At 70.2% G+C, this 57,346-nt stretch carries 52 protein-coding genes and 1 riboswitch (1 of these 53 only partly in view); of the genes, 29 read left to right on the top strand and 23 right to left on the bottom strand.

What is annotated here, in order from left to right:
• The 5 genes from DI005_RS36615 to DI005_RS36595 form a co-directional block, all read right to left on the bottom strand.
• Positions 1-383, bottom strand: partial view of an SMP-30/gluconolactonase/LRE family protein gene (locus DI005_RS36615; RefSeq protein ID WP_113645060.1) — the 5' end (the start) only. The gene continues 514 nt to the left of window position 1, outside the view; 383 of the gene's 897 nt are visible here — the first part of the coding sequence; its start codon is at positions 381-383; the stop codon falls past the left edge of the window.
• A gap of 380 nt (positions 384-763) precedes the next feature.
• Positions 764-1,552, bottom strand: a complete 789-nt coding sequence (locus tag DI005_RS36610) for an enoyl-CoA hydratase/isomerase family protein (protein WP_112276324.1) — start codon at positions 1,550-1,552, stop codon at positions 764-766.
• 77 nt (positions 1,553-1,629) lie between these two features.
• Complete coding sequence (locus DI005_RS36605; protein ID WP_112276322.1) at positions 1,630-2,520, bottom strand: enoyl-CoA hydratase; 891 nt, start codon at positions 2,518-2,520, stop codon at positions 1,630-1,632.
• On the bottom strand, positions 2,517-3,653 hold the full coding sequence (locus DI005_RS36600; protein ID WP_113645059.1) for an acyl-CoA dehydrogenase family protein: 1,137 nt from the start codon (positions 3,651-3,653) through the stop codon (positions 2,517-2,519). The genes DI005_RS36605 and DI005_RS36600 overlap by 4 nt, the downstream gene beginning before the upstream one ends.
• Positions 3,654-3,684: 31 nt before the next feature.
• Complete coding sequence (locus tag DI005_RS36595) at positions 3,685-4,413, bottom strand: SDR family NAD(P)-dependent oxidoreductase (protein ID WP_158303239.1); 729 nt, start codon at positions 4,411-4,413, stop codon at positions 3,685-3,687.
• 280 nt (positions 4,414-4,693) lie between these two features.
• Here DI005_RS36595 and DI005_RS38420 point away from each other — a divergent pair, with 280 nt between their 5' ends.
• From DI005_RS38420 to DI005_RS36560, 10 genes are all read left to right on the top strand, one after another.
• The gene (locus tag DI005_RS38420) at positions 4,694-4,912 is read left to right on the top strand and encodes a hypothetical protein (protein ID WP_158559951.1); all 219 of its coding nucleotides are present in this window, start codon (positions 4,694-4,696) and stop codon (positions 4,910-4,912) included.
• Entirely contained in the window at positions 4,879-5,499 is a 621-nt protein-coding gene (locus DI005_RS39360; RefSeq protein WP_233520442.1) for a thiolase family protein, read from the top strand. Before DI005_RS38420 ends, DI005_RS39360 begins: the two co-directional genes overlap by 34 nt.
• A gap of 10 nt (positions 5,500-5,509) precedes the next feature.
• Positions 5,510-5,911: an SDR family NAD(P)-dependent oxidoreductase gene (locus DI005_RS39355; protein ID WP_233520441.1), complete on the top strand. Its 402-nt coding sequence runs from the start codon at positions 5,510-5,512 to the stop codon at positions 5,909-5,911.
• Positions 5,912-5,971: 60 nt separating this feature from the next.
• Positions 5,972-6,565 carry a TetR/AcrR family transcriptional regulator gene (locus DI005_RS36580; RefSeq protein ID WP_112276314.1) on the top strand — a complete coding sequence of 198 codons (594 nt, stop codon included), beginning with the start codon at positions 5,972-5,974 and terminating at the stop codon, positions 6,563-6,565.
• A gap of 160 nt (positions 6,566-6,725) precedes the next feature.
• Positions 6,726-7,844 carry a CaiB/BaiF CoA-transferase family protein gene (locus tag DI005_RS36575; protein ID WP_113645075.1) on the top strand — a complete coding sequence of 373 codons (1,119 nt, stop codon included), beginning with the start codon at positions 6,726-6,728 and terminating at the stop codon, positions 7,842-7,844.
• Positions 7,845-8,049: 205 nt separating this feature from the next.
• A complete protein-coding gene (locus tag DI005_RS36570; protein ID WP_147263935.1) occupies positions 8,050-8,268 on the top strand; it encodes a hypothetical protein in 219 nt (72 codons plus the stop codon).
• Between the two features lie 99 nt (positions 8,269-8,367).
• The gene (locus tag DI005_RS39350; RefSeq protein ID WP_233520440.1) at positions 8,368-8,751 is read left to right on the top strand and encodes a hypothetical protein; all 384 of its coding nucleotides are present in this window, start codon (positions 8,368-8,370) and stop codon (positions 8,749-8,751) included.
• Positions 8,657-9,091 carry an SMP-30/gluconolactonase/LRE family protein gene (locus DI005_RS36565; protein ID WP_233520439.1) on the top strand — a complete coding sequence of 145 codons (435 nt, stop codon included), beginning with the start codon at positions 8,657-8,659 and terminating at the stop codon, positions 9,089-9,091. Before DI005_RS39350 ends, DI005_RS36565 begins: the two co-directional genes overlap by 95 nt.
• 517 nt (positions 9,092-9,608) lie before the next feature.
• Complete coding sequence (locus tag DI005_RS38415) at positions 9,609-9,776, top strand: hypothetical protein (RefSeq protein WP_158559949.1); 168 nt, start codon at positions 9,609-9,611, stop codon at positions 9,774-9,776.
• Between the two features lie 69 nt (positions 9,777-9,845).
• Positions 9,846-11,756: an NAD(P)/FAD-dependent oxidoreductase gene (locus DI005_RS36560; RefSeq protein ID WP_113645054.1), complete on the top strand. Its 1,911-nt coding sequence runs from the start codon at positions 9,846-9,848 to the stop codon at positions 11,754-11,756.
• Positions 11,757-11,848: 92 nt separating this feature from the next.
• Here the strand turns inward: DI005_RS36560 and DI005_RS36555 are convergent, their stop codons facing one another.
• The gene (locus DI005_RS36555; protein WP_112276308.1) at positions 11,849-12,475 is read right to left on the bottom strand and encodes a TetR/AcrR family transcriptional regulator; all 627 of its coding nucleotides are present in this window, start codon (positions 12,473-12,475) and stop codon (positions 11,849-11,851) included.
• Positions 12,476-12,525: 50 nt separating this feature from the next.
• Positions 12,526-12,891, bottom strand: a complete 366-nt coding sequence (locus DI005_RS36550; protein WP_113645053.1) for a hypothetical protein — start codon at positions 12,889-12,891, stop codon at positions 12,526-12,528.
• 380 nt (positions 12,892-13,271) lie between these two features.
• Here DI005_RS36550 and DI005_RS36545 point away from each other — a divergent pair, with 380 nt between their 5' ends.
• The 7 genes from DI005_RS36545 (at position 13,272) to DI005_RS36520 (ending at position 19,840) form a co-directional block, all read left to right on the top strand.
• Positions 13,272-14,960 (top strand): class I adenylate-forming enzyme family protein, encoded by a 1,689-nt coding sequence (locus DI005_RS36545; RefSeq protein WP_113645052.1) that lies wholly within the window; start codon positions 13,272-13,274, stop codon positions 14,958-14,960.
• Positions 14,957-15,829 carry an SDR family NAD(P)-dependent oxidoreductase gene (locus tag DI005_RS36540; protein WP_112276496.1) on the top strand — a complete coding sequence of 291 codons (873 nt, stop codon included), beginning with the start codon at positions 14,957-14,959 and terminating at the stop codon, positions 15,827-15,829. Before DI005_RS36545 ends, DI005_RS36540 begins: the two co-directional genes overlap by 4 nt.
• Complete coding sequence (locus tag DI005_RS36535) at positions 15,829-16,287, top strand: MaoC family dehydratase (protein WP_112276498.1); 459 nt, start codon at positions 15,829-15,831, stop codon at positions 16,285-16,287. Before DI005_RS36540 ends, DI005_RS36535 begins: the two co-directional genes overlap by 1 nt.
• A gap of 202 nt (positions 16,288-16,489) precedes the next feature.
• Complete coding sequence (locus tag DI005_RS38410) at positions 16,490-16,924, top strand: hypothetical protein (protein ID WP_158303212.1); 435 nt, start codon at positions 16,490-16,492, stop codon at positions 16,922-16,924.
• Positions 16,921-17,736: an alpha/beta fold hydrolase gene (locus tag DI005_RS36530; RefSeq protein ID WP_158303211.1), complete on the top strand. Its 816-nt coding sequence runs from the start codon at positions 16,921-16,923 to the stop codon at positions 17,734-17,736. The genes DI005_RS38410 and DI005_RS36530 overlap by 4 nt, the downstream gene beginning before the upstream one ends.
• A gap of 235 nt (positions 17,737-17,971) precedes the next feature.
• Complete coding sequence (locus DI005_RS36525) at positions 17,972-18,808, top strand: (2Fe-2S)-binding protein (protein WP_112276502.1); 837 nt, start codon at positions 17,972-17,974, stop codon at positions 18,806-18,808.
• A 33-nt stretch (positions 18,809-18,841) separates the two neighbouring features.
• Positions 18,842-19,840, top strand: a complete 999-nt coding sequence (locus DI005_RS36520; protein ID WP_113645051.1) for an ABC transporter substrate-binding protein — start codon at positions 18,842-18,844, stop codon at positions 19,838-19,840.
• Positions 19,841-19,883: 43 nt separating this feature from the next.
• On the opposite strand, the gene DI005_RS36515 is transcribed toward DI005_RS36520, so the two are convergent.
• From DI005_RS36515 to DI005_RS36505, 3 genes are all read right to left on the bottom strand, one after another.
• On the bottom strand, positions 19,884-20,927 hold the full coding sequence (locus tag DI005_RS36515) for an iron chelate uptake ABC transporter family permease subunit (protein ID WP_113645050.1): 1,044 nt from the start codon (positions 20,925-20,927) through the stop codon (positions 19,884-19,886).
• Positions 20,924-21,976: an iron ABC transporter permease gene (locus DI005_RS36510; protein WP_112276507.1), complete on the bottom strand. Its 1,053-nt coding sequence runs from the start codon at positions 21,974-21,976 to the stop codon at positions 20,924-20,926. Before DI005_RS36510 ends, DI005_RS36515 begins: the two co-directional genes overlap by 4 nt.
• A 214-nt stretch (positions 21,977-22,190) precedes the next feature.
• Positions 22,191-25,304 carry a BTAD domain-containing putative transcriptional regulator gene (locus DI005_RS36505; protein ID WP_113645049.1) on the bottom strand — a complete coding sequence of 1,038 codons (3,114 nt, stop codon included), beginning with the start codon at positions 25,302-25,304 and terminating at the stop codon, positions 22,191-22,193.
• 109 nt (positions 25,305-25,413) lie between these two features.
• Between DI005_RS36505 and DI005_RS36500 the strand changes: the two genes are divergently transcribed.
• The gene (locus tag DI005_RS36500; RefSeq protein WP_113645048.1) at positions 25,414-26,640 is read left to right on the top strand and encodes a cytochrome P450; all 1,227 of its coding nucleotides are present in this window, start codon (positions 25,414-25,416) and stop codon (positions 26,638-26,640) included.
• 13 nt (positions 26,641-26,653) lie between these two features.
• On the opposite strand, the gene DI005_RS36495 is transcribed toward DI005_RS36500, so the two are convergent.
• From DI005_RS36495 to DI005_RS36485, 3 genes are read right to left on the bottom strand one after another with little or no spacing between them, the layout of a single operon-like run.
• Entirely contained in the window at positions 26,654-28,855 is a 2,202-nt protein-coding gene (locus DI005_RS36495) for a xanthine dehydrogenase family protein molybdopterin-binding subunit (RefSeq protein WP_113645047.1), read from the bottom strand.
• Complete coding sequence (locus tag DI005_RS36490; RefSeq protein ID WP_113645046.1) at positions 28,852-29,844, bottom strand: xanthine dehydrogenase family protein subunit M; 993 nt, start codon at positions 29,842-29,844, stop codon at positions 28,852-28,854. Before DI005_RS36490 ends, DI005_RS36495 begins: the two co-directional genes overlap by 4 nt.
• Positions 29,841-30,323 carry a 2Fe-2S iron-sulfur cluster-binding protein gene (locus tag DI005_RS36485; RefSeq protein WP_113645045.1) on the bottom strand — a complete coding sequence of 161 codons (483 nt, stop codon included), beginning with the start codon at positions 30,321-30,323 and terminating at the stop codon, positions 29,841-29,843. The genes DI005_RS36490 and DI005_RS36485 overlap by 4 nt, the downstream gene beginning before the upstream one ends.
• A gap of 103 nt (positions 30,324-30,426) precedes the next feature.
• Between DI005_RS36485 and DI005_RS36480 the strand changes: the two genes are divergently transcribed.
• Entirely contained in the window at positions 30,427-31,068 is a 642-nt protein-coding gene (locus DI005_RS36480; RefSeq protein ID WP_112276513.1) for a TetR family transcriptional regulator, read from the top strand.
• A gap of 4 nt (positions 31,069-31,072) precedes the next feature.
• Here DI005_RS36480 and DI005_RS36475 read toward each other — a convergent pair whose 3' ends face one another.
• From DI005_RS36475 to DI005_RS36465, 3 genes are read right to left on the bottom strand one after another with little or no spacing between them, the layout of a single operon-like run.
• Positions 31,073-32,914: a serine/threonine-protein kinase gene (locus tag DI005_RS36475; RefSeq protein ID WP_113645044.1), complete on the bottom strand. Its 1,842-nt coding sequence runs from the start codon at positions 32,912-32,914 to the stop codon at positions 31,073-31,075.
• Positions 32,911-34,761 carry a serine/threonine-protein kinase gene (locus tag DI005_RS36470; RefSeq protein WP_113645043.1) on the bottom strand — a complete coding sequence of 617 codons (1,851 nt, stop codon included), beginning with the start codon at positions 34,759-34,761 and terminating at the stop codon, positions 32,911-32,913. The genes DI005_RS36475 and DI005_RS36470 overlap by 4 nt, the downstream gene beginning before the upstream one ends.
• 12 nt (positions 34,762-34,773) lie before the next feature.
• The gene (locus DI005_RS36465; RefSeq protein WP_113645042.1) at positions 34,774-35,802 is read right to left on the bottom strand and encodes a tryptophan--tRNA ligase; all 1,029 of its coding nucleotides are present in this window, start codon (positions 35,800-35,802) and stop codon (positions 34,774-34,776) included.
• Between the two features lie 191 nt (positions 35,803-35,993).
• On the opposite strand from DI005_RS36465, the gene DI005_RS36460 reads away from it, so the two are divergent.
• Both DI005_RS36460 and DI005_RS36455 read left to right on the top strand, forming a co-directional pair.
• The gene (locus DI005_RS36460) at positions 35,994-37,403 is read left to right on the top strand and encodes a pyridoxal-dependent decarboxylase (RefSeq protein ID WP_112276553.1); all 1,410 of its coding nucleotides are present in this window, start codon (positions 35,994-35,996) and stop codon (positions 37,401-37,403) included.
• 54 nt (positions 37,404-37,457) lie between these two features.
• Entirely contained in the window at positions 37,458-37,877 is a 420-nt protein-coding gene (locus tag DI005_RS36455; protein WP_112276517.1) for an SRPBCC domain-containing protein, read from the top strand.
• Here DI005_RS36455 and DI005_RS36450 read toward each other — a convergent pair.
• The 4 genes from DI005_RS36450 to DI005_RS36435 form a co-directional block, all read right to left on the bottom strand.
• Positions 37,852-38,421, bottom strand: a complete 570-nt coding sequence (locus tag DI005_RS36450; RefSeq protein ID WP_112276518.1) for a TetR/AcrR family transcriptional regulator — start codon at positions 38,419-38,421, stop codon at positions 37,852-37,854. The genes DI005_RS36455 and DI005_RS36450 overlap by 26 nt on opposite strands.
• On the bottom strand, positions 38,388-39,203 hold the full coding sequence (locus DI005_RS36445) for an SGNH/GDSL hydrolase family protein (RefSeq protein ID WP_112276519.1): 816 nt from the start codon (positions 39,201-39,203) through the stop codon (positions 38,388-38,390). Before DI005_RS36445 ends, DI005_RS36450 begins: the two co-directional genes overlap by 34 nt.
• Positions 39,204-39,330: 127 nt before the next feature.
• Positions 39,331-40,926: a beta-N-acetylhexosaminidase gene (locus DI005_RS36440; RefSeq protein ID WP_199543518.1), complete on the bottom strand. Its 1,596-nt coding sequence runs from the start codon at positions 40,924-40,926 to the stop codon at positions 39,331-39,333.
• A 216-nt stretch (positions 40,927-41,142) separates the two neighbouring features.
• A complete protein-coding gene (locus DI005_RS36435; RefSeq protein WP_304481744.1) occupies positions 41,143-43,086 on the bottom strand; it encodes a propionyl-CoA synthetase in 1,944 nt (647 codons plus the stop codon).
• Between the two features lie 91 nt (positions 43,087-43,177).
• Here DI005_RS36435 and DI005_RS36430 point away from each other — a divergent pair, with 91 nt between their 5' ends.
• Positions 43,178-44,890 carry a serine/threonine-protein kinase gene (locus tag DI005_RS36430; protein ID WP_113645040.1) on the top strand — a complete coding sequence of 571 codons (1,713 nt, stop codon included), beginning with the start codon at positions 43,178-43,180 and terminating at the stop codon, positions 44,888-44,890.
• Positions 44,891-45,063: 173 nt separating this feature from the next.
• On the opposite strand, the gene DI005_RS36425 is transcribed toward DI005_RS36430, so the two are convergent.
• Positions 45,064-46,638: a dolichyl-phosphate-mannose--protein mannosyltransferase gene (locus tag DI005_RS36425; RefSeq protein WP_113645039.1), complete on the bottom strand. Its 1,575-nt coding sequence runs from the start codon at positions 46,636-46,638 to the stop codon at positions 45,064-45,066.
• A gap of 51 nt (positions 46,639-46,689) precedes the next feature.
• Here DI005_RS36425 and rsmI point away from each other — a divergent pair, with 51 nt between their 5' ends.
• Complete coding sequence (gene rsmI, locus DI005_RS36420) at positions 46,690-47,520, top strand: 16S rRNA (cytidine(1402)-2'-O)-methyltransferase (protein WP_113645038.1); 831 nt, start codon at positions 46,690-46,692, stop codon at positions 47,518-47,520.
• On the opposite strand, the gene DI005_RS36415 is transcribed toward rsmI, so the two are convergent.
• The gene (locus DI005_RS36415; RefSeq protein WP_113645073.1) at positions 47,484-48,806 is read right to left on the bottom strand and encodes an aminodeoxychorismate synthase component I; all 1,323 of its coding nucleotides are present in this window, start codon (positions 48,804-48,806) and stop codon (positions 47,484-47,486) included. The two genes, rsmI and DI005_RS36415, sit on opposite strands and share 37 nt — an antisense overlap.
• Before the next feature lie 35 nt (positions 48,807-48,841).
• Here DI005_RS36415 and DI005_RS36410 point away from each other — a divergent pair, with 35 nt between their 5' ends.
• Entirely contained in the window at positions 48,842-49,849 is a 1,008-nt protein-coding gene (locus tag DI005_RS36410) for a DUF4185 domain-containing protein (protein ID WP_113645037.1), read from the top strand.
• On the opposite strand, the gene DI005_RS36405 is transcribed toward DI005_RS36410, so the two are convergent.
• On the bottom strand, positions 49,824-50,417 hold the full coding sequence (locus DI005_RS36405; protein ID WP_112276529.1) for a GH25 family lysozyme: 594 nt from the start codon (positions 50,415-50,417) through the stop codon (positions 49,824-49,826). The two genes, DI005_RS36410 and DI005_RS36405, sit on opposite strands and share 26 nt — an antisense overlap.
• Before the next feature lie 247 nt (positions 50,418-50,664).
• Here DI005_RS36405 and metG point away from each other — a divergent pair, with 247 nt between their 5' ends.
• From metG to DI005_RS36380, 5 genes are all read left to right on the top strand, one after another.
• Complete coding sequence (gene metG, locus DI005_RS36400) at positions 50,665-52,458, top strand: methionine--tRNA ligase (RefSeq protein WP_113645036.1); 1,794 nt, start codon at positions 50,665-50,667, stop codon at positions 52,456-52,458.
• A 127-nt stretch (positions 52,459-52,585) separates the two neighbouring features.
• Positions 52,586-53,413 carry a TatD family hydrolase gene (locus DI005_RS36395; protein ID WP_228714247.1) on the top strand — a complete coding sequence of 276 codons (828 nt, stop codon included), beginning with the start codon at positions 52,586-52,588 and terminating at the stop codon, positions 53,411-53,413.
• Positions 53,414-53,733: 320 nt separating this feature from the next.
• Positions 53,734-55,110, top strand: a complete 1,377-nt coding sequence (locus DI005_RS36390; protein WP_113645072.1) for a resuscitation-promoting factor — start codon at positions 53,734-53,736, stop codon at positions 55,108-55,110.
• Positions 55,111-55,128: 18 nt separating this feature from the next.
• Positions 55,129-55,977 (top strand): 16S rRNA (adenine(1518)-N(6)/adenine(1519)-N(6))-dimethyltransferase RsmA, encoded by an 849-nt coding sequence (gene rsmA, locus DI005_RS36385; protein ID WP_113645035.1) that lies wholly within the window; start codon positions 55,129-55,131, stop codon positions 55,975-55,977.
• Between the two features lie 52 nt (positions 55,978-56,029).
• Positions 56,030-56,119: riboswitch (SAM riboswitch) on the top strand.
• A gap of 183 nt (positions 56,120-56,302) precedes the next feature.
• Positions 56,303-57,313 (top strand): methionine ABC transporter ATP-binding protein, encoded by a 1,011-nt coding sequence (locus DI005_RS36380; RefSeq protein ID WP_112276533.1) that lies wholly within the window; start codon positions 56,303-56,305, stop codon positions 57,311-57,313.
• Positions 57,314-57,346: the final 33 nt, after the last annotated feature.

Genomic DNA, 57,346 nt, shown 5'->3' with positions numbered 1-57,346 from the left:
TCGCCGGGCCGGGGGTCCTGCCCCTGGTCGATCGCGAAGCCGATGGTCCCGACCCAGGCACGGCCCTCGGTGTCGACCCACATGTCGTTGATCCAGTAGGGCGCGACGTCGGACAGGTCCGCATGGGTGCTCACCGCGCCGTCGGGCGACCTGCGCAGCAGGCAACGGTCCTTCATCGACACGACGAGCAGCGATCCGTCCGGCAGCCAGCCGAGGCCGGAGCACAGCGCCTCCACGCGCATCAGGTCTTCGCGTTCCCCGGATGGTTCGAAGGCACAGACGATGCCGGCCAGGGCGTCGGATGCGTACCAGCGGCCCTCGTGCCAGCGGGTGCCCTCGAAATAGCGCCCGCCGTCGACGACGGTGTCGAATGACCTGCTCATGATCTGTCTCCTCTTCGAGAATCCTCGATGTTGCCTTGCCGATGAGGTTCGCCGGACTAGAACTGAACCAACCAGTAAGTATTCAATAGCAGCCGTCCTCGATTTGCGGCAAGTCCGTGCCGGGGGCAATGGTTCGAGCCCTGAGCCGGACGCCGGGCGCGCCGAAAGGGCAGCCTTCGAGTCACGGGGCGGGCTTGTCGAATTGACACGGGTTCGCCCGGGGTTGCCAGTGGGACTCGTGGGCTACTCGACGCGTGCCGGCCCCGTAATAGTCGTAGTGCGAACGGCTGTACTTGACCATAAAGTACATATTTTCGGCTTCCCGCACGCCTCCGCGTCCGGGAAGCCGGCGGCGCTTTCCGGTTTGCTCGGGAGCGGCCCTACTCGCCGAGGAACGTGGGTTCACGTCGTTCGGTGAAGGCGCGCAGGCCTTCCTTGAAATCCGCGCTCGCGGAATACTCCTCGCAGGCCGCGAGCTCCGCGGCGAGCGCGTCGCCCAGTGGCTTGTCGATGCTCTCGTCCACCACCCGTTTGATGCCGGCCAAGCCCAGCGGGCTGCGCCGGCCGATGGTGTCCGCCAGTTCGCGGGTATGGTCGGCGAGCGCGTCGTCCGCGACGACCTCGTTGACCAATCCGGCTTCGCGCATGCGTTCCGAGCTCCACGATTCCGCGGTGAACAGGAGCTGTTTGGCTCGGTTGGCGCCGATGCGCCGGGGCAGCCGTGTCGCCCCGCCCGCCGCGGGGAACAGTCCATACCGGGTGTGCCCGTCGCTGAACGTCGCCGACTCGGCGGCCACCACCAGGTCACAGGCGAGGACGAGCTCCAGGCCGCCCGCGACGACATGCCCTTGCACGGCGGCGATGACCGGATGCGGATGGCGGGCGACCTCCTCGAACACCTCGGCTGCTCGGCGCAGGAACCTGCCCGGTCCTTCGTCGTGCAGTGAACCCAGCACCATCTTCAGATCCGCACCGGCACAGAAGACGCTGCCGCTGGCCGCCATTACGACCGCCCGTACCGAGGAGTCCTCCGCGGCTCGGGCGAGCGATGCCGAGATCCCGTCGAGCACCTCGAAGGACAACGCGTTGCGCGCTTCCGGGCGGTTGAGCGTCAGCCAGGCCGTACTGCCCTCGGTCCGGTAACCGACGACGGACGAGCTACTGGTCATGATGAGAAACCTCCATTGTCGTGCTGCGCGGGCCGGCCGGAGACGACACCGGGGCCCGGATTCCGCGGGCGAAGCTGCTACGTCGCCGATCCGTCGGCAGGTTCGCCGGGAGACGTCCGCAGTTCCCGCGCCTCGGCCCGGATGATCTCGGGTCCCGCCGGATCGATGAGCGTTCCGTGACGCTCTCTGTTGTGCGAGTGCGCGAGGTGATGGGTATCGAAGGTCGATTCCACGGCCGCGCGCATGCCCTGGAGATCGAGGGCCCGGTTGACGGCACGCTTCGCCAGTCTGATGCCGAACGTCGGACGTGCCGCGATACGTTGAGCGAGCTCCAGTGTGGTCGCCGCCAGCTCGTCCCTCGGTACGACGCGGTTGACCATGCCGAGTGCCCGCGCCTCCTGCGCGTTGATCGGCTCGCCGGTGAACAGCATCTCCTTCGCGCGACGATGGCCCAGTTCCCAGGGATGGACGAAGTACTCGGCCGCGGCCGCGCCGAAGGCGCTCGTCGGGTCCAGGAAGACCGTGTCGTCGGCGGCGACGATGAGATCACAGGGCCAGATCAACTCGAGTCCGCCACCGATGACGCGCCCGTGCACCTGAGCGATCACCGGACGCGGTATGTCCCGCCAGCGGAGGCATAGCCCGAGGAACATCTCCTCCTCCACCGCGTACCAGCCTTCGGCGCCGGCGGCGTCGAAGCCACCGGTGAGCGTGCGTGGCTGGACGCCGTCCATGGCGAAGGCGCGCTCGACGTTCAAGTCGTGACCGGACGAGAAGTCCTCGCCGTCGGCTGCCAGGATGATCACTCTGGCTTCCCGCACCGCGCGCTGGTAGGCGTCGTCCAGTTCGTGGAGCATCCGCCGGTCCTGGGCGTTCAGCTTGTCCGGCCGGGCCAGGACCACACGAGCGACACCGTCGGCGGGACGCTCGTACCGGACGCGGGGGGAATCGTCGTCGGCGCCGCTCATAGTCCGTACGACCTTCCGATGATGTCCCGCTGGATCTCGCTCGTCCCGGCGTACACGGTCGAGACGATCGACTCGCGCAGATGGCGTTCCATGTCGTGTTCGAGCGTGTAGCCGGCGCCGCCGAAGAGCTGCATTCCCTCGACGGCCATTCGCTTGGCCGTTTCGGTGACCTTCAACTTGACCATCGAGGCTTCCCGGGGAACGCACCGGCCGGGATCGGCGTCGAGCTTGGCCGCCGAGGAGTAGACCAGGAGACGGCAGCATTCGAGTTCGGTGGCGAGGTCGGCGATACGGTGGCGAATGGCCTGGAAGCTGCCGATCGGGCGGCCGAACTGCTCGCGGGTGCTCACGTATTCCAGCGCGTCGTCGAAGGTCCGGCGAGCCCGTCCGAGGAACACCGCACCGCACATCAACCGGTCGGTGTTGAGCGTGCGCATGATCTGGTGCCATGCCCTGCCTGGCTCACCGATAACCCGGTCGGCTCCCACCGTGACATCGGTGAAGAAGACGTCGTTCACCTCGTCACCGCCCATCGTGCGGATGGGTCGCACCTCGAGTCCTTCCGCATCGGCGGGGACGTCGATCATGGTGATCCCGTCGTGCTTCGCGCCGCTGGAGTCGGTCCGGCACAGCACCTGGATCCGTGAGGCGATGTGCGCGCACGAGATCCAGGTCTTCTGCCCGTTGATGACGTAGGTGTCGCCGCGGCGTTCCGCACGGCAGATCATCGAGCCGGGATCGGAACCCGCGCCCGGCTCACTGATCGCCGTCGCGAGCACCTCCCCGCGGCACACCCCGCCCAGGATGTCGCGCTTCTGCTCCTCGGTGCCGAAGCGTTCCACCACCGTGGAACTGACCAGGGAGACTGCGAGGCCGAACAGCGGAGCCAAGCTGTAGGCCGCCTCCTCCACGACGTGACAGGCATCCGTGGCACTGCCGCCCCCGCCGCCGTACTCCGTGGGAATCGCGCAGCCGAGCCAGCCCAGGTCGGCAAGCTTGGCGTACAGCTCCTGGTTGTGCGTGACCGATCCGTCCGAACTCAGCGCCCGCCGCTGCTCCCTGGTCCCGCATTCGCGCTTGAAGAAATCGCGCAGGGAATGCACGAGATCCTGCCTGTCGACAACTTCGGTCATCACCGCCACCTTCGTCAGCTTTCCGCCACCCTCACAGCTGGGTGGTCGCACCGTTGTCCAGTACGTACATATGTCCGGTCGTGAATGCGGCCTCGGCCGAGGCCAGGTGCACCGCCACGGCGGCGACCTCCGCGGGTTCTCCCCAGCGGCCCTGGTGTTTGGCCACGTACTCGGCCAGCTCCATCCCGACGGCCTGGCCGAGGAACTCAGAGTTGCCCTGGGCGGCACCGGTCCGGATCATGCCCGGAACGATGGCGTTGACCCGGATTCCGTCCTCTCGCAGCTCCAGGGCGGCGCAGCGAGTCAGCGCCTCGACACTCGCTTTCGCCGCCGAGTACGCGGCCATTCCACGCGCCGCGCGCCGACCCGCCGCCGACGAGATGTTGACGAATGCTCCGCCACCGCGTTCGCGCATGACCGGAGTCGCGTGGCGAATGGTGTGGAACACGCCGCCGACGCCGATCGCGAAGGCTCGCTCCCATTCCTTCTGGCGCATGTCGACGAGCATCGACGATGATCCGGTGGCCGCGTTGTTCACGACGACATCCAGCCCGCCGAAGGTCTCGACGGTGAACTTCACCGTGGCCAGCACGTCGTCGCCGGACGAGACATCACAGTGGACCGGAGCGGCCTGAGGGCCCAGTTCGCCGGCGAGCGTGCCGAGCGCGGCATCCGCGATGTCCGCGAGGGCCACGTGTGCACCTTCGGCGACGAAGCTTCGCGCGATGGCGGCGCCGATGCCGTGAGCCGCTCCGGTCACGATCGCGACCTTGCCGGACAGCCGTGATGATGCCAAACCGTCCTCCAATACATACTTACCAGTTAAGTTAACTGCCTAGCAGTGTTCGCGAATGGCTGTCAAGCATTGGGTTGCCGCAGTCGGTCGGCATGCGCCTGATGTTGGATCAGCGTGCCGCGTCATTCGGTGAGTCGTCGGCTCGGTTGACGGGAAGCCGGTCGCCCGGATCCGCGACGCCGGTTGACTGTTGAGCGGTATGAAACAATACTGTCCGGTAAAGTTAGCATACGGTGAGGTGGACATGCGCGAGGTTGTGGTTGCCGGAGTCGGCATGACGCCGTTCGGGAAATGGCGGGAGCGCTCCACGGGCTCGCTCGTTGCCGAGGCGGTGGCCGAGGCGCTCGAGGACGCGCGCATCGAGAAGCCGGCCGAGTGGCGCGTCGTGTACTACAGCAGGGCCAGGAATCCTCGCGCGGGCAGCACGCCGTGCGGGACGCCGGTCTGTCCGGGATCCCGTTGATCAATGTGGAGAACGCCTGCGCGTCGGGTTCGACCGCACTCGATCAGGCGTGGCTTTCCGTCGCGTCGGGTCAGGTGGAGATCGCGATCGCGGTCGGCGCCGAGAAGTTGACGACCGCAGACAAGGCCAAGTCGCTGGGCGCGCTGGGTACAGCCATCGACCAGGAGCGGCTCGAGGAAATTGCCACGGAACTCGGCAGTGCGGGAACCGGCTCGGTCTTCATGGACAGCTACGCCAGGTTCGCCCGGTGGTACATGGACCGTACTGATGCGACGCCGGAGGATTTCGCCCGCGTGACCGTCAAGAACGCCGAGCATGGCGCCGCCAACCCGAAAGCACAGTACGGCCGCATGACGACGGTGGCCGAGGTGCTGGCCGCGCGGCCCGTTGGCGGTCCCCTGACAGTGCCGATGTGTGCGCCGATGAGCGACGGCGCGGCAGCCACGGTGGTGACCACACTTGAGACGGCGCGGCGGCTCGGCGCGCGACCGGTGCGACTCCTGGGCAAGCTCGTCTCTCGCGGCGAATCCGCCGACCTCGAGGCGTTCCAGCACGTGGTGAACGTCAACCTGTGCGGCACGTTTTAACGTCATGCGGGTGGCGGTGGCCGCGATGCTGCGCAACGGTCCGGAAGGCGGCGAGCGGGGCGTCGTGGTGAACACCGCGTCGGGTGCGGTGTTCGACGGGCAGACCGGGCAGGCGGCCTACAGTGCCAGCAAGGCGGGGGTCGTCGGCATGACGCTGCCGGTCGCGCGCGATCTGGCCGGCAAGGGAGTGCGGGTGAACACCATCGCGCCCGGGTTGTTCGACACGTCGATGGCCGCGGGGTTGCCTGAGCCCGTTCGAGAGGGCCTGGTGGCCACCGTGGAGGAACCCTCGCAGGCTCGGCAGGCCCGAGGAATTCGCCCACCTCGTGCGCGGCATCGTGCAGAATTCCTACCTCAGCGCCGCATGCATCAGGCTGACGCGGCGACCCGGCCGCCCGCCCGGGTCAGTTAACCTTAACCGGTTAGACTTGGCCCGGGGAGCCGTCGAGCCGGTACGGGGTGAGGGGAAAGCATGGCACGCCAGCGTGCGACCAGCGTGCAGCAGCTTGTTGATGCGGCCGCACGGGTTTTCGAGCGCAAGGGCTTCGTCGAGGCGACGATCAGCGATATCGCCGCCGAGGCCGGGGTGAGCAAGCCGACCGTGTACCAGTACGTGAACTCCAAGCGCTGGCTGCTCGAAACGATCGTGGAACAGCTCATCTATCCCTTGCGGGACGGTATAGACCGGATCGTGTCCAGTGATCTCTCGGCGCGGGAGAAGCTGGAAGCCTACCTGCGCATGCACATCGAGAACGCGATCAAGTACCAGACTTACTATCTGGTACTGACCGCCGACCAGCATCAGCTGTCCACACAGGCCTTGCGCAACTTCCGGTCGTGGGCTCGCGACGTGAACCACGCGGCGGAGGGTCTGCTCAGCGACTGCGCGAAGGCTGGTGTCGTGCGGTCCGATTTGGACGTCGGCACCGTGGTGAACCTGGTCAACGGGATGCTGCTGTCGGTCACACGGTGGTACCGGCCCTCCGGGCGGATGGGTGCCGAGCAGCTTTACCAGCAGGTTTACGGCCTGCTGTCCGGCTATATCCGCCCCGACGACGAGAGCTGATTCCGCTCGCCGTCGGCGCCGGGGGGGCTGCCGGGCTGTTCCGGCGGCGCGGGTCCTCGTTGACCGGCGGCAGCGGGCATGCCACGAAAAGAACCTTCCTGGCCAGTCTTGATTTCGCCTCGGGTCCGGTCGAGGGCCGACCGATTTGGGGGTGCTGAACATGCCGGGACCGCTGACCGGAGTCCGGGTCGTCGAACTGGCTGCCATGGGGCCGGCTCCGTTTGCCGGCATGTTGCTGGCGGACCTGGGTGCGCAGGTTGTCCGGCTGGAACGGCGCGACGGTGACAGCCTGGGCGCGGGGTCGTGGAACCACTTGCATCGCGGGCGCCCTTCCGTCGAGTGCGACCTCGGCACCGAGCGCGGCCGTGCGCTCGTGTGCCGACTGGTCGAATCGGCCGACGCCCTGATCGAGGGCTTCCGGCCGGGCGTGCTGGAACGGCACGGGCTCGGACCGGACACCTTGCTGCAACGGAATCCGCGGCTCGTCTACGGCAGAGCGACCGGGTACGGCCAGACGGGCCCGCTTGCCGACCGGCCCGGGCACGACATCAACTACATATCCGTGGCGGGAGCCTTGGGCTCGATCGCGCGCAAGGGTGAGAAGCCGCTGTTCCCGCTGAGTCTGCTCGGTGACTTCGGTGGTGGCGGTATGTTGCTCGCCTTCGGTGTGGTGTGCGCTGTCCTGGAGGCGCGCCATTCGGGCCGCGGTCAGGTCGTGGACGCTGCGATGGTGGACGGAACGGCCTTGCTCACCACGGTGTTCCACGCCCTGCGGAACGCCGGAATGGCTGGCGACGAGCCTGGTACCAACTTCTTCGACAGCGGTGCGCACTTCTACAACGTCTACACCACATCGGACGGTGGTCATGTGGCTGTGGGTGCTGCGGAGCCACGCTTCTACGCGGAGTTGCTGCGGTTGCTCGGTCTCGACCCCGTCGACTTCCCCCAATGGGACCGAGCGCGCTGGCCCGAACTCACCCAACGTTTCGCCGGCGTCTTCCGGCGTCGAAGCCGGGACGAGTGGGCGGCGATCCTCGAGCCGGCGGACGCCTGCGCGACGGCGGTCTACCGGCTCGGCGAGGCGCCGGAACATCCGCACAACATCGCGCGTGGCACCTTTCTCCGTGTCGCGGGTGACGTGCAGCCCGCTCCCGCACCCCGATTCAGCCGGACGGTGCCCGACGCGCCAGGCCCCGCGCCCGAACCGGGATCCGGCACCCGGGCCGCCCTCCTCGCCTGGGGCCTGAGCGGCTCGGAGCTGGCCGAGCTCGTCGACTGACCGGCCGCGGTCTCCGATCACTGCCGCGCCGATGTCTGTGCCGTGTGGACACCGTGGCCGGCGACCCGGCAGCACCTGACCGCACGGCCGGCAATCACTTGACCAGTGGGGCGGGAAGGCTCACGGCACAATGAAGTGGCATGCGCATCGCAAGGGTGGGAGGGTCCGGCGGCTGGTGACGGTCGCGGCGGCCATGGCTCTCGCCATGACAGGGGCGTCCGCGGCGGCACACGCGGAGGCCGAGCGGGAATGGCTGGACATCGACGTCTTCGCCGAAGTACCGCAGCCAGGGCACCCCGAAGGCATCACGGTCGCCGACGACGGGACCGTCTACGTCGGAACCCAGCAGTGGGTTCTGGAGCCGCGGAAGGGGCCATCCAAGATCTTCGCCTACAGCAGTGAGGGCGAGCTGCTGAGGGAATAGCCCATCGAGGGGCAGGACCCCACCCGTGGAGCCGGCATCGTCGGGCTCACCCAGGACGGCGACGGCATCATCTACGCCCTGGACCGGTATCCGCGGCGAGTGATCGCCCTGGACCCGAAGACGGGCGAACAGCGGACCTACGCGACCTTCCACCAGGTCAAGAGCCTCTGTGTGGATGCTCCCGCCCTGGTGCTCGTCACGCAGTGCGCCATCGGCGACGGCGTGACGTTCGGCAAGGACGGCAGCATGTACATCACCGATGTGGCGCAGGCGCTGATCTGGCGAGTGCCACCGGGCGGTGGTGAGGCCGAGGTGTGGTTCAGCGATCCGCGGATCGAAAAGCGTCTTCGGGCCCAACGGCATCGAGTTCCTCGACGAGGACACGATCATGTTCGCGCAGTCGCTGACCGGGCCGCTGCACGGCTTCCCGCCGCGCCCGGACACCAGCCGCCTCCTCACGCTGGAGATCGAGCCGGACGGTAGTGCAGGCGAGCTGAACACCTTCTGGGAAAGCAAGCCCGGAGACGGCATCGACGGCTTCGCGATCGCGGAGTCGGGCAACATCTACGCCGCGCTCGCACTGTCCAGGGCGGTCGTCGTCGTGTCGCCGGAAGGCAAGGAGCTCAAGCGGAACCCGCCGAACCTCCTGGCGAACTTCCTGCTCGACGTGCCCATGGACGACCCGGCGAGTGTCGCGTTCCTCGACGACCGGGTGCTGGTCACCAACCACACCCTCTTCCTCGGCAATCCGAAGTCGTACGTCGTCTACGACGTCTACGCCGGGGAGCGCGGGAAGAAGCCCTATCGGCCGCACGTCAGGTGACCGCGTCGCGTCTTCCCCGGCGGGCCCGAATGGGACGGTCACCGAGTCGGCGTGAGTCGGTGACCGTCCCATTCGACTCCGGAGGAAAGCCCGGCCGGAAGGAGAGGCGGAATGGCACGGCAACGCGCCACCAGCGTGCAGGAACTCGTCGATGCAGCGGCACGGGTCTTCGAACGCAAGGGGTTCGTCGACGCCCGGGCCTGGTTGCCGGTGAGTTGGCGTGCCCGCTTCGATGGTTGCCGTCGGGCGGGTTCTGGGGCGGGTGTATCGAGCTGGGGGAGTTTCTTCCGAAAGGTTTCGAGGGCTGTGACCTTGTCTTTCGGGTTGTAATCAGCTCCCCCCAGCTCCACCAAATGGAACGTGCTGCGGCTGGAGGCGGCGCGGGAGTCGCGTTGTGAGTGGTGTGGCGACCACCATCAGCGCTGCGGTCGGGACCACCAGCAGCGCGGGGTGCAGCCCAACCCGTAGCCAGCCTGGGGCGGCTTGCGCGGACTGCGGGACCAAGGTGACGGCGGCGATGCCGATGCTGATGACAACGGTCGCGATGTTCGTTCCGGCCGATGCGGGCCCGACCAGCAACCCCGGATTGATGATCGGAACGGCTGCCCGGGACTCGACCAAGGCGAACGCCACACCGAGCACACGCCGCGACGACGCCGGTCTGCAGCCAGACGAGCTTGTGTAAGTCCGTGTGCGTGCACTCACATTGCGCAGCGCATAATCTAATATAGATTAAGCGCGAGAGGAGGGTGTCATGGACCGTGAACGCCTTGCAGATGCCCTGGTTGTGGCCAATCTGCCGACGGTGCTGATGGTGCTGCACCACTTGACCGGGGACGAGAAGTGGCTCCGCGAGCCCTACCGTCCACGGCGCAGTCCGGGCATGGACGACCTCGACTCGGGCGGCTTCTCCGAGCAGGTCCAGCGGGAAATCCGCTCGGCTGCCGTCGACGTTATCGGCGCCTGGGCTGACGGAGCGGCGGTGGCCATAGCCCGCCCTGACCTCGAGCGGCTGCACGCGATGACCGAGGCATGCATGGGTGAACCGGTGCCCGTGGAGTTCGCCGAGATGATCGGCGAGCAGGCCGGACTCGGTGGCGCAGGCCAGGTTCACACGCGGATCGACGCGCAGGGGCCTTCGCGTGAGGTTCGCGTCGGCATCGTCGGCGCCGGCGTCTCCGGGATGCTCATGGCGCGCCAGCTCCGCGACCGCGGGATCGAGTGCGTCGTCTTCGAGCGCAATCCCGAGGTCGGGGGCAGCTGGTTCGACAATCGCTATCCCGGCTGCGGCGTCGACACCCCGAGCTACCTCTACTCCTTCTCCTTCTTTCAGCGCGAGTGGTCGACCTACTTCGGTAAGCGCGACGAGGTGCTGACGTACATGAAGGACTTCGCGACGGCCTTCGACCTGCGACACCTCATCCGGTTCGGGCATGAGGTCCAACGATTGAAGTGGTCACAGGAGCGCGGTACGTGGACGGTGGGGTTCCGGACCGGCGGGGTCGAAGGTGAGGAAGAGTTCGATCTCGTCGTCTCGGCGGTCGGTCAGCTCAACGTGCCGTCGGTGCCGGACTTCCCAGGTGTCGAGGAGTTCTGCGGCGAGGTGTTCCACTCGGCCCGCTGGCCCGATTCAGTCGACCTCGCCGGCAAGCGTGTCGCCGTCGTCGGCAGCGGGGCCAGCGCCATGCAGATCGTGCCGGCCATCGTGGAGGACGTCCACTCGTTGACGATCTTCCAGCGCTCGAAGCAGTGGGTGGCACCGAACGCCGACTACTTCCGGGCCATGGATCATCGCATCCACTGGCTGATGCGCGAGGTGCCCTTCTATCAGCCCTGGTTCCGAGCACGGCTCGCGTGGATCCACAACGACCGGGTGCACGAGTCGTTGCAGGTCGACCCCGAATGGGACGGGCAGGGGCGTTCCATCAACGCGATCAACGACGGCCATCGCCGGTACTTCACCGACTACCTGCAACGTGAGCTCGAGGGGCGGCCCGACCTGATCGAGAAGGCCCTGCCCGACTACCCGCCGTTCGGCAAGCGGATGCTGCTCGACAACGGCTGGTTCCGGACCCTGCGTCGCGCTGACGTGGAGCTCGTGACCTCTGGCGTCGAACGATTCACCCGGTGCGGAGTGGTGGACCAGAACGGTGACGAGCACACCGTCGACGTCGTGATCCTCGCGACGGGCTTCAAGGCGCGGGACTTTCTCGTCGAGATCGACGTCGAGGGACCCGTGGGCTCACTCCGCGATGCCTGGGCTCACGAGGATGCGAGGGCCTACCTCGGTATGACGGTGCCGAACTTTCCGAACCTGCTGGTCATGTACGGCCCGAACGCCAACCTGGGGCACGGGGGCAGCTACATCACGATCGCGGAGTGCCAGGCGCACTACCTCGGACAGCTGATCGGACACGTGGCACAGCTCGGGCTCGAGCGGATCGAGGTGAAGCAGGAGGTGTGCGACGCCTACAACGCCCAGGTCGACGCCGCCCACGCGAAGATGATCTGGAATGTCGACGGGCTGAACACGTGGTACCGCAACTCCCGTGGGCGCGTCGTCACGAACTCCCCGTGGCGGGTCATGGACTACTGGAAGATGACGCGCTCGGTCAACCTGGACTACTACCGCCTCACTCAGACCGCCTCTGTCGGAACCGCCTGAGTCACCGCGATTCCCGCCTGCGGGTGAAGGACGCCTGCGGCTACCTTCATCCGCGGGCGCATCAGGAACCGACCCGGCTGCCGATGCGGGAGCTAGGGTCGAGCGATCAGTCCGTCGGTCAGGGCGATCGCCGCAGCCACCACATCGTCGATATCGGCAACGCGCGTGCTCCACCACTCCGGAGACCAGTTGAGTGCCCCGATGATCAGCAGACGGGCGGCGGTGACGTCGACATCGCCCCGGATCTCGCCGTTGGACTGCGCTTCCTCGAAGAGTCTCTGCCAGAGCTCGCCGTAGCTCTTGTGATCGGAACGGATCTGCTTGCGCATGGCCTCGGGTAGCTGACCCATGTTGCGGATCGCCGCAGTCGTGAAGTCAGACAGGTTCAGCACCACGCGAAGGTGCTCCTCAACGGCGCACCGGATGCGCTCGAGGAACGGCGTGCCGTCCGGCAGTTGGGCCAGTGCGTTCTCCACGTGCGCCTGCGCGGACTGCTGTCCGCGCCGCACGACGTCCTCGATGAGAGCCTCGCGCGAATCGTAGTAGTAGTAGATCGCCGGGGCCTGGAGCTCGGCGCGCTTGGCGATATCCCCCAGCCGGGTGCCGGAGTAGCCCTTCTCCGTGAGGATTGCTGCGGCTGCCTCCAGCAGCCGCTCGCGTGTCTGCTGGCCCTTGGACCCGTCGGTGGTGTCGGTGCGTTTGCGTGGGGAGTCTGCCACGCTCCGAGGATAGGACGTGGTCCGCCGGTCGGGTCGCACCCGCGGTGGGGTCACAGGGCGTACCCGCCGTCGACATTGATCAGCTGGCCGCTGATCCAATCCGCTCGCGGGGAGGGGGAGAACCGTGTGGCGTGGGTGATGTCCTCGGCGGTCCCCAAGCGCTGGTGCCACAGTCCACTGTCGATCATCCCCACGCCGAACCGGCACTCCTCTGAGGCGATGCCGCGCGTGATGGCCTCGACGGCTGCCTTGGGCGCGACCGACAGCATGTCCTTCTTCGCGTACCGGTCCGTGGACGCGGACGCGCCCGCGGGCTCGGCAAGCACGTTGCCAACCCCATGGTCGCGCAGGCCGGTGATGACGGTTCGCACGCTCCGCGAGTTGTTCGCCAGCTGGCCGATGACCGCTGCATTCATGGCTCACAGAGTAGTCTAATTTAATCTAGTTTTGGGCTCGGGGCTCGATGGTCCATCTTCGCAACGGCGCCCGTGAGGCGAGGAACTCGGATGGCTCGGGTTCGGCAAGATTCGAAGGGAACCCCGGTCACGCGCACGGCGGCTTCCCGGCACTCGTGCTGGATCAGCGGATGACCCGCGCCAACCGGCTTGCGGGCGCAGCTGGTGTCGCTTTGACCATGGAGGTCGCCGGACACGAGGGGGCTCGCGAAAATCGCCGATCGCGAGGTGCCACTGGCGAGTGCCCGGCCTTGTTTCTGCAGCTGCCGGCGGGGAGGCTCCGGGAACTCTTCGATGGACGAGCGTCTTGATACCGGCTTATTTTATGATAGATTAAAAAGATGACGCAGGCACTGCCCGGCTCCCACCCCGGGCTCACGGCCCGCCGGGCGGCAATCGAGTCGCGGTACCCGCACTGGCAGCCTCGAGCACTGCACGAGCACCTCGACGCACTGCTGCCCGACTACGGCGAGCGCCCGTACATCGTCACCGACGAGCTCGAGCTCACCTATGCGGACGTCGCGGAACTCTCGCGCCGTTACGCGGAGGGGTTGCGGCGTCTGGGGGTCCGGCCTGGTGACCGTGTCGGCATCCTCCTCGCGAACTACCCGGAACTTCCGGCGCTCAAGTACGCGCTCTCGCGGCTGGGCGCCGTGGCGGTTGGATTCAACTTCCAGCTCCGCTCTGACGAGCTCGCCTACGTACTCGGACACTCTGGCTGCTCTGTGCTGATCACCATGTCCAGCCATGACGGCATCGACTACCTCCAGACGCTCGAGGCCATCGAACCCGGCTGGCGAACGGGAGCGCGGAACAAGCTCACGTCGTTGCGAGAGGTGGTCGTGCTGCCGTGCGGAGACGACCACGTGGAGGGGTCGCGGCTGTTCGACGAGGTCGCCGCGAGCGACCCGATGGACGAGTCGGTCGCCGTCGACCCCTTTGGGCCCTCGGACATCCTCTACACCTCGGGCACCACTGGAGTCCCGAAGGCGGTTGTCCTCAGCCATGACAGCCTCCTCCGGAACTCCTTCGCATCGGCACTCTCGCGCGGGTTCGACGATGGGTGGCGCGTCCTGTTCTCGCTTCCGCTCTACCACGTGTTCGGCTACGCCGAAGGTCTGCTCGCCACGACATGGGTCGGCGGGGCCGTCATGCCGCGCCTCCGCTTCTCGGCGACCGACTACCTGCGGGGCGTGGAGCGTCACCGCGCGAACGACATCCTCTGCGTGCCGACGATGACGATCGCGATCCTTGAAGAACCCGACATCGCGACCTACGACCTCGACTCGCTGCGAGCGATGTTCTCCGCCGCGGCGCCATCCCCGGAATGGGTCTGGACGGCTGCGGCGGAGCGGCTCGGGCTGAGCGAGATGGTCACCGGGTATGGCATGACCGAGCTGTGCGGAGCCATCGTCGTGACGCTGCCCGAGGACCCCATTGGGCAGCTGACCGAGGTGGTCGGCCGGATGAAGTTCGGGGGCCCCGCGGGGCTCGACAGCGCGTCAGGGGGCGTGTGCGAGTTCCGGGTGGTCGACCAGGAATCCGGCGAAGAGCTGGGACCCGGCCAGTCGGGCGAGCTCACCTGGCGTGGTCCGGTGGTGACCATGGGGTTCTGGGACGGCACAGCCGTGATACCGGTCTCCGAGGACGGCTGGCTCCGATCCGGAGACCTGGGCTACGTCGACGAGCGGGGCTACTTCCGGCTCACCGGCCGCAGCAAGGACGTCTACAAGAGCGGCGGTGAGCTCGTGCTGCCGGTCGAGGTAGAGACGTTCATCGGACGGATCGAAGGCGTCGCGCAGTGCTACGTCGTGGGGGTGCCCGACGAGCGGTGGGGCGAGGTGGGTTGGGCCTACGTCGTTCCCTCACCAGGGCACACGCTGAACGCCGAGGACATCATCGCGGCCTGCAAAGCGTCACTCGCACGATTCAAGGTGCCCAAGGAGGTCGTGATCATCGACGCCGAGGCGCTCCCGAAGACGGCGACCGGGAAGGTCCAGAAGTTCAGGCTGACCGAGGTGATCTCATGACCAACCACGAGGTCGCCGTCGTCACGGGCGCCGGAAGCGGGATCGGTCTGGCCACGGCTCAGCGATTTCTCGCGTGCGGATGGTCCGTGGTGGCAGCGGACCTGAACGCACAGGCGCTCCGTGCCCTGGAGGACGGCCATGCCGCGGATTCGCAGAGCGCCGACTCGCTCCGAACCGTCGTCGTCGATGTCGCCGACGAGCAAGCCGTGCGAAGCGCGGTCGCGATCGCCGTGACGGAGTTCGGCGCGCTGGGCGCGATGGTCAACAACGCTGGTGTCGGCGGGGCCTTCGGGCCGATCACCGAGATCGAAGCAGAGGACTGGGAATACACCTTCCGGGTGCTCTCGACGGGGGTCTTCTTCGGTGTCAAGCACGCCGCCGCCGCGATGGTGGAGAGCCGGCAAGGCGGCTCGATCATCAACATCGCCTCCACGGCCGGACTGGCCGGGGGCATCAGCCCGCAGGCGTACTCCTCGGCCAAGGCCGCGGTGATCTCGCTCAGCCGCACGGCAGCCGTCGAACTGGCGGCGCACCGCATCCGAGTCAACGCCGTGTGCCCCGGCGTCATCGGCACGCCCCTCGTGCACCGAGGGCACTTGGACTCCTTCGAGGAAAAGCTCGCCAGTGTCCAGCCCTGGCCGGAGTCCGGACGGCCGGAGGACGTGGCCGGCGCCATCGCCTTCCTGGCCTCGGACGACTCGAGATTCATCACCGGACAATCGATCGTGGTCGACGGCGGCCTGCTTGCCAGCGGTCCCGGACAGGCATTCATGCAGACGCTCGGACTCGACGCCGGCGCCGCAGGCATGGTCGGAGTGAACCGGGGTTCCACGGGCCAGGGTTCGGTCGTCCGGCGCAAGGACCGTTGATGGCTCAGCGCGTGTTCGCAACCCTTGCCGAGCTGTCAGGTTCCATCGGCCTGGTGGTCGGTCCGACAGCCTGGGTCCCGATCGACCAGAGCCTGATCAACCGCTTCGCCGATGACACCGGCGACCACAACTGGGTCCACGTGGACCCCGAACGCGCCACCGCCGCGGGCTACGAGTCGACCATCGCCCACGGGTTCCTTACCCTCTCCCTCATCGGCGCCTTCAGCCCGGAGCTCATCGCGATCGAGGAGTGCCCTACCACGATCAACTACGGACTCGACCGCGTGCGGTTCCCGGCACCGTGTCCACGTGACTCACGCGTGCGGGCCACGGCGGAGATCCTCAGGGTCGAGGAAGTGCGCGGAGGGGGTCAGCTGACCCTCCGATACGTGATCGAGCGCGAGGGTTCCGACAAGCCGGTGTGCGTGGCCGACCAACTGTCCAGGAGGCTGCGGTGAACCTGGCGGTCGACGAATGGTCGACATCCCGCTCGGACCGGTTGTGTGCCGCGGTGCAGACCCGCTCGGGGTCCGTATCGGGCCAGGTCAGCTACGTCGCCGGCGGACCGCGGACCTGATTGGGGAATCAAGGCGGGCTGTTGCCCAGGTCACAAATTTAATCTATTATTGATTCATTTCTAGGAGGAGGAAAGGGAACGGCATGGTGCAGTTCGATGATCCCGCGTTCGCCGAGTCGCTGGTGCGGCGACTCGACTCGAACGCTCGGTTCGCGAGAGAGACGAGGTGGTTCGACGGCTCCATCCTCTTGGAGTCCGACGGTGCCCGACTCTGGCTGAAGGTGTATCGCGGCAAGGTCATTGACCACCTGCCGTTCCAGCCGCCGCTCGGCTACACCTTCAAGCTCGGCGGGCCCGGTGCCGCATGGGCGTCGCTGCTGTCCGGCGAGCGGCGTTACGCAGATCTCGTGACGCCCGGCGTGCGGCACTTCGAGGGCGATCCGAACCTGGAGCGCCTGGGAGAGATGACCTCGGAACTGGGACTGGAGGGCAATCTCATGGAGGCCAGCCGTCTCACCGAGGCGGTTCACACGCTTGTCGAAGTCATCCTCGAGGTCGGACGGGAGGGTCGCGCATGACGTCGACCTGGAAGGACATCGTTGGGCGCTACATCGAGGTCGACGGTACGCCGACGTACTACGACGAGATCGGCGTCGGCGGCCGTCCGATCATCTGTGTCCACACGGCGGGGGCCAACGCGCTGGAGTATCGCTACCTGCTGCCGCTGCTGGCGGAGGCAGGGTTCCACGCGATCGCTCTCGATCTGCCTGGACGAGCCCGGACCTACGCCTGGCGTGGCGAGGTGACGACCACGATCCATCGGCACGCCGAGTTCGTTCGGCTGTTCAAGCGGGAGCTTTTCGGGGAGTCCAAGGTGGTGGTCACCGGGACCTCCATCGGTGGCGATGTCACGATCGACCTCGCCGTCAGCTATCCGGAGGACTTCAGTGCGGCCATCGCATTCGAGGGCGCTGCCCGGACGCCTACCTTCCCCGATCCAGGCGAGTACATGCAGCCGAGCTGGAACCCGGGGTGGCAGGACACGATGGAGCGGATCTCCGGGGCGGCGTTGAACGCCAAGTGCCCGCCGGAGAAGGAGGAGGAACTCCGGTGGATGCACCGGAACGCGCAGGTGAGCGCGGTTGGCGATCTGCAGGGGTGGGCCAATCATGACGTCCGCGACCAGCTGTCCAACGCCACCATCCCGGTGCTGGTGGCAGCCGGCGTCGAGGACTTCTGGCTGCCGGAGGAACTTGTCGACGAGACCGTTGCCGGCCTGCCAGACGCCGAGAAACTCATGATCGACGGCATCGGTCACTACCCGATGTTCGAGGCACCTGAGTTGATCTGCTCGATCATCGTGGACTTCGTGGAACGCAAGGTCAACTGATGCAGGCGACTCTGTGGGGGAGGAGCACTTCGACGCACCTTCCTCACAGGGTGCCTGTCACAGCGCGCCGAACAGGCCCAACGATGAGACCTGAGCGGAGTTCGTGAGTCGCGGTGGTTCGTACGCTTCAGCGTCAGGTCCACTCCACTCGCGGCGGGTTGTTCCACGGCCCGGCCCCATGGGTAGTCGACGAGTGAGGTCGACCTTTTCGTCCTAGTTTGTGTAGGCTTACCTAATGCAGGTGAGGCACCGCGGTCCGCTGGCCCCCGTCGTCCAGGCGTGCGCCGAGTTGACGTTCGCGCCGCTTCCCGTGCTGCTCGACGAGCCGCCCGCCGACACCCCCGGCACTCACTGGTGGCGACTGGACCGGCTTGTCGGCGAAGACCAGATCGGCCCCGCCTTCGACGCCTTCCGCGAGCTGCGCGGCCCACGGCAGATCAGCGCGGCCGCCGTGCATTTCCTCAAGAGCTTCGGCCGGGAGCTGATCTTCCTCGCCGCGGCGGGCACCTACCTCGCAGGCCGGTCCGCTGAACTCCGCCCCGACGTGGTCTGGCTGCCCGCCGACGAGCGAAACCTGCTCGGCGAGGTGCACGTGGTCCGCCCGCGCGTGGCCGTGCTCGACGGCCACCCCACCGAGCCGGGGACCGTTCCCGTCCGCGACGAGAACGAGCTCGACGAGTGGACGAGCGTGCTGCTGATCGACTTGTTCGGGCCGGTGATCGACGCACTCAGTGCGCACACCCGGGTCGGGCGCCGCACGCTGTGGGGATACGTCGTGGACATGCTCAACTTCTACATGCTGAACCCGGCGCGCAGGCTCGGCAACGACCTGGACCAGGCATGGAGGAGAAGCGAACGGCTCACCACCGCGTTGCTCGCCGCGGGCGCCCCGATCCGGAAAGGGCCGCGGCTGTTCTGGTTCCAGCCCGATCGGCCGCAGGGCGCCTGGGCGGTGCGCGGCACCTGCTGCTTCGACTTCCGCGCAGACCCTGAGCACGGCTACTGCATCACGTGCCCGCTGGAAGACGACACCGTACGCCAGACCAAGTTCGCCGAGGCCTTCGGCGACTGAGCCCTTGCCGCATCCCGCCCACGGAGGACAGCTGTGGAACGACCCCCTTCCCTGCTGGGAAGACGCACGGTTCTGACCGGCCTCGGCGCCGGACTGGCCACGCTGGGACTGAGCGCGTGCGGCCCGCGCGACACGTCGGGAGGACAGTCCACAACGGACACCAAACCGGTGAAGCACCCGTACGGAAAGGCCGACGTGCCACTTTCCCCGCGGCGGGTGATCGCACTCGACCCCGGCCAGGCGCTGCAGGTGGCACTGGAGCACGGTGTCCCGCTGGTGGCCTCGGCCACGCTCGACGCCGACCCGCCGGTGCCCGGCTACCTTCCCCGCGGGACCGGGGAGTTCGAGCACCTCGGGTTCGGCCAGGTCGACGTGGAGCGGCTGGTCGGGTTCGGCGCCGACCTCATCGTCGGCAACACCGCGTCGCTGCAGGACAACTACGCCGCGCTTGCCGGACTGGCGAGCACCGTCGCCTACGCCAACACCCGGGATGCCGTGGAATGGCACGAGTCCGCGCTCACCGTCGCCGAGGTCTACGGCGTTCGAGAAGCGCAGCAGCGGAAGCTGGACGAGTACCGGACCCGCGCCGAGCGGTTCCGGGCCACGCACGGGAACCTGCTTGCTGGCAAGAAGGTCGCACTGCTGCGGTTCACCACCGACGAGCTGCGGATCGTCACCGACTCGATCATCTTCCCGTCGCGGATCCTCACAGACGCCGGGGTCCGCCGCACTGAGTCCAGCACGCCGGAGCAACCTGAGGACACCTACACCAGCCTCTCGCCGGAACAGGTGAGCCGCCTCGCGGACGCCGACGTGCTCATCCACTTCAGCGGCGGCGGGGCGTTCGAGGGCGGTCAGGTGTCCAGCACGTTCCGCAGGTACACCGAGGGCGAGCTGTGGCAGCGGCTGCCCTCTGTGCGGGCTGGCAAGGTGTTCGAGGTGCCGAGGGTGTCCTGGTGGGACGGTGCGTCCGCGTCCGCGGCGGGCGCACTGCTCGACGACCTGGAGCGGCTGGTCCCCCAGTTCGCGTGAGGAGCAGGTGGGCGGCCGGATCGCCGGCCGCCCGCCACCGGGTTCATCCGCTCAGGACGGACCCGCGGCTCCAGCGCCGGCCGAGCAGGGTCGCAAGGTACACGCCGCCGAGCACGCCGGTCGCGACGCCCACGGGCAGCTCCCCGGTGGGGAACACCTGCTGTGCGGCCACATCGGAGCCGAGCAGCAGCACAGCGCCGACCAGCCCGGACCCCACCACGCTCGGGCCGCCGGGTCGCAGCAGCCGCCGCGCGAGGTGCGGAGCCGCCAGCGCGACGAACGCGACCGGGCCCGCCGCCGCGGTCGCCGCTCCCGCGAGGCCCACGGCCACCACGAACAGCTGGAGCCGCGTCCTTCCTACCGGGACGCCGAGTCCGGTGCTGAGCTCGTCGCCCAGTTCGAGCAACGTGAGCCTGCGCAACAGCAGCACCGACGCGGGCACGAGCACGGTCACGGCGATGGTGGCGATGGTGACGTGGTCCCAGCTGCGGTCGAGCAGGCTCCCGGTGAGCCACACCGCGGCCCGGAACGCGTCGTCGACCTCGGCCGAGATCAGCAGGTAGCGATTCAGCGAAAGCAGCAGCGCGCCGACGCCGATCCCGACCAGCACGAGCCGTTGTCCCGGCACGCCCCTGCGATAGGCCACCAGGTACACGACCGCCGCGGTGACGAACGCGCCGGTGAGCGCGCTCAGTGCGACCGCGAGCGCGCCGCCGCCGATCAGCAGGATCTGCAGCAATGCCCCGGTCGCGGCGCCACCAGCGAACCCGAGCACGTCGGGGCTGCCGAGCGGGTTGCGGGAAAGGCTCTGCAGGATCGCCCCGCTCACCCCCAGCGCGGCGCCGACCAGCAGGGCGGTGACCACTCTCGGCAGCCGCACCGTCCAGAAGACATAGTCCACTCCGGACGGACCGGGGTCGCCGGCGAGCATCCCGAGCGCTTCGCCGAGCGAGACGGGCAGCTTCCCGACCGTCAGCGCGTAGCCCGTCAGCGCCAGCAGCAGGAGCGCGAGCAAACCGGTCACCACGGCGGGCCGGGAAGAGTAGCGCGCCGAGAATCCCGGCACCCGCACGGTTCTCGTGCTCATGCGGCCGCCCGCCTGCGCCGGACCAGCACGACGAAGAACGGCGCGCCGACGATCGCGGTCAGGATCGACACGCGCAGCTCGCCGGAGGGCAGCACCACGCGTCCCGCCACGTCGGCGAGCAACACCATGACCGCGCCCAGCACGCCCGCGTACGGCAGCACCCAACGCTGGTCCGGTCCGGTCACCGCGCGCGCCAGATGCGGGGCGGCCAGCCCGACGAAACCGATCGGGCCCGCCACGGCCGTGGCAAGGCCGGCCAGCACCAGCACCGAGAAGCCGACCAGCAGCCGAGTCCGCGGCAGCCCCACGCCGAGCGCCGTGCCGAGCTCGTCGCCCAGCGCGATCGCGTTGAGCCGCGGTCCCAGCGACAGCGCGACGAGCACGCCGACGAGCAGGAAGGGCAGCAGCTGACCGACCACGGCCAGCTCCGGTTTCGCGATGTCGCCGACGATCCAGAACCGGTACTCGTCGAACGCCTTCGGGTCGAGGAAGACCATCGCCTCGGCCGCGGAGACCAGCGCCGCGCCGATCGCGGTCCCGGCGAGCGCGAGCCGCACCGGTGTGCCGCTGTCGTTGCCCCGGCCGCCGATGAGATAGACCAGCGTGGTGCTGAGGGTGGCGCCGAGGAAAGCGAACCAAACGTAGCCGGTGAAGTCCCCGATTCCAAGGCCGACGATGGCGACCAGCACTCCGAACGCGGCGCCCGCGTTGATGCCGAGCACGCCGGGGTCCGCGATCGGGTTGCGGGTCAGCGACTGCATCAGCGCCCCAGCGAGCCCGAGCGCGATCCCCACGCAAATGCCCACCGCGGTGCGCGGCATCCGGAGGTCGTGCACGATGATGGCCGGCTCGCTGCGGTCGTCGGCGAACAGCACCCTCAGCACCTCGCCGATCGCCACCGGCTCCGAGCCGGTCAGCAGGCTCAGCACCGCGCAGCACAACAGCAGCGCGACCGCCGCCAGCAGCCCGGTAGCCAGGTGGGCGGGCCGTGCCCGTGCCCGCGCGCCTTCCGCCTCCTCGACGTCTGGACCCCCACTCCCAACCCTCACCCCTGAAGGTTAGGGCACCCTCGCAAGCGACCCGAGACGATCGTCTTCGTTCCAGGGAAAGGCGTGGCGGCGCGAACCCGGCGGCCCGAACACTGGCCCTCGTCCACACCGGGCCTCGTGGCCCGGACCGACGCGGGCACCAGAAGAAGGGCTGGTCAGCGACGACCACCTCAGCGACGTTGGTTCGCTGGAGGAGTGCTGAACCTGATCCCGTTCACCACGTGAGTGTGCTGGCGGCGAGCTCCCGCCAGTTCGCCCGCGTCCCGTCCCGCGTGGCCTCGGTGAACCGCGTGTCGCCGAGGCCACGCCGCGCGGCTCGCTCGATGCGGGCCGCGTCCGGGTGGCAGCGATCCGGCAGGCCGCGCACGCTCGTGCTCGCCGCGAGCAGCCTCGCCGCCTGCTCGTGTTCTTCGTGGCGCAGCGCGAGGTCCGCGATCCCGACGAGCGTCTGCGCGATCAACGGGGCATACCCGACCTGGGACGCCGCCGCGAATGCAGCGGCCCGGTGTTCGCGGGCCTCGCCGGGATCCTCGGCGAGATAGCCGAGGAGGTCGTGTGCCGCCGCGCGGACCTGTGCCCGCTCGGCGTGGTCGCCTAGCAGGGCCATCGCGACGTCGAGCTGCCGCCTCGCCTGCCCGGCATCGCCGCTCCAGCGCGCGAGCTCCGCTTTGGACAGTGCCAGCTCGGCCAGCGCCTCCGGCCAGGAAAGGCGCTGCGCGCAGCGCTGTGCCTCGGCCATCGCGGCGGCGCTCGCCTCCTCGTCGCCCGAAAGCCAGTACAGCTGCGCCTGCCGAGACCGCATCGGTGCGATGTCCTCGACAGCGCCGACCTCGGTGACCACCGCGATCGCCTGTTCGTAGTGCTCGCACGCCGCCGTGAGCTCGCCGCGCAGGGCGATCCGGGGTGCCAGCTCGGTCAGCGCGAACGAGATGCCCCACCGGTCGCCGATGGCACGGAACTCGGTGAGCGCCGTCTCGAGGTCGGTGTCCGCCTCCCGCGCGTCGTGACCCAGCGCGATCTTCATCTTGCCGAGGTGCAGCCGCGCGAGCGCGCGCACCCAGGGATCCTCGTCGCCCAGCAACGGTTCCCACGCCGACTGGTACGCGCCCGGCTCCCGCAGCAGGTGCTCCAGTGCGGCGACACACCGCAGCGCGGGGTGATGGTCCTGGACGGGCCTGCCGATGCGGTACGCCCGCCGGATCCACTCGGCCGCCTCGGTCTGGTCGCTCCTGCCGGAGGTCACGAACATCGTGACGAACGCGTACACCGTGGCCCGGATCTCGTCGCCCACCTCGCCGGGCACTGCGGTCGCCGCCATGATCAGCTCGTTGCCCTCGGCCTTGTGCCCGCCGAGCCACCAGTACCAGCCCGCGGCCGCCGCGAGCCGCATCGCCCCGCCCGCGTCGGAGGCCGCGAGCGCACCGCGCAGCGCGGCACCGATGTTGTCGTGCTCGGTCTCGAGCACGGCGAGCCAGCCCAGCTGCCCGGCGCGGCGAAGGTGTGGCTCAGCGGTCTCGGCGAGTTCGGTGAAGTACGCCAGATGCGCGCGGCGTGCCCGGTGCGCGTCGCCCGCCTCCGCGAGCTTCCGTGCGGCGTACTCCCTGATCGTGCCGAGCATCCGGTACCGGGGTGCTCCGTCGTCCCCGGCCACCACGAGCGACTTCTCGGTCAGCGCCGTGAGCAGTTCGAGCACCTGCTCCCGCCCGGCCACGTCGCCGGCGCACACCCGCTCGGCCGCCTCCAGACTCGCCCCGCCGGCGAACACCGAGAGCCTGCGCAGCACCGTCCGTTCGACGTCGGTGAGCAGTTCCCAGCTCCAGTCGATCACCGCGCGCAGCGTCCGGTGCCGGGGCAGCGCGGTGCGGCTGCCGCCGGTCAGCAGGCGGAACCGGTCGTCGAGCCTGCCCGCGAGCTGGTCGAGGGACATGGTGCGCAACCTGGCCGCGGCCAGCTCGATCGCCAGCGGCATGCCGTCCAGCGCGCGGCACACGCGCGCCAGGCTCGCCGACGTGCCTGCGCCGGTCGCGAGGTCCTTGCGTACCGCGCCCGCCCGGTCCCGCAGCAGCCGGACGGCCGGAGACGACTCGATCTCGGCGGGATCGGCGTCCTCGGCGGGCAGGTCCAGCGGCGCGACCGGCCACAGCGCCTCACCGGTGATGCCGAGCGGTTCCCTGCTCGTGGCGAGGATCCGCAGGCGCGGGCACTCGCCGAGCACCCGGTGGGCGAACGCCGCGGCCGACTCGATCACGTGCTCGCAGTTGTCCAGGATCAGCAGCATCGCCCGCTCGCGGACTGCGGCCACCACCCGGTCCGCCGGCTCCGTCTCCGGTGCCTCGCCGATCAGCGTGTCCCGCAGGCCGAGCGCGGCGAGCGTCGCTCGCGCCACGTCCTCGGTGCCGACGGCCGCGAGCTCCACCAGCCACGCCCCGTCCGGCAGTTCCCCGGCCAGGGTGCGCGCGGTTTCCGTGGCCAGCCTGGTTTTTCCGGAACCGCCCGGACCCGTCAGGGTGGTGAGCCGGTGCTCGGCGACGAGTTCGCGGACCGTAGCGATCTCGGTCTCCTTGCCGACGAAGGTGGTCAGCTCGGCGCGCACGTTGGTCCTGCGGCTCTCGTCCGGGCTGCCCAGCTCGCCCCGCAGCAGCGCGACGTGCAACGCGGACAGCTCGGCGGACGGGTCGACGCCCAGCGCGCTGGCGAGGGCCTCCCTCGTGTGCTCGTACACGAGCAGCGCCTCCGAGCCGCGGCCGGCCGCGGCGAGGGCACGCATCAACGCGGCGGCGAGCCGTTCCCGCAACGGATGCGCGGCCACGAGGTCGGTGAGCTCCGCGACGTCGCCGGCGGCGGGCTCCGCGTCGAACCGGTCCTCCAGCGCGGTCAGGCGCAGCGCCTCCAGCCGGGTGACCGCCGCGTCGAACGCAGCACTGTCCTGCAGGCCGACGTCCTGCATGGCCGCACCACGCCACAACGCGAGTGCCTCGCGCAGCCGCCGGGGATCATCGCCATCGCGGGCCTCGCCGACCAGGCGTTCGAACCGCACGGCGTCGACGCCGTCGGGCTCCACCACCAGCCGGTAACCGTTCGGGTGCCCCTCGACCGACCCTTCCGGCAGCACCTTGCGCAGCCGGGAGACCAGGCGTTGCAGGGCGTTCGCCGCGTCGGCCGGCGGACGCTCACCCCAGATCCAGTCAATCAGTGTCGCCTTCGGCACCACACGGCCCGGATCGAGCGCCAGCGCGATCAACAGTCCGCGCAACCGGGCGCCCGGCACGTCGGCCGGGGCGCCGTCGTCCGCGCGAACCTCGAACGACCCGAGCACCCCGATCCGCACCCGGTCGATTCTGCCAGGCCGGGCGGCCGGACCGTGTCAGAGCCGTGTCAGCCCCATGTCAGCCCGGTCGGCGACCGTGGCCTTCACACCCGCCACGAAAGGACTTCCGATGAGCCAGACGTCCGCCATCCCGTACGGCCTTCCCACGGAGCGCGACGCCGGACCCTTCGCCCCGCCGAGCGAGCTCACGCGGCTGCGCGCGGTGCGCCCGGTGAGCCCGCTGCTCTTCCCCGACGGGCACGAGGGCTGGCTCGTCACCGGCTACGAGGCGGTCCGGCAGCTCATGGCCGACACCCGGTTCAGCTCCCGGCTGGACATCGGCGTCCTCCACGTGCCCTACGGGACCTCCGACATGCCCGTCGCCACCGAACCGTCACCGCAGATCCCGGGCATGTTCATCGCGATGGACCCGCCGGACCACAGCCGCCTGCGGCGCAGGCTCACCGGCGCCTTCACCGTCAAGCGGATGAGGACGCTGGAAGAGCACATCGCCGACATCGTCGAGCGGCAGCTGGACCATCTGGCGCGCCTGGCGCCGCCTGCGGACCTGGTGAAGGAGCTCGCGCTGCCCGTGCCCTCGCTGGTGATCTGCGAGCTGCTCGGTGTGCCCTACGCGGACCGGGAGACGTTCCAGGTCAACTCCGCGAAGTTCCTGGTGAGAGACCAGTCGATCGAGGAGAAGATGGCCGCCTACGGCGCGATGATGGGGTACCTGGCCGAACTGGTCACCCGCAAGCGCGCCGAGCCCGGCGAGGACATCCTGTCCGACCTGGCCCGCCACGACGACCTCACCATCGAGGAGCTGACCGGGGCCGCGTTCCTGCTGCTGCTCGCCGGTCACGAGACCACGGCCAACATGCTGTCGCTGGGCACCTTCGCACTGCTGGAGCACCCCGAGCAGCTCGCCGAGCTGCGCGCGAACCCGGAGCTCTTGCCCGGCGCCGTCGAGGAGCTCATGCGCTACCTGTCGGTCGCCGACATCTTCTACCGCTACGCCACGGAGGACATCGAGCTCTGCGGGGAGACCATCGGCAAGGGATCGACCGTCGTGATCTCCTTGCTGGCCGCCAACCACGACCCCGCGCGCTTCGAGAACCCCGGTACGTTGGACATCCGCCGCACGGCGCGCGGCCACCTCTCCTTCGGTCACGGCGTGCACCAGTGCCTCGGCCAGCAGCTGGCCCGTATCGAGATGCGCGCCGGTTTCGGCGGACTGCTGCGCCGCTTCCCGACGCTGCGGCTCGCCGTCCCGGCCGGCGAGGTGAAGCTCAGGACCGACATGAACATCTACGGCGTCCACGAGCTTCCGGTCACCTGGACCGCCCCGGCCGGCTGACCGGCGGAATGGATCACAAGAGCTTGTCCAGCGTGATGGGCAACTCGCGGATCCGCCTGCCGGTGGCGTGATGGATGGCGTTCGCGATCGCGGCCGCGGCTCCCGTGATGCCGACCTCGCCAACGCCGATGAGACCGAGCGGCATCGTCGGATCCGGCTCATCGAGGTAGGCGACGTCGATCGGCGGGACGTCGGCGTGCACCGGCACGTGGTACTCGCCGAGGCCCGGGTTCATGATGCGGCCCGTGCGCGGGTCGACGAGCGTCTCCTCGGACAGCGCCATGCCGATCCCCATCACGATGCCGCCCCGGAGCTGGCTCACCGCGGTCTTCGCGTTGATCACCCGCCCGACGTCGAAGGCCGCGGTCCATCGCGACACCCGCGTCTCGCCGGTGTCGGGGTCGACGCGGACCTCGCAGAACTGCGCCCCGCTCGCGGCCTTCATCCAGCGCCGCTGGTCCCGGATCAGCTTCGAAAGGAACCGCACCTGTCCGGTGAGCCTGCCGATGCGGGTGTCCGAGCCGACGGAGACCTCCAGCGACGGCACGCCCGCGCGGGCCAGCGCGGCGGCGGGATCGTCACCCGGCCGCCCCAGCCTTGCCAGCTTCCTCCGCAGCTTCTCGCACGCCGTCAGCACGCTGCTCGCCACGCTCGCCGTCTGCATCGACCCGCCGGCGGCGGGGCTCAACGGCAGCGAGGAGTCGCCGTACTCCACGCGCACCGACTCCACCGGCACGCCGAGCGCGTCGGCGGCGATCTGCGCCTGCGCTGTCGCGCCCCCCATGCCCATCTCCTGGAACCCGCAGCGCACCAGCACGCTGCCGTCGACCGAGAGCCGCACCGTGACGTTGGCCAGGAACTGCCACGCGGGGTGAAACGCCGTGGCCACGCCCATGCCGACGAGCCAGCGGCCGTCGCGCATCGAACCCGGCTCCGGGGTCCGGTCGGCCCAGCCGAACCGTTCGGCTCCGAGCCGGTACGCCTCGCGCAGCTTCCGGTTGGCGAACCGCCTGCCGTCGATCGGGTTGCGCTCCGGCTCGTTGCGCATCCGCAGCTCGATGGGGTCCATGCCCAGCTCGTACGCCAGCTCGTCGATCGAAGCCTCCAGCGCGAACGTGCCGATCGAGTCGCCGGGTGCGCGCATGGCCGTGTTGGAGATCAGGTCCAGCTCCACCACGTTCTGCCGCACCAGGATGTTCTCGGCGTCGTACAGGTGCTTCGACTGCGAGGTGACCTGTTCCGGGTTGCCGCCGACGCGCCCGGTGCGCGTCACGCTGGTGTGGACGAGCGCGGTGAGCGTGCCGTCGGTGCGCGCGCCGAGCGCCACCCGCTGCGTCGATGGCGTGCGCCCGCCGACCGTGCGGTACACGTCTTCCCTGGTCAGCAGCAGCCGTACCGGCCTTCCGGTCGCGCGTGCGGCCATGACGGTGAGAATGGTTCCCGGCCAGATGTTGGCCTTACCGCCGAATCCGCCGCCGACGAACGGTGCGAGCACGCGCACACCCTCCACCGGGACGTCGAACCGCAGCGCGAGGTGCGAGCGCAGCCAGTCGATGCTCTGCGTTCCATCGTGGACGGTCAGCCGGTCGCCGTCCCACACCGCCGTCGTCGCGTGCGGCTCGATCGCGTTGTGGTGGTGCGGCGGCGTGGTGAACCGCGCCTCGATCCTGACGGGCGCCTTGGCCAACGCGGCCTCGGCGTCGCCCTTCTTCGCCGACCCCGACATCAGCAGGTTGCCCTTCTGCGGTTCGGCGTTCGGCTCCTCGGCTTTGAAGTCCACTGTGGACGCGAAGGTGGTGTAGGAGACCTCGACGAGTGCCGCGGCCTCGCGTGCCGCCGTGAGCGTTTCCGCTACGACGACCGCCACCGGTTGCCCGTCCCAGTGCACCTCGTCGGTGTTGAGGTAGCTGACCGACGTGCCGGACGCCATCGTGCTGAGGTCCAGCGGGTTGAACCTGCGCGGTGGTTTCAGCGCCGGTGCGTTGTGGTGCGTGAGCACGGTGATCACGCCGGGGATCGCGGCCGCCTCGGTGGTGTCGATCGCGGTGATCCGGCCGCGGCTGACCGTGGCGTGCACGAGCGCCGCGTGCGCGAGCCCGGGGTAGGGGTACTCGGCGGCGAATCGGGCCGCGCCGGTGGTCTTGGCGGTGCCGTCGACGCGGTCGACCGGCTTGCCGACACTCGGCTCGTGTGTTCTCGGCAGGGTCTGGGTCACGCCGCGCTCCCATCGCTGAGCAGGTCGCGCAGGGTCGCCACGATCGTGCGCCGCGCGAGCTCGATCTTGAAGGTGTTGCCGTCCTGGCCGGTCGCGGCGGCGAGCTCGGCCTCGGCGGCCGTGCGGAAGGCCTTCTCGGTCGCGGGTGCGCCGAGCAGCACGCGCTCCGCCTCGACCGCCCGCCACGGCTTGGGTGCGACGCCGCCGAGCGCCAGCCGCACCGCGGTCACCGTGCCGTCGCCGACGTCCAGCGCGGCGGCCACGGAGACCAGCGCGAACGCGTACGACGCGCGGTCGCGCACCTTGCGGTAGCGCGACCGCTCCGTGACCGGTGCCGGGAGTTCGACGGCCGTGATCAGCTCGTCCGGCGCGAGAGCGGTCTCCACATGCGGCGTCGAGCCGGGCAGCCGGTGGAACTCGCTCAGCGGGAGGCGCCGGGTGCCGCGCGTGCTCTCCACCTCGACCTCCGCGTCGAGCGCCGCCAGCGCCACGCACAGGTCCGACGGGTGGGTGGCGATGCAGTGCTCGCTGACGCCGAGCACGCCGTGGTTGCGGGTGAAGCCGCCGATCGCGGCGCAGCCGCTGCCGGGCTCGCGTTTGTTGCAGGCCGACGCGCCGTCGTAGAAGTAGAGACAGCGGGTGCGTTGCAGCAGGTTGCCCCCGACGGTCGCCATGTTCCGCAGCTGCGCCGAGGCCCCGCACAGGATCGCCTGCGACAGCACGGGATAGCGCGTGCGGATCAGCGGATGGGCGGCGAGCGCGCTGTTGCGCACGAGCGCGCCGATCCGCACGCCGCCGCCGGGCAGCTCCTCGACCTCCGTGAGCGGCAGCCTGCTGATGTCCACGACCACGTCGGGCCGCTCGATGTTCTCGCGCATCAGGTCGACGAGGTTCGTCCCGCCGCCAAGGAACTTCGCGTTCGGCTCGCCCGCGACGGCCCGCAGCGCGGTCCCGACGTCGGGCGCGCTGACGTAGGAGAAGGTCCTCATCGCGCGACCTCCTGGATGGCCTCCACGATGCCGTTGTAGGCGCCGCAGCGGCACACGTTCCCGCTCATCCGCTCCCGGATCTCCGCCGCCGACAGTTCCCCTCCGGACGCCTGCTCGGTGACGGCGCTCGGCATGCCGTCCTTGTGCTCGGCGAGCATCCCGACGGCCGAGCAGATCTGGCCGGACGTGCAGTACCCGCACTGAAAGCCGTCGTGCCGCACGAAGGCACCCTGTAGCGGATGGTCGAGCCCTTCGATGGTGGTGATCTCCCTGCCCTCGTACTGCACGGCCAGCGCGAGGCAGGAGTTGATCCGCTCGCCGTCGGCGAGCACCGTGCAGGCGCCGCAGGCGCCCTGGTCGCAGCCCTTCTTGGTGCCGGTGAGGCCGAGGTGCTCGCGCAGAGCGTCGAGCAGGCTGACCTGTGGCTGGATGTCGAGCGGTTCGTCCGCCCCGTTCACGCGCAAGCGCACCTCGACCACGTCGATCCCCTTTGTTAGGTCCGGTAGGGCCAAATTAACAGAACAGTGTTTCGTTAACAAGAGTACGGTGTTCTGTTAAGTCGGGACCTATACTGGACCGGATATGGCTGAGTCGACGTTCGTGCGGGCCAGGAGGCCGGAGCACAAGCAACAGCGGCGCGACGCCATCCTCGCGGCGGCCCGAGAACTGGCCACCGAGTCCGGGGTGCGCAACGTGAGCCTCGGCAGCGTGGCCGCGGCGGTCGGGCTCGCGAAGTCCAACGTCGTCCGCTACTTCGGCACGCGCGAGGAGATCTACCTCGAACTCGCGATCGAATGCTGGCGCGAGTGGACCGACGAGGTCACCCGGCGGCTGCGCGACGGCGCCGACGTCATCGACACCCTCGCCGAGACGCTCGCCGACCGCCCACTGTTCTGCGACCTCCTCGGCCACACGTCCACCACCCTGGAGCACAACGCGTCCGTGCCGGCCGTCGCCGAGTTCAAGCGCGGCGTGCTGGGCGTCGTCGCCGCACTGGGCTCGGTCGTGGCGGCACGGTTGGAGCTGACCGAGCAGGAGGGCGTCGAGGTCGTCGGGCTGGCCACCGTCCTCGCGAGCATGCTCTACCCGGCCGCCAACCCGCCCCCGGTGCTCGTCGAGGTCTACGCACAGAACCCGGACCTCGCCGCCGCGTGCCTGCCGTTCACGCCCACGTTGAAGCGCGGGATCGCGGCTCTCGCGGCCGGCCTGCCCGCGCTCCGCTGACCCGTCAGGAGTCGCTCAGCCCCTCGATCGCGGCCTCCGCGAAGGCCTGCGTCTTCGCGCACACCTGGCCCGCGACGTTCGCGTGGTAGGCGATGCGCACATCCTCGGTGCGGTCGGTGTCGAGCCTGCGGTGAGTCCACGTGAGCGAACACGATTCCGGGCTGACCTCGTAGACGTAGGCGCGCACCCCGGCGAGATCGACGGGCCGGTAGCCCTCGTCGGGAGGGGCCCGCGGCGCTCCCGGGCTGACGGTCAGGGTCAGTGAGCCGCCCGCCGTCCACTCACATTCGTGGAGGCGGGTGAGCGAGGTGCCCGTCACGGTGCCGAGCACCTCGCGCGCCGCCGTATCGTCCACAAGGGAGCATGGGTCGAGGGTGATGGCGCTGTGGCCGGGAAGATCCCATGCGCCGGCGCGATCCCGCAGCTGCTGTACCGCCGTCGCCAGCACGGCTCGCGTGCGCCCGCAGGCATCGCCCGAGGGATCCGAGTCCTCGGTGCGGAGCCCGAGTCCCGGCTCGCCCGGCAGCTGGATGGTGGCCTCGCAGCCGCCCGTGAGATCGGTCAGCAACACTGGGAGTCCCGCGATGCCGGCGCCCCTCTCGGCGCCCGCCGCCTGCACCGGCTCGCCGATGACCAGCTTGACCGTGTCACCCTCCGACGTCTCGTACGCGCAGCGGTTGAGGTGGATCGGGTTCTCTTCGGCGGTCAGCGTGCCCTCGCCCCGCACCTGCGCGCCGTCGAGCAACGCGCACGGGTCGGTGCCGCGCAGCCGGTCCACGCTCAACGCCTGCTCCACCGGCAGCCGCGTCGCCCGCGGTGTGACGGGCTCCTGCTCGTCACCGCCGATGTTCACGGCGACGACCACACCCACGCCGACCACGGCCGCCGCACCGAGTGCCGCGGCGGCCCAGGCCAGGCGGCGGCGCCGCGGTGCGGGCGGGGGCAACGGCGGCAGCGGAGCCGGCCACGACAGCACCGCCCTCACCTCGGACTCCTGCCGTGCGATCAGCTGGCCCACGGCGAACGGCCACGGCGAGGCGGCGGGGCTGACCGGGCCGAGGAAGTCGAGGATCTGCTCCGGCGCCGGGCGCCGCGCCGGGTCCTTGGCGAGACACGCCTCGGCGAGCGATCGGATCTCGGGTGGCACGGCGGAAAGATCCGGGTCCGCGTGCACGACGTTGTAGAGCGTCTGCGGCGCTGTCTCGCCCGTGAACGGGCTCCGCCCCGTGGCGGCCATGACGAGCAGGGCACCGAGGGAGAACACGTCGCTCGCCGGGGTCAGGTGCGCGCTCTCGGCCTGCTCCGGCGACATGAACGAGGGGGAGCCGATCACCGCGCCCGTGCTGGTGAGGTCGGAGCCCTCCACGGCCCGCGCGATGCCGAAGTCGATCACCCGGGGGCCGTCGGAGGTGAGCAGCACGTTGCTGGGCTTGAGATCCCGGTGGATCAGTCCGGCGCGGTGGATGTCGGCGAGCGCCGCGGCGAGCCCGGCGGCCAGGTACTTCAGCGAGTCGACGGGCAGCGGTCCCGCGGCGTCGACCGCCTCCCGCAGTGACGGTCCGGCGACGTAGACCGAGGCGAGCCAGGGCGCCTCGGCCGAGGGGTCGGCGTCCATGACGGCGGCGGTGTAGGCCCCGGACACGCGGCGGGAGACGTCCACCTCGTGTGCGAACCGGTCGCGGAATCCGGGGTCGTGCGCGAACTCCGGGTGCACCTGTTTCACGGCTGCGAGGCGCCCGTCCGGGGCGACGGCCAGCAGCACCCTGCCCATGCCCCCCTCGCCGACGGCGGCGATCGGCCGGTACCGCCCGATCGGCCCGGCCTCGTCCGGTCGCAGCGGTCTCACGGTTGCGGCAACCTCGGCATGATCCGTTCCGCGAGCCGCCGGGTCTGCCCGCACACATCGGCCACGTCGGCGCCGCTCGCCGTCGCGCGGTAGAGCACGCGGACCACCTCCGTGAAGCCCTCCTCGACGCGCACGTGTGCCCAGCTCACCCCGCACGCCGGGCTACCCGCGTCGGGGAACTCCTGCTGGTACACCGTGCGCTCGCCGAGTTCCACCGGTGACTCGTCCTGCCCGCCTCTGCCGGGGGAGACGGCTCGCTCGAGGGTGACCTCGACGGTGCCGCCGACGTCCCACCGGCACTCGTGCAGGCCGTCCGGCTCCGTTCCGACGACCACGCCGAACAGGTCGCCCAGCTCGGCGTCGTCGGTCAGCGCGCAGGGATCGACGGTGGCGAGCGTGCCTCTCGCGTCCTGCCAGCCGGCTCCGCCCTCGCGCAGCGCGCCGATCGCCTCGGTGAGGGTCGCCCGTGCGGTGCCGCAAGGGTCCGGGTCGATCGTGTCGCCGACGCCCGGTGACGTGGTGACGCTGATGCCGTGCGTCTCCTGGCCGGGGATCAGCGCGATCGCCGTGCACCGGCCCTCTCCACCGGCAGGTCCGACGCTCGCGGGCAGCCGGGCGATCTCGTCGGTGACCACGGCCTCGGTGGGAACGCGGTCGCCGAGCTGCAGATCCAGCCACCGCCCGTCGGGCGCCTCGTAGGTGCAGCTGAAGAAGTGCACGTCGATCTTCGGCGTGAGGTCGCCGCCGAGGACTCGGCACGGGTCGACGGACCGAAGTCCCGCCGCACTGAGCGGGGCGGGTGGTCCGGTGCTCGTGGGGCTCGGGGCGCCCTGTGCGACTGGTACCGCGGTGCCGGGCGAGGACTTCGTGACGTCGAGCAGCGTTCCGGCGAGCACTCCACCGACCACGAGCACCACGGCGGCGAGCACGGCGAGCACCGGAGACCGTCGTCGTGCCGATGGCTCGACCAGGGCTGCCCTCGCCTCCGCCTCCTGCGCCCGGATCAGCTCGTGCACCGGGGACGGCCACGGCTGGGCGCTCGGCGCCACGGGGCCGAGCCGGTCGAGCAGCTGCGCCGGTGTCGGCCGGTCGGCGGGGTCCTTGGCAAGGCACGGCTCCACCAGAGCGCGCACCTCCGCCGGCACGGCGGTCAGGTCCGGCTCGGTGTGCACGACGTTGTAGAGCGTCTGCGGCGCCGACGTTCCCGCGAAGGGGCTCTGTCCGGTCGCCGCCATGACCAGCAGCGCGCCCAGCGAGAACACGTCGCTCGCCGGCGTGAGCGGGCCGCCCTCCGCCTGCTCGGGGGACATGAAGCCGGGCGAGCCGATCACCGAGCCGCTGCGCGTCAGCTCGGAGTCGCCCTCGACCGCCCGCGCGATGCCGAAGTCGATCACGCGCGGACCGTCGGCGGTGAGCAGTACGTTGCTGGGCTTGAGATCCCGGTGCACCAGACCGGCGCGGTGGATGTCGGCGAGCGCCGAAGCCAGCCCTGCGGCGAGGTACCGCAGCGAGACAGGCGGCAGCGGTCCCGCGGCGTCGACCGCCTCGCGCAGCGACGGCCCCGCGACGTAGACCGACGCGAGCCACGGGGCGTGTGCCGTGGGATCGGCGTCCATGACCGCGGCCGTGTAGGCGCCCGAGACGAGCCGTGACGCCTCCACCTCACGCGCGAACCGGTGCCGGAAGTCCTTGTCGTGCGCGAACCCGGGGTGGATCTGCTTGACGGCCGCGAGGCGCCCGTCCGGCGCGACCGCGAGCAGCACCCGGCCCATCCCACCGGCGCCGAGCGAGGCCAGCAGACGGTACCGGCCGACGTGCGCGGGCTCGCCGGGGCTCAGTGGCCGCACGTCACGCCGGGATCACTTGCCGACGCCGATGGCCTTGCGTACCGAGCCGAGCACTCGGCCCGCCCGTTCGCGGGCCTTCTCCGCGCCCTCGGCGAGCATGGTGTCGAGCTCGCTGCCCGGCTCCATCAGCGCGTCGTAGCGCTCGCGCAGCGGGCCGAGCTCGGTGTTGAGCACCTCGAACAGCACGTTCTTCAGCTCGCCCCAGCCCATGCCGCCCGCCTCGAGACGCTTGCGCGTGTCGGCGACGACGTCGGCGGCCGATGGCGGAGCGAACTGCTCCAGGATCTGGAACACCGACGAGCTGTCGGGGTCCTTCGGGTCCTCCACCGGCGTGCTGTCCGTTGGGATGCGCCGCACCAGCTTCTTGAGCTTGTTCTCCGGCAGGAACAGCGGGATCGTGTTGTCGTAGGACTTGCTCATCTTGCGGCCGTCGAGACCGGGCAGCGTGTGCCCTGTGCCGGCGTCGGGGATGATCGCCTTCGGCACCTTGAACGAGTACGACTTGCCGTACAGGTGGTTGAAGCTGCCCGCGATGTCGGCGGCGTACTCGACGTGCTGCACCTGGTCCTTGCCCACCGGCACCACGTCGGACTCCATGATCAGGATGTCCACCGCCATGAGGATGGGGTAGTTGTACAGGCCCATGTTCACGCCGGCGTCGGGCTCCTCGCCCGCCTCGACGTTGCGGTCGCGCGCGGCCTTGTATGCGTGGGCCCTGTTCATCAGGCCCTTGCCGGTCACGCAGGAGAGCACCCAGTTGAGCTCGTAGATCTCGGGGACGTCGGACTGGACGTAGAACGTCGTCCGCTTGGGGTCGAGGCCCGCGGCCACCCAGGTCGCGGCGACCGAGCGCGAGTAGTGCCGGAGCAGCTCGGGATCGCGCACCGTCGTGAGCGCGTGGTAGTCGGCGATGAAGTAGACCGAGTCGTACTGCTCAGCCAGCTGCAGCGCCGGGCGGATCGCACCGATCAGGTTGCCCAGATGGGGCTCGCCGGTCGGCTTGATGCCGGTCAAGGAGACCTTGGCTACGGGCTGTGACATGCGGGCCATCCTACTGACCAGCGGGTGGGCCGACGGCGTCAGGTGAGCCCGGGCGGCCGCAGTGAAGGCCACCCTCACTGCGTCCGCCCGTCTCCCGCCACCACTCAAACCGAGGCGCTCTGCGCCGCTGTGTCCGATCAACGCAGCAAGGTGGCCTTCACTGCGGCTAGCCTCCAGACATGGCCGGGCACATGACTCCCGAGGAGTTCCGCGAACACGGCAAGCGGGTGGTCGACTGGGTCGCCGACTACCTGGCGTCGATCGAGTCGAGGCCCGTGCGCTCGCAGGCCAAGCCCGGTGACGTCCGCTCCGCGCTGCCCGCGCACCCGCCCGAGGAGGGCGAGCCGTTCGAGCACGTGCTCGCCGACCTGGACCGCGCGGTCCTGCCCGGCGTCACGCACTGGCAGCACCCGAGCTTCTTCGCCTACTTCCCGGCCAACGCCAGCGGTCCCGCGATCCTCGGCGACCTGCTGTCGTCGGGGCTCGGCGTGCAGGGGATGGTGTGGGCGACGAGCCCGGCCTGCACGGAGCTGGAGTCGCTCGTGGTCGACTGGCTCGCCGAGCTGCTCGCGCTCCCTGAGCGGTTCCGCACCGGCTCCGCGGGCGGCGGCGTCATCCAGGACACCGCGTCGAGCGCGAGCCTCGTCGCCCTGCTGGCCGCGCTGCGGCGCGCGGGTGGCGAGGGGCGCCGGCGCACCGTGTACGTGTCGTCGCAAACCCATTCGTCGCTGGAGAAGGCGGGCCGCATCGCCGGGCTCGGCGCGGAGAACGTGCGCGCGGTGAACGTCGACGAGCACACGCTCGCCATGGACCCGGCCCACCTGGACGAGCTGATCGCCGCCGACCTCGCCGGTGGCGCCGTGCCCGCGCTGGTGTGCGCGACGATCGGCACCACGTCCACCACGGCGATCGACCCGGTGCGCCGCATCGGCGAGGTGTGCCGGGCGCACGGGGTGTGGCTGCACGTTGACGCCGCCTACGCCGGGGTGTCGGCGATCTGCCCTGAGCTGCGCTGGATCAACGACGGCGTCGCCGAGTACGCGGACTCCTACGTGACCAACCCGCACAAGTGGCTGCTGACCAACTTCGACTGCTCCGTGCTCTGGCTGGCCGACCGCGCGCCGATGATCGAGGCGCTGTCGATCCTGCCCGAGTACCTGCGCAACGCCGCGAGCGCGTCGGGCGAGGTGATCGACTACCGGGACTGGCAGATCCCGCTGGGGCGGCGTTTCCGCGCGCTCAAGCTGTGGTCGGTGATCCGCTGGTACGGCGCGCGGGGGCTGCGCGAGCACATTCGCAAGGGCATCGCGCTGGCCGACGAGTTCGCCGGGCTGGTCGCCGCCGACGACCGGTTCGAGCTGCGGGCGGACCATCCGTTCGGGCTCGTCTGCTTCCGCCCGCGGTGGCCGGGGCTGTCCGCGGACGACGCCAACGCGGCGACGATGGCGCTGCTGGAACGGCTCAACGACTCGGGCGAGCTGTACCTGAGCCACACGAAGGCGAACGGGGACGTGTTGCTGCGCATGGCGATCGGCGCCCCCGCGACGGAACGCGAGCACGTGCTCAGCGCGTGGTCGGTGATCCAGCGCGAGGCGGGCTGACCGGTTTTGTCGGCGGTCGTCGGCAGAATGCCCCTGACGACGAAGGGGGACATCATGGTTGTCGGTCAGACCAAGGACGCGGGGTTCCAGATCGGGGTGTCGAAGACGGTGCCCCATCCGGTCGAGACGGTGTGGGCGTACCTCACCAGCCCGGAGGGGATCGCGGCCTGGCTCGGCGCAGGTGCCGAGCTCGGCACGGAGAAGGGCGACGGCTACATCACGGCCGAGGGAACCACGGGCGAGCTGCGCAGCTTTCACGCCAACGACCGGGTGCGGCTCACGTGGCGACCGCGCGACTGGGATCACGACACCACCGTGCAGGTCGCCGTCAGTGACGCGGGCGGCCGGACGGTGCTGCGGTTCCACCAGGAATGGCTCGCCGACGGCGACGAGCGCCTCCGCCAGCGGGAGCACTGGCGCGAGGTGCTGGACCGGGTGGTCGCCGGACTCAGCCGAGGTAGGTCTCCAGGGTGACGGCCAGCGCGGCGTCCACCTCTCCCGCGCCGAGCGTCTCGCCGAGCCCGCCCCACAGCCACAGCTCGGCGAGTCCGTGCAGCGCGGCCCACAGCGACGCCGCGAGCAGCCGCGCGTCCGTGCCGGCGCGCCAGCCCGCGGCCTGGGTCTCGCCGACGAGCGCGCTGAAGTCCTCGAACACCGCGCTGTTGGTGCTCGACAGCTCGGGCTCCGCGGAGTCGATGAGGTCGTGGCGGAACATCAGCTCGAACATCGCCGGGTTGGCGAGTGCGAACTCGATGTAGGAGCGGCACATCGCGAGCAACCGCTCCCTCGGCGAGGCGTCCGGGATGTGCTCGCCGCGCTGGCGTAGCTCGGCGAAACCGGTGGTCGCGACGGCGGAGAGCAGCGCGGTGCGGCCGGTGAAGTGCCGCAGCGGTGCGCCATGCGACACACCGGCCTCCCGCGCGATCCGGCGGAGGGTGACGGCTTCCACACCCTCCTCGGCGAGCAGCGCGGTGGCGCTCGCGATCAGGCGTTGCCTGGGATCGGGTTCCGTGTCCATGTCCCCAGCTCGTCGGTGAGCGGCAGCAGCTCGGGACGTTTCGGCACGAAGCCGTCGCCGGAGGAGCGGCCAGTGAGGTAGTTGAGCACGCGCGTCCTCGCGGACGGCAGCACCGAGCCCCACACCCACCTGGCGTGCGCGAGGAGGTTCGGCGCGGCGGGGTCGCCGGGCAGCGGGGCCAGCCAGCTCAGGTCGAACGGCACGCCGAGCTTCTCGAGCATGTGCGCGGCGACCCTGCGGTGGCCGAGCTCGCCGAGGTGCAGCCGGTCGGGCCCGAAGTAGCGCAGGTCATGTGCGGCCTCGTCGGGCCACAGATCGACGAGCACCGCGCCGTAGTCGTCGGCGGCGGCGCGGACGGCGTCGTTGAACGCCTCGATGCGGTGGCGCATCCGGCGCACGATGGGCATGCGGGAGGAGATGTCGCTGAGCGTGAACACCACGACGGTGGGAGCGGCGTCGGTGAGCAGGCGCACGGCCGCCCTGGCCCGCCGCGCGACGACCTCGGAGCTGAACGACCGCGAGATCATCAGGTCGTTGCCGCCGCCGAACAGGGCCACGATGTCCGGGCGCAGGTCGATGGCGGTGGGGATCTGCTCGACGACGATCTGGTCGAGACGCCTGCCGCGCACGCCGAGGTTGGCGTAGCGGAAGTCCGGCTCGTCCTGGGCGAACCGGCTGGCGACCAGGTCGGCCCAGCCCCGGTAGTGGGTTCTGCCCGGGTAGGGATCGTCGAGGCCTTCGGTGCAGCTGTCACCGAGCGCGACGAAGCGTTGGTAACCCATTCAACTCTCCGACATGTTCCGTTCAGCTCGTGGACAATGTCTACCAAATCGGGGTAGACGGTGTCTACATCGCCGGGCCGGCGCCGGATCACGCCAGGGCCGCGCGGCGCACGGCCCTGGCGCTGGGTCACGGCCAGACGATCTGCGGCGAGCGGTAGAAGTCCACGCCCCGCTGCTGCCACCGCGGGCCCTGCTCGGCGAGCCGCCGCGAGAACGACTCCCAGTCGTGGCTCGCGCGTGGCGACCAGCCGAGCTCCGCGATCGCGGGCAACCTGGGGAACGCCATGAACTCGATGTCGTCGATGGTCCGCAGGGTCTCGGACCACAGCGGCGCCTCGACCCCGAGCACCGACTTCTCACCGACGCCCGCGACGTGGCTGCCGGGGTCCCACCCGTAGGCGTCGCGCACCTCGATGAACCCGGCCCACTGCAGCCCGAGCGGCGTGTTCGCGTCGTACTTCATGTCGAGGTACGACCTGTTGGCGGGCGACATGATCACCTTGTTGCCCCTCGCGACGGCGTCGGCGAGGTCGGCGTTCTCCGTGGTGGTGCCCCAGTACTGCGGGACCACCGAGGCGGGCGGGTCCACCCGCGCGACCTCGTTCCAGCCGAACGCCCGCTTGCCGTACTTCTCCACCAGCGGCAGCACCCGGTTCATGAACGTCCGGTAGTCCTCGTCGGTGGTCGCGTGCGCCTCGTCGCCGCCGATGTGCAGGTACGGGCCGGGGGTCATGGCCGCGAGTTCGCGGATCACGTCCTCCACGAAGCGGTACGTGATCTCGGAACCGATGCACAGCGAGGAGTACCCGACCTCGATGTCCGTGCGCGGCGGCGGGGCGACCCCGTCGCAGTTCAGCTCGGCGTAGGTCGACTGCGCCGCGTTGGTGTGCCCCGGCATGTCGATCTCGGGCACGATCGTGATGTAGCGCGAGGCCGCATAGGCCACGAGATCGGTGTACTCGGCCTTGGTCAGGAAGCCCGGTCCCTCGCCGTCAACGCCGGTGCCCGGTCCGCCGCCGACCGTGGTGAGTTTCGGCCAGCTGTCGATCTGGATGCGCCAGCCCTGGTCGTCGGTGAGGTGCAGGTGCAGGTGGTTGATCTTGTACTGGGCGAGCTCGTCGATGTAGGACTTGATCTCGGCGGGCTCGTGGAAATGCCTGGCGAGATCGAGCATCGCGCCCCGGTACGCGAAGCGCGGCCTGTCGACGATCGTCCCGCCGGGCACCGTCCAGGCGCGCCGGATCGTGCGGTCGGCCTCGATCTGCGCGGGCAGCAGCTGGCGCAGCGTCTGCGCACCCGCGAACAACCCCGCGCCGGTCCTGGCCCGGATCGTCACCCCGGACCTGCCGACGTCGAGGCGGTAACCCTGGTCGCCGATCTTGGGTTCGTGCTTGTTGAGCACCAGTGAGACGGCGGAGCCGCCCCCTCGGCCAGGGGAGACGACGGGCAGGGAGTAGCCGGTCGCCGGGCGCAGCACGTCCGCGAGGTGGCGGCCGACGCTCCTGGCCTCGGCCGAACCCGCCTGCGTGCGGATGGACGTATGCGGACCGAGTGTGAAGCTGGTCCTCGGATTGGGCTTGACCTCGGCAGGCACCGGGATCACGTCGCCGAGCTCGCGTTCCGGGCCATGGCCGGGACCGGCCTGCGTGGCCGCGGCCGGAACCGCTGGTAGAAGCAGCACGGCCGTGGCGAGCAGGCCGAGGATTGTCCTGCGTTGACGCACGGAGCACCTCCGATGGGGAAGGAGCAGGTGCGGTCAAAGGTATAGACCAATACTGGTTCAGACATCCGCCGTTCGGCGGACGCTTTCCGGCCCTGGCGTCAGGACCAGCACGCCGTCGGGTGCGCGCTCATTTGCCCTCGGCCGGTCTCAGAACCCGCACCTGTCCGTGCTATCGCCTTCGACGAACGAACCGCATTTCGCCCACGTGAGGGAAGCTCACTCCGGCCGCAGGATGGAGCGCAGCGCGGTGAGCACGTTCGGGTCCTCGATCGTCGAGGGCACGGGCTCGTCGCGGCCGTCGGCGATGCCCCGCATCGTCTTGCGGAGGATCTTGCCGGAGCGGGTCTTCGGCAGCGCCTCGACCACCGAGACGTCCCGGAACGCCGCCACCGGGCCGATGTCGGCGCGCACCGCCGCCACCAGCTCGTCCCGTAGCTTCTCCTCCGGGATGTCCACCCCCGCCTTGAGCACCACGAAGCCACGCGGCAGCTGGCCCTTCAGCGCGTCCTTCACGCCGATCACCGCGCATTCGGCGACCGCCGGGTGCGCCGCGAGCACGGCCTCCATCGATCCCGTCGACAGCCGGTGTCCCGCCACGTTGATCACGTCGTCGGTGCGGCCCATGACGAAGAGGTAGCCGTCCTCGTCGCGGTATCCGGAGTCGCCGGTGAGGTAGTAGCCCTCGTACCGCGACAGGTACGCCTCCTTGTACCGCTCGTCGTCGCCCCACAGCGTGGGCAGCGCGCCAGGCGGTAGCGGCAGCCTGATCGCGATCGCTCCCTCCTGCCCGGCGGGCAGCTCCTCGCCGGACTGGCCGAGGATCCGCACGTCCCAGCCCGGCACCGGCATCGTCGCCGAGCCGGGCTTGACGGGCATCGGCTCGAGCCCGCGCAGGTTGGCCGCTATCGGCCAGCCGGTCTCGGTCTGCCACCAGTGGTCGACCACCGGAACGCCGAGCTTGTCATGTGCCCAGTGGTAGGTCTCCGGGTCCAGCCGCTCTCCGGCCATGAACAGAGTGCCGAACCGAGTGAGGTCGTGGGCCGCGGTCTCCTTGCCCTCCGGGTCGACCCGCTTCACCGCGCGCAGCGCCGTTGGCGCCGTGAACAATGCCTTCGCCCCGTGCTCGGAGATGACCCGCCAGAACGCGCCCGCGTCCGGGGTGCCGACGGGCTTGCCCTCGTAGAGCACCGTCGTGGCGCCGATCAGCAGCGGCGCGTACACGATGTAGGAGTGGCCGACGACCCAGCCGACGTCGGAGGCGGTCCACCACACGTCGCCCGCCTGGATGTCGTAGACGGCGCCCATCGACCACGCGAGAGCCACGGCGTGTCCGCCCGTGTCGCGCACGACGCCCTTCGGCTTACCCGTGGTGCCGGACGTGTAGAGGATGTACAGCGGATCGGTCGCCGCGACCGGAACCGGGTCCACGGGCGACGCGGTGGCCATCAGCTCGGTCCAGTCGGCGTCGCGCTCGCCCAGCTCGGCGCGCGCGGCGTCGCGCTGCAGCACCACGACCCGGTCCGGCTGGTGCTCGGTGGCGGCCAGCGCGGCCTCGATGATCGGCTTGTACTCGACGACCCTGTTCGGCTCGATCCCGCAGGAGGCGGCCACGATCGCCTTCGGCTGCGCGTCCTCGATGCGGGCGGCCAGCTCCTTCGGAGCGAACCCGCCGAAGACGACGGAGTGGATGGCGCCGATGCGCGCGCAGCCGAGCATCGCGATCACGGCCTCGGGCACCATCGGCATGTAGATGATCACGCGGTCACCCTTGGCCACGCCCAACGAGGTGAGCGCGCCGGCGAACTTCGCCACCTCGTCGCGCAGCTCCGTGTAGCTGTAGGTGCGCTGGGAACCGGTGACCGGGGAGTCCCAGATCAGCGCTGCTTGCTCGCCGCGGCCCCGCTCGACGTGCCGGTCGAGCGCGTTGTAGGCGGTGTTCAGCTCGCCGTCGGGGAACCAGCGGTACAGCGGTGCGTTCGAGGAGTTCAGTGCGCGGGTCGGCTCGCGGGTCCACGTGATGGCTCGTGCGGCGTCCAGCCAGAAGCCCTCGGGGTCGTCGAGGCTGCGCTGGTAGGTGTCGGCATACGCGCCCATCGTGAGTGTCTCCTCGTCGTCGAGTCCGTGCCTTGAAACCGTAGAACGTCCGTGCGATCGGCGCACGCAGCGAACCCAGCGCGCACCACCTGCGTCCTGGAAGGGGAGCACTCGACATACTCTGGTGCGAACAAAGCCGACCGGCCGAGGAGCGAGGGTGGAATCGATCGCTAGCGCGTTGCTTTCGCTCGCGCACAGCCTCTTCCAACCGGGTTTCTGCCCGGGGGACTGGGTGTGGGCGACGAGCATGGCGGGCGCGCTGATCGCGCTGTCGCCGGTGGCGGGCGCGATGCTCGTGGCGCTGGTGCGCAAGTTCACCGGCAACCGCTACAGCGGTCCCGCGCTGATCGCGATCGCCGGGATCAGCGTGGTGTTCGTGCTGCTGCTGCCGTTGTTGCTGGCGACGGGCGTGTCGAGCGTCTACCGGGACGTGTTCGCGGGCGGCACCGGTGGGCTCACCACGGGTGAGGCCGGCTCGCTCGCCAGGGAGTACTGCTTCGTCGGCGTGCAGAGCGAGTACCTCGGCGGCGGCCAGAACATCTACGAGACGCTCTTCTACCCGTCCGACAGCGTGCTGGCCTACGGCTACTACCTCGGCGGCCTGGTCGGGCTGCCGATCCTGGCGCTGCTGGCGATCATGCTGCTCGGCCGTGTCGCGCTGCGCCGGGGCCCGAAATGGCCCGGTCGGCTCATCTGGGGCTCGTTCGTCGCGTTCGTGCTGCTGAGCGTCGGTGTGGAGGCGAACACGGCCGTGCACCTGTGGCTCGGCTTTCTGCCCGTCACGGTCCTCGGCGTGATCCCGGTGGCGCTGGTCGGTCCGCCGAGCTGGTCGGTGATCCAGAACTCCGACCGGCCGCCCGAGCCGAAGCCGAGGCCGGAGCCCCCGCGTCAGCCGCCGCCGTACGTGCCGCCGCCGCCCTCGGAGGTGCCGCCACCCCCGCCGAAGCAGTACCCGCCGACGTCGGTCGCGCCGTCGCCGGAGGCCGCGGGCGCGCTCGCCGCCGTGCCCGGCCCGATGCCCGGTACCGCGGATTCCGGCAGCGGCCGGTTCAAGCGGATCCGTCGGCTGGGCCACGGTGGCTTCGGCACCGTGTGGGAGGCGCAGGACACCCAGCTCGGCCGCACGGTGGCGCTGAAGATCGCCCACGCGCCGGACCGGGACACCGAGGAGCGCATGCAGCGCGAGGCGCGGGCGCTCGCGATGCTCAACCACCCGAACTGCGTGCGGGTGTACGACCTGGTCGAGGAGCCGGACGGGCTTGCGCTCGTGATGGAGTACCTGCACGGCCAGTCGCTCGCCGAGACCGTGGACTCCGGCGGATCGCTCGACGACGTCGCCGCGGGCAGGCTGTGGGCGACGCTGGCGGGCGCGCTGTCGGCCGCGCACGACAAGGGCGTGCTGCACCGCGACATGAAACCGTCGAACGTGATCGTGGACCCGGAGGGCCTGCCGCACCTGATCGACTTCGGGATCGCGCGCAGCAAGGGCGACTCGAAGCTCACGGCGACCGGGATGATGATCGGCACGCCCGACTACACGGCGCCCGAGACGGCGGCGGGCTCGCCCGCGAGCCCGGCGTCGGACGCGTGGCAGCTCGCGGCGACGGTCAGCTACGCGCTGTCCGGCTACCCACCGAGGGGCACGCGAGAGACGCCGATGGCGGCGCTCATGGCGGCGGCGCGAGCGGAGCCGCCGAGCCAGCTGCCGAGGCAGAGTGTCCACGCGCGGCTGCTCATCGCCTCGCTCGACCCGCAGCCGCGCAACCGCCCGACCCTCAACGCGGTGCGCCGCGAGGTCGAGGGCTGGCTGGCGCGAGTGGGCAAGTCGCCCGACGGTCCCGTCACGAGGGTCGTACCCAAGGTGCAGTGAGGGCTCCGTTGGCGGCCGCTCAGCCCCGTTCCAGTGAGGAGCAAGGGAGCTTTACTACCGTTTTCCGGGAGTAAAGCTCCCTTGCTCACCGACTGGGGGCGGGAGCCGCTTGCGCGGGGGCTGCCTTCACTGCACGGCGGGCGGGGGAACCTCGGGCGCCGGTTACCGGTCGGCTAGCGCCAAGAGGGGAGCCACAGCTGCGACTGCCAGTGCTCCGTGGTGATCGAGTCGCCGTTCAGGATCGGCCACAGCCACACGAAGTTGGCCACCACCAGGCCCGTGTAGAGGGCCACCGCGAGCAGCCCGGTGCCGCGTCTCTCGAAACCGTCCCGCGCCCTGCCGAGCAGCTGACCCAGCACCAGCGTCAGCCCCAGCACCAGGAACGCCGCCAGCGGTGTCGCGTAGAAGAAGTACATCTGCCGGTCGAGGTTGACGAACCAGGGCAGCAGGCCCGCGAAGTAGCCGACGAGCACGGCCGCGTAGCGCCAGTCCGAACGGAACACCGACCGCCACAGGCCCCAGCCGAGCACCGGCAGCGCCAGCCACCACATCGCGGGCGTGCCCACCAGCATCGTCGCCCGCACGCACTCGGACTCCCCACAGCCTGCCGCGGTGCCACCGCCCGACTCGTAGTAGTAGAGCATCGGGCGCAGCCCCATCGGCCACGTCCACGGCTTCGACTCCCACGGATGCGGGTCGCCAGCAGGCGTCGACAGACTCTCGTGGAAGTCCAGGACGTTGAACGTGTACGCGATCAGCGAGCGCAGCGCACCGGGGACGAAACCGAAGGCCCCGGCCGCCTCGTTCTGGATCTCCACGTAGTGCCGGTCGGTCGCGGTCTCGCTCGCGAACCACGCCCACCAGCTGCTCAGGTAGACGAGCACCGAGATCACGCCGATGCACCACAACGCGGGCGCCAGGTCTCGGCGCAGCACGCCCATCCACGGCCGGGGCACACCGGCGGCCTTCCTCGCCGCGACGTCGAAGGCCAGGCACAGCAGCCCGAACGCGAGCACCCAGTACATGCCCGACCACTTCACGGCCGTGGCCAGCCCCACCAGCACACCGGCGCCGAAGCGCCACCAGCGGAACCCGAGCCGGGGACCGAAGGGCGACTCGTCCGCCCAGCCCTCGCGCACGGCCACCGCGAGCCGCTCGCGCACCTGGTCCCGGTCGCGCAGCAGGCAGCCGAACGCCGCGAGCACGAACAGCGCGATGAAGATGTCCAGCATCCCCATCCGCGACTGCAGGTGCAGCACGCCGTCGCAGATCACGAGGATGCCCGCGATGGCGCCGAGCAGGGTCGACCGCGTCAGCCGCCTGGCGATGCGGATCGTCAGCAGGATGATCAGCGTGCCCGCGATCGCCGCGCTGAACCGCCAGCCGACGCCGTTGTAGCCGAAGATCCACTCACCGACGGCCATCAGCTGCTTGGCCAGCGGTGGGTGCACCACCAACTCGTAGCCGTAGTTGTCCTCGTAGCCGCCGTTGCGCAGCATCTGCCACGCCTGCGGCACGTAGTGCTTCTCGTCGAAGACCGGGGTCCCCTTGTCGGTGGGGAAGCCCAGGTTCTGCAGCCGCACGAACCCGCCGATGGCGGTGAGCACGACGGTGACGACGAGCGCGCGCAGCCGGTCCGTGGGCATCGGCTTGCCCAGCAGCGTGGCCTCGCGGTCGCTCGGTGGCCGCTGTGTCCGCCCCGGCTCGGGGCCCACGCCGCCCGGCGTGCGGGTGAGGAGTGCGGTCACGAGGCCCGATCCTACGGGCGGGCGGGGGAAGGCGGAGATTAGCCTCGGAGGGTGCCTCTCGTACTGGCCGGGACACCGCTCGGCGACTCCCGCGACGCTTCCCCGCGCCTTGCCGAGGCGCTCGCCGACGCCGACGTGATCGCCGCCGAGGACACCCGGCGCCTGCGGTCGCTGGCCACGGCGCTGGGCGTGACACTGCCGGGCCGGGTGGTGAGCTTCTACGAGGACGTCGAGTCGGCCCGCCTGCCGAAGCTGCTCGACGCTCTGCGCGAGGGCGAGACCGTGCTGCTGGTGACCGACGCCGGGATGCCAAGCGTGTCGGATCCCGGCTATCGCCTCGTCGCGGCGTGCGCGGCGGAGGACCTGCCCGTGACCTGCGTGCCTGGACCCTCGGCCGTCACCACCGCACTGGCACTTTCCGGGCTCGCGCCCGACCGGTTCTGCTTCGAGGGCTTCGTGCCCCGCAAGCCGGGGGAGCGCGGCAAGTGGCTGGCCGAGCTGGCCGGCGAGCGGCGCACCACGGTGTTCTTCGAGTCGCCTCGCAGGCTCGCCGCGACGCTCGCCGAGGCGGTGGAGGTGCTCGGCGGCGACCGCAGGGCCGCCGTGTGCCGGGAGCTGACCAAGACCTACGAGGAGGTCCGCCGCGGTTCCCTGGCAGAGCTGGCCGCGTGGGCCGGGGACCACGTGAGGGGCGAGATCACGGTCGTGCTCGCGGGCGCCTCCCCTCGGCGGGCGAACGTCCAGGACCTCGTCGGCGACGTGCTCGGCCGGGTCGAGGCGGGGGAACGGCTCAAGTCGGTGGCCGCCGAGGTCGCGGCCGCGACGGGGGTCTCGAAGAACGAGCTCTACAACGCCGCGCTCGCCGCCCGCCGCGACGCCTGAGCGGGCGGGGTAGCGAGCAGCCGCTCCAGGGGCGCCGCCTTGTCGAGGCACTCCTGCCACTCGGCCGCCGGGTCCGAGTCGGCGGTGATGCCGCCGCCGACGCCCAGCTCCACGGTGCCGTCGTGGAGCTCGAGCGTGCGGATCGCGACGTTGAGCTCCAGCCCGGCGACGGGGGAGGCCAGGCCGATCGCGCCCGTGTAGACCCCGCGCGGGGCGCGCTCCAGCTCGGCGACGAGGTCGAGCGCGCGGATCTTGGGCGCGCCGGTGACCGAACCGGGCGGGAATGTCGCCGCGAGCAGGTCGGCGTCGTCGCGGCCCTCGGCGAGCACGCCCTCCACGGTCGAGTCGAGGTGCCAGACGCCCGGTGCCGCGCGGACGGCCAGCAGCTCCGGCACGCGCACGCTGCCAACCTCGCACACGCGGCCGAGGTCGTTGCGCACCAGGTCGGTGATCATCACGTTCTCCGCGACGTCCTTCACCGACTCCCGCAGCTGCCGGGCCAGCCCGTCGTCCTCGGGACCGCGGCGGGGGCGGGTGCCCTTGATCGGCGTCGACCGCACGCGCCCGCCCGAGCGCGCGAGGAACAGCTCCGGCGACATCGAGACGAGCGAGCCCCACTGCCCGGACAGGTACGCGCCGCGAGCGGGCCGCAACCGGCGGACGCCCTCGGCGTACAGCGCGGCCGGCTCGCCGTCGAACGTGCCCGTGAACCGCGTGCAGATGTTGGCCTGGAAGAGCTCACCCGCCTCGATCGCGTGCACGCACTCCTTGACGGCAGCGTGGTGCCCGGCCGGTAGCGGGTGCTCCAGCGCCGTGGGCGTCCACGCCGGCTTCGGCGCCGCCCCGTCGAGCAGGTCGGCGAACTCGGCCGCGAGCGCGTGCGGGGCCGGTTCGCCGTCGGGCACGAGCGCCTCGAACCACCAGCGCCCGTCCTGGTCGAGCCGGAGCACGTGGTCGGCCCAGCCCCACGCGGCCTTCGGCAGCGCGGCGGACCGCGCGGAGGGGTCGGTGAGGTCGTAGGAGAGGTAGCCGAACCAGCCGCCGCCGACCGTGCCCTCGGGGGCGTCTCGGACCTCGGGTTGCCTCGCCGGAACGGTCAGTGCGTCGCCCACCTCGGTGAACGTCTCCATGCGCAGGCTCGGGGCGAGCACCGCGCGGGAGCTGAACCAGTCGCCGGTCAATGCGGCGGGACCCGGCAGGCCACGGGCGCGGGCCCGGCCGGCGAGCAGCAGCAGCGCCTCACCCGGGGCCGCGCTCGAACGGAGCTCCGCCCGCGTCAACCACATGCCGGACATTCTCGCCGCTACTACCGTCGGAACCGATGTTCCGGGTGACAGAAACGACACGCGTGGCCAAGGTGACCGGTGGTGACTCGCCCAACCGCACCGCCGAGCGGTTCGGCATCGTCGCCACCGATCTCGGCATCATGTGGGACGGCGGCGACGGCAGGGTGTTCGTGCTCTTCGGCGACACCTACGGCGAAGGCTGGTGCGGCAACGGCGCGGGTCCCGGCACGGCCGACTGGCGCCGCAACGTGCTCGCCTTCTCCACCTCCACCGACCTCGCCTCAGGGCTCGCGCTGGACGGCGTCGTCGAGCGCGAGGGCGGTGGGGCCTGCCAGGTCATCCCGTCCGGCGGCGGCAAGGAGGTCACTGTCATCCCCAACGGCGGCATCGCCGTCGGCGGCAGGCAGTACGTGCACTACATGTCCGTCCGGAGGTGGGGGCCGCCCGGCACGTGGCGGACCAACCACGCCGGCATCGCCGTCTCCGCCGACGGCGGGCGGACGTGGGACAAGCCCCGCTCCGCGCGCTGGGGCAACCTCCGGGGAGGCAACCGGTTCCAGATCGGCGCGTTCACGCGTTCCGAGGACCACGTCCACCTCTTCGGCACCACCAACGGCAGGCACGACGACGCCTACCTCGCGCGCGTGGAGCCCTCCGGGCTGCTCGACACGGGCGCGTACGAGTACTGGGACGGGGAGGGCTGGTCCGGTCGCGAACGGGCGGCGGCGCCGGTGTTCGCGGGCCCCGTCGGGGAGATGTCGGTCGGCTACCACTCGGGGCTCGGCTGCTGGCTGATGATGCACCTCGACGAGAGCCGCAAGGGCATCGTGCTTCGCTCGGCGGAGCGGCTCACCGGACCGTGGACGCACGGCGAGGTCGTGGTGTCGGGGCAGGAGTACCCCGCGGTGTACGGCGGGTATCTGCACCCGTGGTCGCTCGACGGCCCAGACCTCTACTACCTGGTCTCGCAGTGGGGGCCCTACAACGTCTTCCTCACGCGCAGCAGGCTGGAGCCCGCTACAGCAGCACGTCCGACAACGTGAAGGGGTAGACGAGCGCGTCCGCGCCGTACGGGTGACCCGCGCTGTGCTGGTGCAGGCCGAGCCGAGAGTGAAACCAGCCGGGCCTGCCGGGGATGCCGTTGTGCCGCACGAGCCACAGCACCACCTCGCTGTCGGCCCACTTGTCGGGATGGAAGCGGTGCAGCCAGTCCTCGTAGGTGGCGTAGACGAGGATCCGCCGGACCCCCGCCGCGTTGCGGACGGCCTTGATCCACGACTTGATGAATCGGTCGTCGACGCCGTCGGCGCCGACATCGATGGAGGGGGCGAGCGCGCCGGGAGCGAACGCGCCGAGCGGCATGCCGGTGCGGACGAAGTGTTTCGCCTGGTCCTGCACGGCTCCCGGCCGCGCGTAGTGCCGGATGCCCGCGTGCACACCCGCGCGCATTGCGTCGCCGAGCTGGCGCGCCGCGTTGTCGTCGGTCCAGTTCAGGCTCTCGGTGACCGTGATGGCCGCGAACGACACCGAACTCGCCCTCATCGCGGACCAGTCGGCGACGGTCTCATGCAGCGAGAGGTCCATGCCCCGCGCCTCGCCCTGCTCCTTCATGCCCTTCCCTCCCCCCGGTTGACCTCGGCCAATGCAGTGAAGGCCACCTTAACCGCGGTCAACGCAGTGAAGGTGGCCTTCACTGCGAGGGCGTGTCTCACGGGCAGAGCCGGTCCGCCGCATCTGGTAGCCGCGCGCTGCCGTACATCCGCACGACACCCAGCACCAGCAACCGCGTCGCGGACACCGGCCTCGCCTTCACTCCCTGGCGAAGACGACTGAGACGCCATCCGTAGGCTAATCGGGTATGAGCACCCCTGTGTTGACAGCGGTGGCCTGGCCATACGCCAACGGTCCCCGCCACATCGGCCACGTGTCCGGTTTCGGAGTCCCCTCGGACGTCTTCTCCCGTTACCAGCGAATGGCCGGCAACCGCGTGCTCATGGTGTCCGGGACCGACGAACACGGCACCCCCATCCTCGTCCAGGCCGACAAGGAGGGGCTGACGCCGCAGGAGACCGCCGACAAGTACACCCGCCAGATCAGCGAGGACCTGCGCGGCCTCGGGCTCAGCTACGACCTGTTCACCCGTACCACCACCGGCAACCACGCCGAGGTAGTGCAGCAGATCTTCCTCGCGCTGCACCGCAACGGCTACGTCGTGCCGCGCACCACGACCGGCGCCGTGAGCCCGTCGACCGGCCGCACGCTGCCCGACCGCTACATCGAGGGCACGTGCCCCATCTGCGGCTACGACGGCGCGCGCGGTGACCAGTGCGACAACTGCGGCAACCAGCTCGACGCGGCCGAGCTGATCAACCCTCGTTCGCGCATCAACGGCGAGAAGCCGGAGTTCGTGGAGACCGAGCACCTGTTCATCGACCTGCCCGCGTTCACCGAGTCGCTGGGCAAGTGGCTGGCCACCAAGACGGACTGGCGGCCCAACGTCCTCAACTTCACCCGCAACCTCGTCGAGGACATGCGGCCCCGTCCGATCACCCGTGACCTCGACTGGGGCGTCAAGGTGCCGCTCGACCGCTGGCGCGACCAGCCGCTCAAGCGGTTCTACGTGTGGTTCGACGCCGTGATCGGCTACTTCTCGGCGAGCGTCGAGTGGGCGCGCCGCTCGGGCGACCCGGACGCCTGGCAGGAGTGGTGGAACAACCCGGACGCCCGCTCCTACTACTTCATGGGCAAGGACAACATCACGTTCCACGCCCAGCTGTGGCCGACGTTCCTGCTCGGGCACAACGGCGAGGGCGACCACGGCGGCGAGGCCGGTCCGTACGGCAGGCTCTCGCTGCCCGGCGAGATCGTGTCCAGCGAGTTCCTCACCATGAGCGGCTCGAAGTTCTCCACCTCGCGCGGCACGGTCATCTACGTCAACGACTTCCTGCGCGAGTTCGGCCCCGACACGCTGCGCTACTTCATCAGCGTCGCCGGTCCGGAGACCCAGGACACCGACTTCACGTGGGACGAGTTCGTGCGTCGCACGAACTTCGAGCTCGCCAACGAGTGGGGCAACCTCGTCAACCGCTCGATCTCGATGGCGCACAAGAACAACGGCGGCGTGCCGACGCCGAACACGCCGCAGCAGGCCGACGAGGACCTCAAGGCGCTTTCCCGCGCGGCGTTCGACACCGTCGGCGCGCACCTGGGCCGTTCGCGGTTCAAGCAGGCCGCGAGTGAGGCGATGCGCGTCGTGTCGGCGGCCAACCGGTACCTGTCCGACCAGGAGCCGTGGAAGCTCAAGGACGACCCGCAGCGGCGCGACACCGTGCTGCACACGGCGCTGCAGGTGGTCTCCGACGCCAACACGCTGCTGACGCCGTTCCTGCCGCACGCGGCGCAGAAGGTGCACGAGGCGCTCGGCGGAACCGGCGTCTGGGCGGCGCAGCCGGAGCTGAAGGAGGTCGAGGACCTCGACATCGCCGGCCGGATGAACCCGATCCTCACCGGCGACTACGCGAGCGAGCAGGCGCGCTGGGAGTCGGTGCCGATCGAGGCCGGCCGCCCGCTGGCCAAGCCGACGCCGCTGTTCGCCAAGCTCGACCCGAAGCTGGGCGAGACGGGTCCGGAATGGGCTCCCATCGAGGGCTGAACGCGCCGATGACTGCGCGGTTCTCCTGTGGGACACCCGCGCCAGGACGCGCCCTCAGGTACCCGGCGGCCGTGCACCACCGACGCCCGCGGCCTTGTCACCGGCCCGCTCGATCCCTGGAGGAAACTTGAGTCGTGAGCGCCCGCCGGTGCCGGAGAAGCTTCCGGCACCGGCGATCGACTCGCACACGCACCTGGACGCCTGCGGAGTGGAAACCCCGGCGGAGCTGTCCACTGTGCTCGCTCGCGCCGAATCCGCCGGGATCGAGCGCGTGGTCACCGTCGCCGACGACCTCGCCGCCGCGCGCTGGGCCGCCGAGGCGTCCACGTGGGACGAGCGCGTGTTCGCCGCCGTGGCGATCCATCCCACGCGCACCAAGGACTTCGGCGACGCCGAACGGTCCGAAGTGGAGCGGCTGGCGCGGGGAGATCGAGTGGTCGCGGTCGGGGAGACCGGCCTCGACTACTACTGGGACTACTCACCGCCCGAGGCGCAGCAGGAGGCGTTTCGCTGGCACATCGACCTCGCCAAACGCATCGGCAAGCCGCTGATGATCCACGACCGGGACGCCCACGACGACGTGCTGAGGATCCTCGACGAGGAGGGCGCGCCGGAAACCGTGGTGTTCCACTGCTTCTCCGGAGACGCCGACATGGCGCGCCGCTGCGCCGACGCGGGCTACGTGCTGTCCTTCGCGGGCACCGTGACCTTCCGCAACGCCAGGGCGCTGCACGAGGCGGCGCGGCTGGTCCCTTCGGAGCAGTACCTCGTGGAGACCGACGCGCCGTTCCTCACGCCGCACCCGTTCCGGGGAAGGCCCAACGAGCCGTACTGCGCGGCGTACACGGTGCACGGGCTCGCGGAGCTGCGCGGCGAGCCGGTCGGCGAGGTCGCGAATGCCGTACGTACCAACGCAGAACGCGTGTTTCGACTGCCCACCGTCACTTCGGGTTGAACGGACTGCGACATTCGTGCACACATCTACGTCGACCGGCCGAGTGACGAAGCTCACGACACTCCGAGGGGTATTTGCACAACCCCCAAGCCTTCGTTATTGTCCCGTGACCGTGCTGGGTGGTGGTTTTCGAACCGCCAGCCGGTTGGCCCACAGTCACGTCGGTGTACGTCGGGGAAACGTCCTGCGGGACGTGAGGACGGCGCTGACTGCGGGAGTCCTGGCCTTACGCGAAAGGGATCGACCCTGTGACTGGTAGCTACGGGCGCGCTGACGCGGGTCTCGACGCATCGCCGAGACCGGGGGGCGCCTCGACAGCCCTGCTCGACCGGCCGAGCGACTTCGACGACTTCGAGTTCTCGCCGGACCCGCACGTCACCCGTCACGACGTCCTGACGGCGCTCGGCCCCGACGCCGACAGCCTCATGTCCGAAGCGGACATCGATGTCGACGAGCTCATCCGGCTGATCAACGCCGAGACCACGATGCTGCCGCCGATCGTCGTTCCCGACGAGGCGAGCGCGGACCGCACCGCCGAGGCGCAGGAGAAGCCCGAGGACGGGCTCGCCACCGCGGTCAAGACCTGGAAGAAGCGCTTCCTCAAGGGCGCCGTCCTCGCCGTGATGATCACGCTCACGGGCGGCGGCGCCGCGGCGCTCGCGATGAACAAGAGCGTCACCCTCGACGTCGACGGCGAGCGCCAGACCGTCCGCAGCTTCGGCGGCACCGTCGGCGAGGTGCTGGAGGACGCCGGCATCACGGTCGGCGCCCACGACGCGCTCTCACCCTCCCCACAGGCCGCGGTGGGCGACGGCGGCGTCATCACGCTGGAGCGCGGCCGCCAGCTCAACCTGATCGTCGACGGCGAGCAGCGCGAGGCCTGGGTCCGCGCCACCACCGTCGGCGAGGCGCTGGAACAGCTCGGCCTCCAGGACCTCAACAAGCAGGGAACCTGGTTCTCCGCGCCGGTCGGCGGCGAGGTGCCGCTCGAGGGCATGACCCTGGAGGTCAAGACCCTCAAGAACATCACGCTCTTCGACGGCGGCAACCAGCCGCGCGAGCTCTCCACCACCGCCGTGACCGCGGAGGAGCTGCTCAAGGAGCTCAACCTCTCGCTCGGCCCGAAGGACAAGATCGAGGGCGGGCTCAAGTTCAAGATCCACGACGGCGCCTCGGTGCACATCAGCCGCACCGGCGTCTCGGTGATCAACGAGACGGAGGTCATCGAGCCCAAGGTCCGCACCATCGAGGACCCCGAGCTCGAGCAGGGCACCGAGATCGTCGAGGAAGAGGGCGTCCCCGGCGAGGAGATCGTCACCTACCGCATCACCAAGGAGAACGACCAGGAGATCGCCCGCGAGGAGCTCTCCAGCAAGATCATCAAGGCCGCCAAGGACCGGGTCATCCGGGTGGGCACCAAGCAGCCCCCGCAGCCGGTGATCTCCGACGGCGCAGTGTGGGACGCGCTCGCGCAGTGCGAGTCCACCGGCAACTGGGCCATCAACACCGGCAACGGCTACTACGGCGGCCTGCAGTTCGACAAGAGCACGTGGGACGCCTACGGCGGCGACCAGTACGCGGCCTACCCGCACCAGGCCAGCCGCGAGCAGCAGATCGCGATCGCCACGAAGGTGCGCGACGATCGCGGCGGCTACAGCGCCTGGCCGAGCTGCCAGTCGAAGCTGGGGCTCCCGTAGCCGTTCTAGACTGACCCGGTGACGGAGACATCGGGCTTGCTCGGCCCTGCTGAGATCCGCGGGCTGGCGAGTGAGCTCGATGTCCGGCCGACCAAGAAGCTCGGCCAGAACTTCGTGCACGACGCCAACACCGTGCGCCGCATCGTCGAGCTGGCCGAGGTCGGTGCAGGCGACGTGGTGCTCGAGGTCGGGCCGGGTCTCGGCTCGCTCACGCTCGGCCTGCTGGGCTCCGGTGCGCGGGTGATCGCCGTGGAGATCGACCCCGTGCTCGCCGGGCGCCTGCCCGACACCGTTCGGAGCCACGCGCCCGAGGCGGCCGGCCGGCTGACCGTGCTCGGCGCCGACGCGCTGCGGGTGCGTGCGGACGAGCTCGCCGAGCCGCCGACGGCGCTGGTCGCGAACCTGCCGTACAACGTCGCCGTTCCCGTCGTGCTGCATCTGCTCGCCGAGCTGCCGTCGTTGCGCAGGGGACTCGTGATGGTCCAGACCGAGGTGGCCGACCGCATGGCGGCGGGACCGGGCAGTCGCGTCTACGGCGTGCCGAGCGTCAAGCTGGCCTGGTACGGCAGGGCACGCAAGGTGGCCGCGGTGCCGAGGTCGGTCTTCTGGCCGGTGCCCAACGTCGACTCCTCGCTCGTGGCGTTCGAACGCGGCGAGCCGCCGGAGAACGCCGATCGCGACGTGGTGTTCGGGCTCGTCGACGCCGCGTTCTCCCAGCGCCGAAAGACACTCCGCGCCGCGCTGGCCTCATGGGCGGGCTCCGCCGACCGGGCGGGCGAGCTGCTGACGGCCGCCGGGATCGACCCCCGCTCCCGCGGCGAGCAGCTGGACGTCGATCAGTTCGCGGCTATTGCGGCAAAGGTGTGATCTACATCGGCGAGCTTGCGTTCGTGTGGCCGATTCAGGTCTACTCTTAGGGCATCCATCCCGAGCGACTGAGAGACCTGGCTCGCCGAAGTCGCAGCAACCGCCCACCGAGGGCAGGTGCTAACGCCAGGAGCGATGGAGGATCCGTGTATCGCTCGCGAATGCTCACCAGGCGCCGAGTCGTCGATCAGGGCCGCCGCACCGTAAGCGCGTGTTGTCGCCACACCGCTGCCGCCTGATCGTTTCCCACTCGCTCATCCCTTCCCAGCGACCGTCTGAGATCCGGACGGGGCGTCGCTGTGTCTCGAGTTGCCTTGGAGCTTTCGTGATCACCGTCGAAAACGTCAGCAAGTCGTTCGCCGCCGGCAGTACCGGGGCGCCCGTGGTCGCGCTGCGCGACGTGAGCCTCGCCGTGGAGGCGGGTTCGCTGTACGGCGTGGTCGGCCCTTCGGGTGCCGGTAAGTCGACGCTGGCGCGTTGCATCGCACTGCAGGAGCGTCCGGACCGCGGGGTCGTGCGGTTCGACGGGCTCAACACCGCCGCGCTGGACGGCCGCAAGCTGCGGGACGCGCGCCGTCAGCTGGGGATCGTCGACACCCGGCTGCAGCCGGAACGCACGGTCGCCGGCAACGTGGCCGCACCGCTGGAGCGGCTCGGCATCGAAGGCCCGCAGCGCCGGAACCGCGTGGGCACCCTGCTCGACCTCATCGGCCTGACGAGGCGGGCCGCGCAGCTGCCCGGTGACCTGTCCGAGGGCCAGCGGCGACGGGTCGCCGTCGCGCGGGCACTCGCGGCGGGGCCGTCGGTGCTGCTCGCCGACGACCCGACGGGCGGCGTGGAGTCCGAGGAGTCGGGCTCGGTGCTGGCCGTTCTCGACCGGGCGCGGGCCGAGCTGGGCGCGACGGTGCTGGTGACCACGCCGGACGCGAGCGTGGCGCGGCGCGTCTGCGACGACGTGGCCCTGCTGGAGCGCGGTGCGGTACTGGAGAGCGGCAACGTGCTGGGCCTGCTCGGCAAGCACGGCAGCAAGATCGCCAACCAGCTGCTGCCCGCGATCGAGACGTCGAGGGCGGAGGTGTCGCAGTACGACCTCGCCGTGGACGTGGTGCTGATCGGCTTCGCGGCCGTCGGTGCGCTGCTTCCCGAGGCGGCGGGCCGCTTCGACGTCGAGCTGGCGACGATCGGCGGTGGCCTGACGCGATTCGGTGACACGCCGGTGGCGCGCTTCCGGCTCGGGGTGCGCGGCCAGCGGGCCGACGCGGCGCTGGCGTGGATCGCGGAGCGCGGCGCCCACGTCACCCACACCCTCTACGGCCTGCGCAACGTCGCCGCCTGATCCAGGGAGCCCCTTCTGCAGGGAGCCCCCTTC

Origin of the sequence: Prauserella sp. PE36 (assembly GCF_003311655.1) — a bacterium.
GTDB classification, from domain to species: Bacteria; Actinomycetota; Actinomycetes; order Mycobacteriales; family Pseudonocardiaceae; genus Prauserella_A; species Prauserella_A endophytica.
This window is presented reverse-complemented; position numbering and strand designations above follow the sequence as displayed.

Excerpts from the sequence above, each read along its gene's own strand:
- DI005_RS36610 (WP_112276324.1), bottom strand. The coding sequence starts at position 1,552 with ATGACCAGTAGCTCGTCCGTCGTCGGTTACCGGACCGAGGGCAGTACG.
- DI005_RS36605 (WP_112276322.1), bottom strand. The coding sequence starts at position 2,520 with ATGAGCGGCGCCGACGACGATTCCCCCCGCGTCCGGTACGAGCGTCCC.
- DI005_RS36600 (WP_113645059.1), bottom strand. The coding sequence starts at position 3,653 with ATGACCGAAGTTGTCGACAGGCAGGATCTCGTGCATTCCCTGCGCGAT.
- DI005_RS38420 (WP_158559951.1), top strand. The coding sequence starts at position 4,694 with ATGCGCGAGGTTGTGGTTGCCGGAGTCGGCATGACGCCGTTCGGGAAA.
- DI005_RS36580 (WP_112276314.1), top strand. The coding sequence starts at position 5,972 with ATGGCACGCCAGCGTGCGACCAGCGTGCAGCAGCTTGTTGATGCGGCC.
- DI005_RS36575 (WP_113645075.1), top strand. The coding sequence starts at position 6,726 with ATGCCGGGACCGCTGACCGGAGTCCGGGTCGTCGAACTGGCTGCCATG.
- DI005_RS36570 (WP_147263935.1), top strand. The coding sequence starts at position 8,050 with ATGACAGGGGCGTCCGCGGCGGCACACGCGGAGGCCGAGCGGGAATGG.
- DI005_RS36565 (WP_233520439.1), top strand. The coding sequence starts at position 8,657 with ATGTTCGCGCAGTCGCTGACCGGGCCGCTGCACGGCTTCCCGCCGCGC.
- DI005_RS38415 (WP_158559949.1), top strand. The coding sequence starts at position 9,609 with ATGCCGATGCTGATGACAACGGTCGCGATGTTCGTTCCGGCCGATGCG.
- DI005_RS36560 (WP_113645054.1), top strand. The coding sequence starts at position 9,846 with ATGGACCGTGAACGCCTTGCAGATGCCCTGGTTGTGGCCAATCTGCCG.
- DI005_RS36550 (WP_113645053.1), bottom strand. The coding sequence starts at position 12,891 with ATGAATGCAGCGGTCATCGGCCAGCTGGCGAACAACTCGCGGAGCGTG.
- DI005_RS36545 (WP_113645052.1), top strand. The coding sequence starts at position 13,272 with ATGACGCAGGCACTGCCCGGCTCCCACCCCGGGCTCACGGCCCGCCGG.
- DI005_RS36540 (WP_112276496.1), top strand. The coding sequence starts at position 14,957 with ATGACCAACCACGAGGTCGCCGTCGTCACGGGCGCCGGAAGCGGGATC.
- DI005_RS36535 (WP_112276498.1), top strand. The coding sequence starts at position 15,829 with ATGGCTCAGCGCGTGTTCGCAACCCTTGCCGAGCTGTCAGGTTCCATC.
- DI005_RS38410 (WP_158303212.1), top strand. The coding sequence starts at position 16,490 with ATGGTGCAGTTCGATGATCCCGCGTTCGCCGAGTCGCTGGTGCGGCGA.
- DI005_RS36530 (WP_158303211.1), top strand. The coding sequence starts at position 16,921 with ATGACGTCGACCTGGAAGGACATCGTTGGGCGCTACATCGAGGTCGAC.
- DI005_RS36525 (WP_112276502.1), top strand. The coding sequence starts at position 17,972 with ATGCAGGTGAGGCACCGCGGTCCGCTGGCCCCCGTCGTCCAGGCGTGC.
- DI005_RS36515 (WP_113645050.1), bottom strand. The coding sequence starts at position 20,927 with ATGAGCACGAGAACCGTGCGGGTGCCGGGATTCTCGGCGCGCTACTCT.
- DI005_RS36500 (WP_113645048.1), top strand. The coding sequence starts at position 25,414 with ATGAGCCAGACGTCCGCCATCCCGTACGGCCTTCCCACGGAGCGCGAC.
- DI005_RS36490 (WP_113645046.1), bottom strand. The coding sequence starts at position 29,844 with ATGAGGACCTTCTCCTACGTCAGCGCGCCCGACGTCGGGACCGCGCTG.
- DI005_RS36480 (WP_112276513.1), top strand. The coding sequence starts at position 30,427 with ATGGCTGAGTCGACGTTCGTGCGGGCCAGGAGGCCGGAGCACAAGCAA.
- DI005_RS36465 (WP_113645042.1), bottom strand. The coding sequence starts at position 35,802 with ATGTCACAGCCCGTAGCCAAGGTCTCCTTGACCGGCATCAAGCCGACC.
- DI005_RS36460 (WP_112276553.1), top strand. The coding sequence starts at position 35,994 with ATGACTCCCGAGGAGTTCCGCGAACACGGCAAGCGGGTGGTCGACTGG.
- DI005_RS36455 (WP_112276517.1), top strand. The coding sequence starts at position 37,458 with ATGGTTGTCGGTCAGACCAAGGACGCGGGGTTCCAGATCGGGGTGTCG.
- DI005_RS36450 (WP_112276518.1), bottom strand. The coding sequence starts at position 38,421 with ATGGACACGGAACCCGATCCCAGGCAACGCCTGATCGCGAGCGCCACC.
- DI005_RS36445 (WP_112276519.1), bottom strand. The coding sequence starts at position 39,203 with ATGGGTTACCAACGCTTCGTCGCGCTCGGTGACAGCTGCACCGAAGGC.
- DI005_RS36415 (WP_113645073.1), bottom strand. The coding sequence starts at position 48,806 with ATGTGGTTGACGCGGGCGGAGCTCCGTTCGAGCGCGGCCCCGGGTGAG.
- DI005_RS36410 (WP_113645037.1), top strand. The coding sequence starts at position 48,842 with ATGTTCCGGGTGACAGAAACGACACGCGTGGCCAAGGTGACCGGTGGT.
- DI005_RS36405 (WP_112276529.1), bottom strand. The coding sequence starts at position 50,417 with ATGAAGGAGCAGGGCGAGGCGCGGGGCATGGACCTCTCGCTGCATGAG.
- metG (WP_113645036.1), top strand. The coding sequence starts at position 50,665 with ATGAGCACCCCTGTGTTGACAGCGGTGGCCTGGCCATACGCCAACGGT.